The organism is Anaerospora hongkongensis, from assembly GCF_004339805.1.
GTDB classification, from domain to species: domain Bacteria; phylum Bacillota; class Negativicutes; order Sporomusales; family DSM-15969; genus Anaerospora; species Anaerospora hongkongensis.
On the sequence record NZ_SLUI01000014.1, the window covers coordinates 57672 to 114546 of the forward strand.

The window sequence follows — 56875 nt, forward strand, 5'->3', positions numbered from 1 at the left end:
AGGGAAACGCAGCACACGATTGAAGCTTATTGTGCACACGAGAAGGAGGGCGTGGTCAACAGCCTTTTTTTGACCGGCGGTGCAGCCAGCCTGAAACACCTGCCATGTTATTTTGCCGCCCGGATGGACATGCCCGTGCTGCAGCATCAGCCGATGCAGCGGCTGGAAACGGCAGAGTCTTTAGACAAGGACTATATTACCCGTCTCGCTCCACAGCTTGCTGTTGCTATTGGTCTGGCTTTGCGAGGAGGCTGCAGCTGATGCAAATCAATTTGCTTCCAGTCAATGAGCGGGTGTCCCGTTTTTCCTTAAGCGGCATTATAAGTATCAGCAGTTGCTTTCTTCTGTTGCTAGCAGCCGTGCTGTACGGCTACGGAGTGTATACGGAGCTTATGCTGGAGAGGGAGCTGCAGCAAGCACGCAACCAATATGATCTGCTGAGGCCAACACAGCAAAATATGCTTATGGCCGCTCAAAAACAGCGAGTAATTGCTGCCAAATATTCCATTCTGACCACCTTGACCCCGCACCGGAAGTCCTGGCATGCCGTACTGGCCCGCTTAGGAACGGTTAGCCCGGAACAAGTTTGGCTGACCGATGTGTCGCAAGGCCATGAAAATCTGCTGCGCATGAAAGGCGGGGCAGCTGCTTATCCCGATGTGGCAGCTTTTATGGATAGACTGGCAAGGGATAGTTTTTTTGCCGAGCCTGCATTGATAAAGGCTGAGCAGGATACCGAGATGGCTGCCGTCCGATTCGAATTGTCCGTCAAGATCAAGGGGAGGTAAAATGGCTGTTGCAGGATTGCTGGAACGACATAAGGTGCTAGTCGGAAGCAGTGTTTGTTTATTGGTTTTTTACCTGCTTATTGCAGTTTTCTGGATACCTCAGCAAGAGAAGATAATGGCATTACGAACAGAGCTGTCCAATGTTCGGCAGGCTGTTTTAGCAGTTGAAAGCCATGGAATTGCCCACCCTGACGGGAAACAGTATTTGGCTGAGCTGGATAAGCAGCTGCTGCTTGTCGATCAACTGCTGCCCGATAAAGCAGATATCGGGACTTTTATAGTAGAGACTGAAAAAAATGCCAGAATTAGCGGCGTACAAATCATTGAGATCATTCCCAATCAGTTGAATCAGAAAACTGAGTATCATGAGATATCTGTTACTATGACAATCAAAGGAAGTTACTTTCAGATGCTGGATTTTTTCCACCGTCTGGAAGGAATGCAGCGTTTTAGTTCTGTAACAGCTGTTGCCGTTCAGGCTAAATCAGGTCTGATAGAAGGTAAAATAACCATACAGGTTTATGCCTATGGACTTGCATCTGTTGCTGCTCCCGGTGTACAAAGGTAACAAACTATGAGCAGCAGTATAGAGGTGAGGCAGTGAAAAACGTTGTATTAATTGGATTTATGGGAACAGGAAAAACCAGTACCGGCAGGCTGTTGGCCAGTCGCCTCGGTCGTCCTTTTGTCGATATTGACCGCAAATTTGAGCTGGAATGCAATATGTCAGTAGCCGAATATTTCAAACTGCACGGAGAAACGGCCTTCCGTCAAAAAGAAAAAGCGATTATCGCCAAGGTCGCCCGTTACAGTTACAGCGTAATTGCAACAGGCGGTGGTTCTGTTCTGGACCCGGATAATTTTAATAAACTCAAAGCAAATGGCATAATCGTTTCGCTGACTGCTTCTGTGGATACGATCGTTGAACGAACCGGCAGGCGGAAAGGTACCCGTCCTTTGCTGGACTGTGAAAACCCACGGGAAATAGTAGCTGTTCTACTAGAGCAGCGGGTCAGCATATACCAAAAGGCGGATTTTATTATTGATACAAGCATTTTATCGCCTCATCAGGTAGCAGAACGGATCATCAGCTTTCTTCGGCAGAGCGGTTATTTAAAAGGGAAAAGTTAATGAAATAGCAACAAAGCAGGACTTGGCGTGCGCTAAGTCTTTTTTGATTGCTAAAATTTCGGCACAGGCAGGATAGTCAAACGGCCAGTCGAATACTTACCGGATAATGGTATTCTAGCTGGAGGATGAGCAGATTGGCACTTAAGAACAATAGAATAGTACTTGGAGCAATAGTTGTAGTTCTCGTCTTGATGGTAACGGTCGGCTATCGAATTTACGCAAACTTGGCTGCCAATAAAGAGCGTGCAGACAAGGCCACACAGGGGCGGGCCGTGGCAGTTGAAACTGCTGCCGTTTCGCGCAGGGATATTATACCTACGGTAACTTTTTCGGCTAATCTCGAGCCGGTATGGAGTGCGGAAATATCATCGAAGGTAGATGGACGTATTGACCGCCTGACCGTGGAAGAAGGCGATGCGGTAAGGGCTGGTGACATCATTGCCACCCTTGATACAAATGAGCTGGCAGCACAAGTTATTCAGGCCGAAGGAAATTTATTAACGGCCCAGGCGGGCTTAGAGCAGGCAGAGCTGGATCTTCGGCGCAATGATGCGCTGGCCAAACAGGGGGCTGTTTCCTTGCAAACGCTTGATACGATGCGCATTAAGCGGGATTTAGCACAGGGGCAGCTTCGGGCGGCTGAAGGCAATATGTCTTTGCTGACGGCGCGGCTGGAAAATGCCAATATTTTAGCTCCCAGGAACGGAACTATTATGAAACGTCAAGTGCAGTCCGGCTATTATACGAAAAGCGGAGCTGCCATAGTAACGCTTGCCGATACAAGTTCTCTGTTAGCCAAAGCTATAGTTGGTGAAGCCCAGCTGCAAGATATTGTGCTTGGTACAACGGTGAAAGTTTTTGTCAATGCGTTGGGAAATAGAGAGTTTTCCGGAACCATTACCCGCTTGTCGCCGGCGGCGGAGGCACCTTCCCGCACCTTTACGGCTGAAATTACCATACCGAATCCGCAGGGAGATTTGAAGCCAGGCATCTTTGCTAATGTAGCGACACCGGTTCAGGCTAGAAAAAATGTAATTGCCGTGCCGGAAAGTGCTCTTGTTATGAAGGAAGATCAGAAGACGGTATTCGTGGTAAACGCACAGGGCATAGCACAGCAAACGGTATTAAAGCTGGGATATGTCGGAGAAGGATATGCTGAGGTGCTGTCGGGTTTACAAGAAGGCGATATCATTGTTACTGCCGGGCACAATAAAGTAAAAGATGGCTCAGTCATTGCCGGCGCCAAGGCTGGTACCAAATAATGAATATCGAAACATTTATTAAGCGCCCGGTATTTACTACTATGCTTGTTATGCTGCTGGTTGTCTTCGGACTGGGAGCCTATCCGACATTGGGAATTGATTTAAATCCTGATGTTGATTTCCCGATTGTAACCGTATCGGTTACGTATACCGGTGCTTCACCGGAAGAAATGGAGAGTTTAATCACCAAGACTGTCGAGGATGCAGTCAGTTCGGTGGCAGGCATAAAAACGTTATCCTCCGTATCACGCGAAGGGGTTTCTCAAACAACGATTGAATTTGAGTTTGGCACAGACCCTAAGCTTGCGGCTAACGAAGTACGGGAAAAGGTAGCCAGTGTCCGCAAGCGTCTGCCGGATCAGGTAGATGAGCCGGTCGTGCAGCGCTTTGATCCCAATTCCCAGTCAATTGTTTACTTCAGTCTAATCTCCGATTCCCGCAGCAGGGGGGATATCCGCAAGGTAGCTGTTGATATTGTAAAAGATGAGCTGCAGCGCCTGGATGGAGTAGGTCAGGTAGATGTTTATGGTGCTTCGGACCGGGAAATACAATTGCTGATTGATCCGCGTAAGTTAGAAGCCTATAACATAACCTATCAGCAGGTACTGAACATCGTCGACAGCCAGAATATGAATACTCCTGGCGGGCGGGTTAATGACAAAGGAACAGAACTAACTGTCAGGACTATTGGGAAATACAAAGATATTCAGGATATCAAAAATATTATCGTAGCGAATCAGGGAAGCCGCCTCGTCCGGCTGGGCGATGTCGTAACTATTGAAGATGGCTGGTCGGAGGAACGGGTTTACTCGCGGGCAAATGGCACGCCCAGTGTCATGGTTTCTGTCCAAAAGCAGTCCGGTACCAATACGGTTGATGTTGCCGAACGGGTTAAGAAGGCCATGCAAGACATGCAGCAGCGGGTATTGCCGCCTGATATTCAGGTATTGACAGTTCGCGATGGATCGGTGTATATCCGTGACAGTGTTGAAGACGTATTAGTATCGCTTGTTTTTGGCGGCTTGCTTGCGGTGGCCATTACGTATTTATTTTTACAGAACAGCCGGGCAACACTAATTGGGGCGATTGCAATTCCGACATCTGTTATTGCAACGTTCTTTCTGCTGAAAGCAATGAATTTTACGTTGAATACAATGTCGCTGATGGGCCTAAGTTTGGCAGTCGGCATTCTAATTGACGATGCTATTGTCATTATTGAAAACATCTATCGCCATTTGGAAGAGGGAAAATCGGCTTTTGAGGCAGCCCGGGACGGCACAACCGAAATTGCTTTAGCCGTTATGGCTACAACGCTGTCCATTCTGGCCGTATTTGTACCTGTAGCTAATATGGGGGAAATTATTGGTCAATTTTTTAAGCAGTTTGGTTTAACTATTGCTTTTGCCGTCGCTTTTTCCCTCTTCGGTGCGTTCACACTGACTCCGATGCTGTCAGCATACTGGCTGACAAATCATGGGCAGCAGAATCAAGCCTCCTGTATACAGCGTGTTCTGACAAAATGGGAAAACGGCTTTATTGCTTTCCGGGAAGCTTATGGACAAGTTTTGCGCTGGGCATTGCAGCGTCCGAAAAAGCTGGTTGCCTTAGCGATACTCTCATTATTTTTTAATGCTGCACTGGTCCCCTTTTTGGGATTGGAGTTTCAGCCAACCTATGATTCGGGCGAATTTAACGTCATTGCCATTGCTCCTGCCGGGACTTCCATTGATAAAATGAAAGAGTATTCGGCGCCGATCGAGAAGGAACTGCTTGCTATTCCTGAACTGAAGTCGGCGTTTATGATTGTTGGCACAAACAGGCAGACGTATCGCACGATGTTTGGCATCAGGCTTGTTGATGCCGGCGACCGGAAGAGGTCGATGATGCAGATTATGGATGAACTGCGTATGAAATTCCGTAATGTTCAGGCAGTTAAAATTGCAGTTCAAAGTACCCAGGGGGTAGGCCGAGGGGATTCCCGTCCGGTGCAAGTTGCCTTGCGCGGGGCTGAACTGGAATTGTTAAATCATTATGCGCAGGAACTTGCAGAGCATATTAAGCAAATTCCAGGCACAACAGATGTAGATATTTCCAGTGAACAGTCGGAGCCGGAAATACAAATACGGATCGATCCTGCCCGAATGGGCGATGTTGGGATTAATGCGTCTGTAGCAGGCGATGTCGTCCAAATGGCTTTCCTTGGAAAAACTACGAAAAACCAGTATAATATCGGTGATAATGACTATGACATACGGGTAAGACTGCATCCAGACTTTCGCTTAAGTATTCATGACGTAGAAAACCTTAGGGTTTCCACATCAGCCGGCAGCTTTGTACGGCTGGGCGACATTGCTCAGGTTAGTTTGTCTTCAGGACCTACGCAAATTGATCGTGAAGGGCGGCAGCGCCAGGTTATTGTTTATGCCAATACTGTCGGTACGTCTCCGGGTGAAGTTATTGCCCAAGTAAGAGAATTTATTCCACAGCTCAATCTGCCACTGGGATATTCCTTCCGGCTTGTCGGACAGGCTCAATCTATGCAAGATGCGTTTAAAGAAATTGTAAAGGCGCTTATTCTGGGAATTATCCTCATATATATGGTATTGGCAGCAGAATTTGAGAGCTTTATTCACCCGTTTACGATTATGCTGTCCCTGCCATTTTCGTTAATCGGCGCTATTATCGGCTTGCTGGTTTCAGGGAAAACGATCAACATTATGTCGTTGATTGGTGTCATTATGTTGATGGGGATTGTTACCAAAAATGCTATTTTGCTTGTTGATTATACGAATCAGTTGCGTCAACAGGGGATGGCGCTGACCGAGGCCTTAGTTGAGGCCGGTACGGTGCGCCTCAGGCCGATCATTATGACCACCTTGGCGATGATATTTGGTATGATTCCAATCGCATTGGGCATTGGTGCAGGTGCAGAACTGCGTTCCTCCATGGGGGTAGTATTGATCGGTGGTCTGATAACATCAACCTTTTTGACATTAATTGTTATTCCCTTAGTTTATCTGTTAATTGAACGTCTCCGGTTGTCCGTAAAAGACCGCGACAGCCAGGAGCAAATGAACATGTAAGGAGTGAAGATATGAAACGGATTGCCGTTTTGACCAGCGGTGGCGATGCTCCTGGCATGAATGCAGCTATTCGTGCCGTAGTTCGCAAAGGGATTTATCATGGACTGGACGTTTTTGGCGTTGAAAGAGGCTATGAAGGTGTAATTAATGGTGATTTCAGGCCAATGTCGCTTCACTCAGTTGCAGGAATTATCGGCTACGGGGGAACCATGCTGAAAACAGCCCGAAGCGAGGCCTTTAAAACAAATGGCGGGTTTTCCAAGGCTATGCGCAACTTAGCAGATCACCGGATTGATACATTAATCGTTATCGGTGGAGACGGATCGATGGCTGGTGCACAGAAGCTCGCTCAGGCGGGTGTTCAGACGATGGTCTTACCGGCAACGATTGATAACGATATGTGTGGCACTGAATACACGATCGGTTTTGATACGGCACTCAATACGGTGCTGGAAGCAGTGAACAAAATCCGTGATACGGCAGCTTCTCATGAGAGAGTTGCCATTGTCGAAGTTATGGGACGAAGTTCGGGACATATTGCGTTAATGGCCGGTCTGGCTTGTGGAGCGGAAGCGATCATGCTGCCGGAAAAACCGACTGACATTGGAGAGCTTTGTCAGCGGCTGCACCAAAGCCATGCCCGGGGTAAGCTGTATAGTATTATTATGGTAGCCGAAGGGGCAGGCAATGGCTTTGATATAGCCGCTCAAATCAGCGGAAAAACAATGTATAAGCCTCATGTTACCGTCTTGGGGTATATTCAGCGGGGCGGTGCTCCCAGCGCAATGGACAATATTATGGGCAGCCGGATGGGCGCAATGGCCGTGGATGCAATTCTAGCCGATCAGACGAATCGGCTTGTAGGCACAAGCAAGGGTGAATTGGTATGTGTAGATTATGATACTGCCTTTGCTTCGAAGCGGGGAATCGATCTGTCGTTATATGACCTTTCCCTAACCTTATCCATTTAACAATAAAAAGAGCTGCGCTGAAAAATGGTTGCTCAGCACAGCTCCTTTATTATGCTAGTTTCCAGCCTTCAATTGCCAGCCGCTTAAAGCCTAAAAAACTGGCAACAATTATGGTTAAGGGAATAGAAGGCAGATTATGGTGACAATAAACGGTTATTTCACTGATTTCCAGCTTTTCATAGCACTCCGGTTTAGGAGGATGACCAAGGGTAATGATGGGTGCTTCCTGTAAATGCATGCAACAGTCAATGACAGGCGGAAGTTCCAAATAAATGGTGCTATTTCGTTCTTTTATATATTGGACAGCCTGAGGAGTGATTGTCAGCATAAAATACCTCCTAAGAGAATTTTATTATCTATTTCTGTATGTTCAGTCTGAATCCTGCTTGTTGTTTTTCCGGTATTTTGGCATGGCAGCAGGTAGCTCAAGGAAAACCCTGCTATGCTGTGAATATTTTTCAATCAGAAAGGATGAGTGATTTTGCGAAAAAAAGTATTTATATCAGGCAAAATTCCCGACATTGCTGTTGAAATGTTGTCTCAGTATTTTGAAGTAACCATGCACAATGACTTGCGACTGTTAAGTAAAGAAGAAATTATTGCAGGGCTGGCAGGAAAAGACGCCCTGCTGCCGCTATTGTCCGATTCAGTGGATGCAGATGTTATCCGCTCCAATCCGGACTTGAAGGTGATTGCCAATTTTGGTGCAGGCTATAATAATATTGATGTCAGTGAAGCGACCGCCCGGGGGATTCCCGTGACGAATACGCCTGCTGTTTCAACTGATGCCACGGCCGACTTAACGATTGGTCTAATGCTTGCTATTGCCCGCCGCATCGTAGAGGGGGATAAAACCACACGGTCAGGCAAGTTTACCGGCTGGGCTCCCTTATTTCATCTGGGAGTTGAAGTAAGCGGCAAGACGCTCGGTATTATTGGTATGGGGAATATTGGCAGAGCGGTAGCCAAGCGGGCAAGAGCTTTTAATATGCCCATTATATATTACAGCCGGACCCGTCAATCGGCTCAAGTCGAGGCTGAGCTCGGCCTCCAATACAGATCACTGGAGGAAGTAATCAGCCAGGCCGATTTTCTTTCGTTTCATCTAAGTTATCACCCATCTCTTCGCCATATGATTGGCAGCGAGCAGCTAAAGCGAATGAAAAAAACCGCCTTTTTAATTAATGCTGCCCGTGGTCCGGTAATTGATGAGGCGGCCTTGGCAGAAGCTCTTAAAAATAAAGTGATTGCAGGTGCTGCACTTGACGTATATGAATTTGAACCGCAAGTAACAGCCGAATTATTACCGCTTGATAATGTGATTCTTTGTCCTCACCTTGGCAATGCTACCGTTGAAACCCGCGATGCCATGGCTAAAATTGCGGCCGAAAACATTATTGCTGTCCTGCAAGGCGGTAAACCTCTTAATTGCGTAAACCCGGATGCCATAAAATAAAATTGTGCCTCCAAAGAGCCGGAAGCGGCTCTTTTTCTTTTTATCTTGTCCTTGTTGTATACATAACTGGTAGATAGTGAATAAGATAGTATAGATAGGGCGTATAGGAGGTGAAGGGGTGGATAAAAACAAAGATTTTTTTAGCATTTTAACGTTAATGCAAGTGCAAAATACGTATATCAACCAAGTTGCCCGTTTAATTTATCAGATTTGTTCTGATTTTCATATTGCTACAAGTACGGATTTTCAAGATTTCACAGCCCATTTTACCACCTTCATGCAAAATCAGGCAGGCAGTGAGGGCTATGGAAGGGTGCTTAATTCTATTCAAATCTATCATTATGCCATGTTGGAACGATTATTAGATAGTGAAGTACTGGCTGCTGCCGAGCAATTGGAGCTGGCAATCAGCCACTTAGAGCTAGCGGCTAAAGAACCCAAAATCCGGATCAACCCTCATATCATGCTGTTGACGCAAAGCATCTGTCTGCTTGAAGAAACACAGCTGAAAATTATTGAGAGTCTGGAAACCTTTATTCTTGATAACCGGCCGGTTCAATTACAAAATTAATCGTCTGAATGAAATCGAACAGGATTTTTGCGTTTTAAGTAAAACTATAATAAGAGCATGATTAGGTTAATTGTGGCAAAGAAACAGGAGTTGTGTCAAAAAGGCATATTCCGGTTGGAATTATGTCTTTATTTTTTACGATAGATGATGAGGTGACTGTAACGTGAGTTCTGATCAAGTGCGAAATCTTTTACTGGCTTTTCAAAATGGACAAGCCAGCCTGGAAGAAGCAATGGAACAATTGCGTACGATGCCGTTTGAAGATCTGGAATATGCAAAAATAGATCATCACCGGGCTATCCGCCAGGGATTTCCGGAAGTGGTATATTGTGAAGGCAAGACGATTGAGCAGGTAGCGGCAATTATAGAACATTTAGCGGAACGTAATCCGAATGTTTTGGGAACCCGGGCGTCGAGCAGTATGTTTGAAGCTGTCAAAGCAAAAGTGCCTGATGCTTGTTATCATGAACTGGCTCGCTTAATTATGATTGAGAGAGAACCGGCAGCTATTGATGATTCGCGGTTTATTTTAGTATTGACTGCCGGTACCAGCGATATGCCTGTTGCCGAAGAGGCGGCGCTTACTGCTGAGATTATGGGCAATCGTGTAAAACGGGTTTATGATGTAGGCGTTGCGGGAATTCATCGCTTACTGGCTCAGCGCGAAATAATTGAGCAGGCTAATGTAATTGTGGTAGTAGCTGGAATGGAAGGTGCTCTTGCCAGCGTAGTAGGGGGAATGGCTACCAAACCGGTAATTGCTGTTCCTACCAGTGTCGGCTACGGCGCTAATTTTGGCGGATTGGCCGCATTGCTGACAATGCTGAACAGCTGTGCCGCGGGCGTGGCCGTAGTCAATATTGATAATGGTTTTGGCGCGGGGCGGTTAGCAAGTATCATTAATCAAATGAGGTGAATGGAATGAAAACAGTATATTTTGATTGTTTTGCCGGGATTAGCGGCAACATGCTGCTGGGGGCTTTTTTAGATGCAGGAGTTCCGGAGGAACGCTTGCGCAGTGAGCTTGCTAAACTAAATGTAACAGGCTATGAGTTAAAGATTCAGCGTGTCATTAAGCAAGGCATTGCAGCAGTCCATGCGGATGTAGAACTGGTGCATCATCATCACGATCATGAACACCATCATGAACATCACCATCATCACCGGTACTTACCGGATATTTATGCAATTCTTGATCAGTCTGCTTTGGCGCAGGCTGTCAAAGATAACAGCAAGAAAATCTTTCTCTGCCTGGCTGAGGCTGAGGCCAAAGTTCATGGTACAACGGTAGATAAAATCCATTTCCATGAGGTAGGAGCAATTGATTCGATTGTGGATATTGTTGGTGCTGCATTTTGTTTGCATTATCTGGGAATAGAAAAAGTCTGCGCATCCCGTCTGCAAACAGGCAGTGGTTTTGTGCAATGCAGCCACGGGCAGATGCCTGTACCTGCACCAGCGACGGCGGAACTGCTCCGTAATATTCCTTACTATAACGGCAATACGGAAAAAGAGCTGGTTACTCCCACAGGAGCCGCTTTCTTAGCAGCTTTCGGCACGGAGTTTGGAGCAATTCCGGCAGGGTTTCTCAGCCATACCATTGGTTATGGTGCCGGTGGCTGGGATCTTGATTTCCCCAATGTCTTGCGCGTGCATGTTGGTGAGCTGGAACAAGCTGAAGAAGCACAAATGCTAGTCATTGAAGCGAATATTGACGATTTGAATCCCCAGATTTATGAGTATGTTATGGAAAAATTACTGGCCTTAGGGGCGCGGGATGTCTGGATGACACCCATTATTATGAAAAAAAGCCGGCCTGCTACGATGCTTTCTGTATTAGCAGAGGGGACGCTTCTGGAGTCAATTGCGGCTTGCTTATTTGCTGAAACCTCAACCATTGGCATCCGCCACTATCCGGTACAGCGGCAGATTGCTGGCCGTGTAACCAAGAGAATTACCACTCCGTGGGGGGAAGCGTCTGTAAAGGTCAGCTCCTATCAAAATAAAATTTGCAACATTGCACCTGAATTTGAAGATTGCCGCAAACTTGCAGAAGAACATAATATTCCGCTGAAGCAAATACAGCAACAAGTACTGGTGCAGGCACTTCGAGAAGATTCTGCAAAGTAAAGGTGGCAAGAATCCCGCAGGGGGATACCTGAAAAATTAACAGGGCAGATGTATAGCCAGGTCTGGCTGGCAAGGCTTAGAGGTGAGAAAGTTGGTAAATAAAATTAGACGGTACAGCCTGAAAAACGTGAAGCCAGGTATGGAAGTAGGACAGCTTGTTTTTACCAATGACGGTCAAGTTGTACTTGGCGAAGGAACAATTCTAACACCTAGCCTGATTGAGCGTCTGGACTATTGGGGAATTACGTATTTACTAATTAAACAAAATGCCGATGAAGTTTTGCCTTGGCAGGAGTCACCGGAATCGGTCACACAGAAAAAATTTTTTGCTGAGTATGCGAAGACAGTTGATGTCATTAAGCAGGCTTTTGGCAATATCCGGTTTGCAAGTGAAGCACCGGTTGAAAAACTGTGCGAACTGGTAGATGACTCGATTGAGCCTTTAGCCGGTTCTGTAGGTGTTATTAATCACTTGCAGATGGTGCCAAGACAGGATGATTACACCTTTCACCACTCGATGAATGTTGCTATTACCAGTGGCTTATTAGGACGATGGTTAGGGTATACTGAGAATAACTTAAAAGAGCTGATGCTGGCAGGCTTGCTGCACGATGTGGGAAAGATGCAAATTCCTCCGGAAATATTAAATAAACCTGGGAAGTTAACCGTTGATGAGATGGAAATAATGAAACAGCATACTACGCGCGGTTATCAGCTGATTAAAAAAGCCGAGAGTGCTTCAATCGGTGTTCTGTGCGGCATTCTGCAGCATCATGAACGGATGGATGGTACAGGATATCCATTAAAAACCGCCGGGGATAAAATACATCCTTTTGCCAAAATTATTGCCGTAGCCGATGCTTATGATGCAATGACCTCCGACCGGGTGTACCATAGAAAGATAGCACCGTTTGCTGTTGTAGAATTATTGGTCCAGGAGATGTTTGGGAAACTCGATCCGACTGTGTGCACAATGTTCTTAAATAATGTGCGTGATTATTTTTTAGGAAATATTGTACAGCTTTGTGACGGCAGGGAAGCGGAAGTAATTTATCTCGGTCAGTTCCTTGGCTCTCGGCCGGTAGTGCGGACGATAGACGGCGAACTGCTTGACCTCGAAAAACAGAAAAAGTTTACGATTGTCAAAACAATTAAGGCCTAGGGCGTTTCTTCAACGAGTGGAATGATCAACGGACAGTGAGGTTGGTGCATTGTAATGGCTAAACAGAACCCGTTGCAATCCTGCTGCCGGTTTTTACGGCAGTTGTTAATACAAGCGGACTTTACACAGGCAGATCATGTAATCCTGAAGCTCACCTTATTAGCACTGCGTGGCGAAACTGATGCGGCAAAGATGATGAGCTTGGCGGCAGGCAGCGGCAGTATGACCGAAGCTGTGCAGGCGCATCTGCCGGAAACCGGTTTTCCTGCTGCTGTCTCTACCGAGCTTATTGATGCGGTAGGGCAGCTGCTGTTTGAGTTAAAACGGCAACCGGTTGTATTGGGCGATATTTATGAACAATTAGCTTTTGGCCGCAAGGCACAGGGGGTTTATTACACGCCCTTGGAAGTGATTGATTTCATATTGGCAAACACCCTGCAGAAGACCGATATTCTCGCTGATCCCTATGTGAAAGTCCTGGACCCTGCCTGCGGCTGCGGGAATTTTTTATTGCGGGCGTACGACATGCTGCTGGTGAAGCTCCGGGAGTGCCGGGAACAGCTGATAGAGCGCTATCCGCAGCACGACTGGTCAGATGACGGCATGCATCGTCATATCCTGCTTCATAATTTATGGGGAGCCGATCTGGATAGTTTGGCAGTTGATATTACCAGTGCCGGGTTGCTTTTGAAGCGGCCAGCCTGCCCGGTATTTCACGGACCCAATATTATTGTTTGTGACAGCTTGCAATATCATGGGAAAAACGAGGCAGGAAAACATCGGGATTTTTGGCGGCAGCGATATCAATTTGTGCTGGGCAATCCTCCTTATCTGTCTTTTGGTTTAAGAGGCAATGGAAATCTTGCGAAAGAATACCGCAGTTATTTGAAGCAGGCTTTTCCCGGTTCTGCCGAATACAAACTGAGCTACTATGTTTTGTTTATGGAACAGGGCATAACCAGATTAAGCGACGGCGGCTGCTTAGGATTTATTGTTCCGGACAGCTTTCTGCTGGGCCGTTTCTATTCGAAAATTCGCAGTACCATTATGCAGCATACCGCTATAGAGGCGCTTGTGCATATTGATGGCCCTGTTTTTAAAAAGGTAGCTACCGGTTTTACCGCCATTTGTATTTTTCGTAAGCGTGAACAATCCCTCGCCAAGGAGCAGCCTATTCAGGTGTACCGGGTAAAGGATAAAGCAGAACTAGCGGATGCTGCTCCTGTAAACTATATGGAGCAAGCCTACTATGCCACTTTGCCGTATCAGCGGTTTCGGCTATTCTTTGATGCCACGGCTGAAAAATTGATTGATAAAATAGAACAGGCAGGCTCTCCTTTAAAACAGTATGCCACCGGCCATACGGGCATTCGCGCACTTGCCAAGCAGGGGGAAATTATTCAGACGGCTTCTCTTGGTGAAAGCTGGCACAGGGGGCTAATCTCAGGAAGTCAAATTAACCGTTATGAGCTGAATTATGGCGGTCATTGGTTGAATATTGATCCGACGCTGCTGTACAAAGGGGGCTGGCGTCCGGAGATTGTTGCCTCTCGTAAAATGCTGGTGCGTCAAACCGGGTATAATTTAATAGCCTGTATCGATGCAGGCGGGCTGTATCATTTAAATAATATACACAGCTTTCTGACCAGGCAAAGCGATGTAAGCGTGGATTATCTGGCCTTGCTGTTTAACTCTGAACTGCTTTCTTTTTATTACCATGTGGTCAGCATGGAATATGGCCGGCCAATGGCTCAGACTGATATTGAATCGCTGGAGCAATTGCCGATTTGTTGTCAGCCGGAAATCAACCGGCAGGCCGAGCAGCTGTATACAGCGATGCAGAGCTGTCTGGAAGCGGGAAAAAAAGGCAATACCCAGGCGTTGAACCGCTTTTACGCATTAGATGATTATGTCAATCAACTTGTTTTTCGTATCTATCAATTAAGCGATGAAGAAGTTGCTTATGTCAAACGATATGAAAAAGCTTTGAAAGCAAGATATCGTACTAGAAAAATACAGTCAAATTGAAGAAGTTGAGGTGCTAACATGAATATTCAATGGGCTAACGGTGTTAGTGGTATGGATAATCCTGCCGTAAACGATGTATTAAAAATTATTCAGCGCAATGACATTATTTCGTTTGCCGGTGGTCTTCCTTCAGCCAGATCTTTTCCGATCAAAGAACTGGCTGCTGCCTTTCATTCCACTTTACTGGAAGAAGGAGCGGCGGCGCTGCAATACGGAGTTGCCAATGGCTATGAACCATTGCGCAGCTGGGTTGCTGAGCGCCTGCAAAAACAGGGCATCGACTGTAAACCCGGCAATATTATTATAACGAACGGTTCACAGCAGGTTTTAGATTTAGCATGCAGACTGCTGGTAAACCCGGGTGATGCAATTGCGGTGGAAAACCCGACATATTTGGCTGCTATTCAAGTATTTAAAGGAGCTCAGGCTAACATTTTACCAGTACCTGTTGATGCTTACGGGATGAATATCGACGAATTGGCCAAAGTACTGCAGCGCGAAAAACCCAAATTTATTTATGTGAATCCCACATTTCAAAACCCCACCGGGGTGACAATGACGGTTGAACGTCGTCAACAACTGGCTCAGTTAGCTGCTAAGTATCAGGTACCGGTCGTGGAAGATAATCCTTATGGCGAATTGCGTTATGACGGCACACCCGTCCCCCCGATTAAGAGTTTTCCCGGTGGAGAATGGGTTTTGTATGCCGGGACAATTTCAAAAATTGTCGCTCCCGGACTACGCATAGGCTGGATGGCTGCCGGAGAAGAGTTTATAGCGAAGATGGCATCGGCCAAACAAATAAGTGATGTTCTGACCAACTCGCTGACTCAGCGGGCGCTCTACCGTTATCTCTGTAATCATGACATCGATAATCATATTGGTACGATTGTTGCTCAATATAAGGAGCAGCGTGACAGTATGCTGGAAGCGATGAAAGCCTTTTTTCCGGCTGAAGTAACATGGACGATTCCCGATGGTGGAATGTTTATCTGGGCAACTCTGCCGGAGAATATTGATACGACAAAGCTGCTGCCGGAAGCCATCAAAGAAAAAGTCGCTTTTGTACCGGGGGCTCCTTTTTATAGCGATGATACGGGACAAAGCCATAATACGATGCGCCTGAACTTTTCCAATTCCACACCGGATATGATCTATGAGGGTATGGAACGTTTGGGCCGGTTACTAAAGGCTCATGTGCGATAAACTAAATGTAAGGGAGCCATAAGGCTCCCTTACATTATTACTGGTAATTTTAATCATATTTGACTATTCTATAGTAAACGGAAAAATTGCCAGAATAGGGAAGACATGATACCATAGATTTGAAAATAGGGCTGTGAGGAACCATTATGTTGATGAAGAAGCTTATTATCAATGCCGATGATTTTGGCATTCATGAAACCGTCAGCCGGGGAATCATTGACGGATATCGGCAGGGGTGTATCAGCAGCACAACACTTATGGCCGGAGCTGACGGCTTTGAGCAGGCGGTTGCCCTGGCAGGAAATAATCCTGGTTTGGGGCTTGGTGTTCATTTAACGCTGGTAGGAGAACTGCCGGTAGCAGCGCCAGGTACAATTGCCTCTTTGGTTAGTCAGGATGGACGCTTACCATTGGCGTACGGCCGTTTTTTGCAGCAGTTTTTGGCCGGGCAGATCCGATTAACTGACATTCGCCGTGAATTAGAAGCCCAGGTACAAAAGGTTGCTGACACAGGGCTGCGAATTACACATTTAGACAGTCACCAGCATATGCATGTAGTGCCGCAAATTATTGATATTGTGCTTGATATTGCAAAACATTTTCAAATTAAGGCTATTCGAATTCCGGCAGAACCGCTATGGTTTTTTGGTGGATTTCCCGGTACTGCAGGCAGAGTGATTGGACGGGGAGGATTATCCGTATTGGCAGCTATTGCACGTCAGAAGGCCAAGAAAGCAGGTATCGCGACAACCGGTCACTTTTATGGCATGCTGGCAGGCGGTCATATGAATGAGACTTATTTGCTCAATATTATTAAGCAGCTGCCTTACGGAACCAGTGAGCTTATGCTCCATCCGGGGTTAGATGATCAGGCAATGACGAATGCCTACGGCTGGAAGTATCATTGGCAGGACGAGTATCAAGCCGTGACCGGCAGGCGGTTGGCCGACTGTTTGTCTCAGGAGAAAATAGAGCTTATCCACTTTGGGGATCTGGCTCATGCGTAAATACTGGCAGCGTTTTTTGTTGTTAGCCGGTTTAGTGGTAGTCATTTCCGGAACGGTTATTTACACTACCGTGGATATCCATACGCTGACCCACTTAAATTCTTTTCAACCCTGGGCAGTAGGGGGAGCGGTCCTGTTTCTGACAGCTGGAATGTACTTTGATGCCTCCAGGCTTGCCAAGCTGGTGGTGATTTCCGGCGGACGAATATCGTTTAGTACTGCAATGCAGGTCATATTCGGTAATTATTTTTTGGCACTACTAACTCCAGGGGCAGCCGGTGGTGCTGTTGCTCAAGTCATGTTTCTCAGGCGCGCGGGGATTCCGCTTGGCAAAGCAACCATTCTTGTACTGGTGAGAACGTTATTATCCATATTGTTTTTGCTTATCTGCATGCCAGTCGTTTTTTACTATGATCCTCAGCTTATTCCCTGGCTGTCGCCAAGCCTTCTGGCACTTGTTGCGCTACTGCTATTAGCTGTAAGCTTTGGCGGGATGTTTTTTTTGCGCACGCGTCTCTCTCTGGCGTTAGTGATTGGAATTACGAAACGGATGAGGCCGGGGAATGACCGTAAACGTCTGATTTTTCATTTATACCGCGATTTGCGGGCTGCAGTCGCCTTGCTTTGGGCAGCACCTGTGGGCGTTATACAGGTACTGGTGGAATCCGGATTGAGTCTCCTGGCACTTTATGCAATTGTACCGATGCTGTTTTTAGGACTGGGAGCAGCTGTTGACTGGCCGGTGGTTATGGGGAGAATGATTTTCTTGAATCTCCTGCTGTATTTTGCTCCTACACCAGGAGGTTCGGGCATTGCGGAAGGCGGCTTTGTGCTGCTGTTCAATGATTTTTTACCTGCAGGCACAGTTGGGGTGCTGGCGGTAGCCTGGCGTATTTTAGCGGAATATCTGCCATTCGCTATCGGTTTTTACTATACGATTAAAGTGTTTGGCAGCGAATTTTTATCAAGACGGAAATAAGGTGTATGTATGCGTATTCTTGTTACTGGCGGAGCAGGCTTTATTGGCTCTCATATTGTAGATAATCTAATTGACCGGCAGTGGGAAGTAACTGTAGTCGATAATTTGACTACAGGCCTGGAGCGAAATTTAAATAAGAAAGCCCGCTTTATTGCTTTGGATATTCGTAGTCCACAGCTCACTGAAGTATTCCAGCAAGGCCGGTTTGACTATGTAATTCACCAGGCGGCTCAGACCATCGTAGCCCAATCGCTGGCAGAACCGTTATATGATTGTGACGTTAATGTGTTGGGCACGGTTAATCTATTAGAAGCCTGCCGCTTAAACGGTGTAAAGAAAATTGTTGTTGCTTCTAGTGCAGCTGTATACGGGGATGCCGGGGTATTACCGATCAAAGAAGATTCTCCGGCATGTCCGAGCTCGTTTTATGGGCTAAGCAAATTAGTTGTCGAAAAATATTTGCCTCTGTATTATCAGCGGTTTGGACTGGAGTATGCGGCCTTACGGTATGCCAATGTCTATGGTGAGCGCCAGGGCGCTGCCGGTGAAGGTGGTGTTGTCAGCATTTTTATCCAAAAAATATGTGCTGATCAAGTGGTGGACATTTTTGGCGACGGAGGACAAACGCGTGACTTTATCTATGTTGGCGATATAGCGGCCGCTAATCTTGCGGCGGTTACTGCGTCCCAGCCAGCCGGAACGTATAACATTGGAACTGAGACAGAAACTAGCATTAATGAGCTGATTGCCATTTTAGGGGAAATATCCGGGCGTGAGATTAAGGTAAATACCTGTCCTGAGCGGCAGGGCGATATTTATCGTTCGGCGCTCGCCAATTCCACGGCACTTCGACAGCTGAACTGGCAAGTAAAAACAGGGCTTTATGAGGGCCTGAAAAAAACGTATTTATCTCTGGCTAAGCGTAGTTAGTGCGATCAGATTCGGGAGGTTTGTATGTTACAAAAAATAAACGGCGGTTCTTTCTTACTTATTGCATTACTTTCTCTGGTTATTTTCTTCTTCTATTTAGGTGGCATACCGCTGTTGGATCCGGATGAACCTGTCTATGCGCAAACACCGAAAGAGATGCTTGCCTTCTCGGACTTGATTTCACCGCGGATATACGGGGAATTTTGGTATGACAAGCCGCCAATGTATTATTGGTTAGTTGCCGGTGCCTATCAGCTGTTTGGGATTAATGAATTTGCCGCGCGTTTCCCCTCGGCACTGCTCGGTCTTATTACAGTTTTGTACATATATCAGATGGGAACGCGGTTCTTCGGTGAACGGGCGGGTTTCTTAAGTGCAATGATTTTGGCAACAAGCATTGAATTTTTTTACCTGGGTAAAGCTGCAGTGACGGATATGACACTTACTTTCTGTTTAACAGTGGCCTTACTCTCGTTTATTGATAAGCGATATTACTTGTTTTATATTTTTGCGGGCTTGGCCACGGTTACCAAAGGACCTGTCGGTATTCTTTTTCCGGCAATCATTATTTTTATCTACCTGCTGGTAACCCGGCGCTGGCATGAACTGACGGCGATCAAGCTTCCTCAAGGTATCTTTATTTTTGCGGCGGTTGCCTTGCCCTGGTATGTGGCTATGTATCAGCTTCACGGTGCCGCATTTATTGATACGTTTATTGGCTTTCATAATGTGACCCGCTTTACCAGTCCCGAACATCCTGAGGGGGTATTGTGGTATTATTTTATCCCCGTTTTAATTCTCGGTTTTTTCCCCTGGTCTGCCGTGGCTGTTCAGGCGGTATGGGCCTCAATTGTCAACGGTAATCGTGCTTTTTCCAAGTTAGCGTTTCTCAATTGCTGGGCGTGGTTTATCTTTTTATTTTTCACGATTTCCCGTACAAAGCTGGTTTCTTATATTTTGCCGATGTTTCCGCCTTTAGCCATGATTGTTGGTTGGCATATAGCCACGCTGCTTGAGCGGCGGACCAGACACGGGCAGACAGTCTGGGCGGCGTGCTTGCTGGTACTTGGCTTGCTGCTGGCAGCGGGGAGCATTATCGGCAGCAGGGAAATGCCGCAGCTGGCAGGTGGAGCATATGCGACAGCCGCTGTTTTCGGCCTAATGGCAGTTGTAAGCAGTTATTGGCTGTGGAAAAATAAAATCAAACGCGCTTTCGCCCTACAGGTAGCGGCAATGGCCATCTTCAGTGTCATTTTCATGACAATGCTTCTTCCGGCAGTGGAACCGATTTTTTCTTCGCGGCAGTTCGCAAAAGAATTTCAGGTCAAGTATGATGGACAAGCTCCTGTGTATATTGCGAAGTTTTTGCGTCCCGGATTGGCATTTTACGCAGATTTTTATGGAATTGAAATCGAAAGCAACTGGGGTGACGCCCCGCTGCTGGCTGACGTAGTGGCGACAGAAAGGGGCAAAGCCTACTTTATTATTCAGCGAGTACAGTATAATAAACTGTCTCCGGGAGAACAACAAAAATTAACGCTACTGGTACAGGTTGCTGACAATATGCTGCTGGTAAAAGAATAGGGCCGTCATTTGGCCGTGCGTTCCTGTTCCAGCATTTTGTCTGTAACCCAACGGTAAAAGGTTTCGGCACACCGGCCGCAACAGTAAAAGTTCCAGCCATATACCAGCTGTCCGCCAATAAGGTGGGCGCGGCCGCCGCAGGCGTGTTTAATGGAATAATACATTTGTTCCGTCCTCCTTTGACTGTTGTTATATTCTATGAGCAGTAAAACAAAAAAACTACTTTGGCATTGCCAAAGTAGTTTTTTGCTTTTCGGCCTATGATAATAAAACTTGTTCTTCCATTAAAGACGGGGGACTTGGATAAAAGAAGTGACAATGTTCGGGAATGAAATTGTCGCTTCTTAATTGAAGCAGCAGAACATCCGACAAATTTGCTTCAAAGGGAAGTAATTCATCGGCAGTAATCGTTGCATCTTCAACAAGTACGGTTAGATATGCCGTAACTTCCGGTGCATTTTCCGGAACCTCAGACCGGTCAAGCGGAATTCCTAGGATAACGCGGATCGCTGCTACATATTCGCCGCTATCGTTTGTTACTTTTCCACGATATGTATTGTTCCACAATGTACGGGCCATTTGTAAATGATAGGTGATACGTTCGGTAGACACAAAGCACTTCCTCTCTGGTGAATTCCTTTTATTATACCATAAAGCTGGAAAAGAGCCAAGAATGCTTAGCCAAGACAGTTTAAATTGGCTGTAAACAGTAAATACTAAGAACAAATCTGGTTAGAAGGGGAAGAGAACCTTGGATTTTGTTCATTGGTTATTAGAACGGGTTGGGACATTTTCCAATCCATTTGGGCTTCTTTTGTGGGGCTTTTTATTCATTAGCATGTTATTTAGCATTACGGCCAGTCCCTTTAATACAGTTGCTGGTTTTTCTGTCTGGGTAGCAATTATGTATCATTTATATAAAAGAGAATAATATCTGAAGTAATCGGTGAGGCAGTGCCAGCCGGTTACTTTTTTTGTATGGAAAACTAGCAGGGAAACTTTTTTGCATGAAGAAAATAAAACGAATAATAACCTTCAATGAGAGCAATGGGGGACGTTATGAAAAAAACAGCAGTACTTCTAGCAATAGTGGTCATCCTGGCAGGCCTTTTGCCTGGATGTGGCAGTACGGACGGCACTGCTGTCGGGCGGACGCCAGTGTTTCTTACGTTAGCTACCGGTGGTACGGCCGGAATTTATTTTCCTTTCGGTGAAGCGCTGGCAAAAGTTTTTAATAGCAAAGCGGGTGTACAAATTTCGGTTCAGGCAACTGACGGCTCGGTTGAAAATCTTCAGTTGGTGAATCGAAGAGACGCAGAGCTGGCTATTGTGCAGACGGATATGATGGATTATGCGTACAATGGGCGGGAAACCTTTAAAGAAAAAATGACAACGATCCGGGGGATATCCATTCTCTATCCGGAAATTATCCAGATTGTGGTGCAAGCGGACAGCAATATAAACTCGATTGCCGATCTTAAGGGCAAGAAAGTGGGAATAGGCGCGCCTGGCAGCGGAACAGAAGCTAACTTCCGCCAATTGGCAGCGATTTACGAACTGGACTATAAAGCATTTCAACCGCTGTATCTATCTTTTGCTGCAAGCGCCGCTCAATTCAAAGAAAAATCAATTGATGCTTTTATCCTTGTTTCGGCAAGTCCCAGTACCATCATTCAGGATATAGCTGCTCATCAAAAAATTAAAATATTGTCAATGTCCGATGCTGATGTTACGAAAATAAACCGGCAGTATCCTTATCTGGCGCCAGTCACCATTCCGGCTAACACGTATAAAGGACAAACAGCGGCTGTAAGAACGGTGGCGGTGCAAGCGGCATTAATTGCCGGCAGTCAGGTGCCGGAGGATGTCGTGTATAACATGACAAGATCGCTTTTTGAAAGTCAGGCTGAGCTTGTCCGGCTGCATAGCAAAGGGAAGGAACTAAGTCTGGAGAAGGCTACCCGGGGAATGTCAATTCCGCTTCATCCCGGCGCGATTAAATATTATAAAGAAAAGGGCGTCTATTAGAGCACCAAAGCGTTTCCCAAGGGGAAGCTTTGGTGTTTCCTTAAGGAATCGAAAGAAAAGATGCCTTCATGTTGATAATTCTGCATATGGAGAGGGTTAAAAAATGATACGATTTGAATGTGATTATACGGAAGGTGCTCATCCGCGCATTTTGGAGCGGCTGGTCAAAACCAATGAAGAGCAGACACCCGGTTATGGAATGGATGCACACTGTGAAAAAGCACGGGGATATATTAGACAGGCTTGCCAGGCAGAACATGCCGATGTTCACTTCTTAGTCGGCGGAACACAGGCGAATACTACGATAATTGCGTCCGTTCTGCGGCCGCATCAAGGGGTAATTGCTGCTAATACCGGTCATATTGCCGTGCATGAAACAGGAGCGATTGAAGCTACCGGCCATAAGGTGCTTATTTTGCCGAGTGATGACGGGAAGCTGGAGGCTCAGCAGGTAAGAGATCTTTATGAGGCCCATTGGAACGATATGACACACGAGCATATGGTGCAGCCCGGTTTGGTTTATATTTCCCATCCGACCGAAAACGGAACTACTTATAGTAAAGCTGAACTGGAAGCCTTAAGTAAAGTTTGCCGGGAATGCAAATTGCCGCTGATGATCGACGGCGCCCGATTAGGCTATGGCTTAGCTGCCCAAGGCAGTGACCTGTCTTTGGCGGATATTGCCCGCTTATGTGATGTGTTTTATATCGGTGGAACAAAAATCGGGGCAATGATGGGAGAAGCGGTAGTCATCATCAATGATGTCTTGAAAAGAGATTTCCGCTATATCATTAAGCAAAATGGCGGAATGCTGGCCAAGGGAAGGTTGTTGGGAATTCAATTTGAAACTTTGTTTGAAGACGGCCTATACTATGAAATTTCTCAGCATGCAGTTGATATGGCGATGCTAATTCGTGCAGCATTTGCAGAAAAGGGTGTTTGTTTTCGCTATCCTTCGATGACCAATCAGCAGTTCCCGATTTTACCGGATGCGGTTTTACAAAAAATAAACGAAAAATATTCTTGCTCTTATTGGGAAAGAGTTGATGCTGAACACAGTGCGGTTCGCTTTTGTACGAGTTGGGCAACAAAAAAAGAAAACGTAGCTATGCTGATCAAGGATATTCAGGCTTTGCTATGAAAATAAGAAAGAGCACCGTTTTCGGTGCTCTTTTGTTATTATTTGGTGAGCTGCTCAGCCAGAATTTCTGCAACGTGTTTTACTTTTACATCCGGCAGCTGCTTGTCGAGTCCACCGCGCAGCTGCATCATACAGGCCGGGCAGGCAACTGCTACTACGTCTGCGCCGGTAGCACTGATGTTTGTTATTTTTTGCTTTAAGATCGGTCTTGACAGGTCGGAATACTTGACGCCGAAGGCTCCTGCCATGCCACAGCATTTATCACAGTCCTTCATTTCCACAAATGTATAATCCGGTGCTGTTTTCAGCAGCTGGCGCGGTTCTTCCGCGATATTCAGCCCCCGCTTCATATGGCAGGAATCATGATACGTTATCTTTTTATTACCGGCAGCTGCTGGATTAAGCCTGCCGCTTTTGGCATATTCCTCGGCTACGAAGCTGGTAAATTCCCGGACTTTATGCGCCAATCGCTCTGCCCTGGCTTGCCACTCCGGCTCATCCTGCAAGATTTCCACAAAAGTTGTCTGCCAGGTTTCAGCGCAGGTGGGGCAGGCGGTGAGAATAATATCCGCATCAACCGCTTCGAAGGCAGCAATATTTTGTTTGGCAACTTTTTTTGAAACTTCCCGTTCTCCCATGCCGAGCATCGGCTTCGAACAGCAGCTTTGATCCATGGGGAATATTACTTCCATATTCAGATCCTGCAATACCTTGTATACTGCTTCCCCGGTTTCCGGAAAAACGAAATCAGTGCTGCAGCCGCTAAAAAAGGCAATCCGTTTAGCCGGGTGGGAGAGGGGCTTGGTAATCCGTTTGATTTGGTCTCTGAGTGGCGTAGCCGCTACTGCCGGCAGACTGCGATCCTTGGTCAGACCGGCTAAGAACAACGGCAGATGACGGATAAAGCGACCTGATTGTACTGGCTTTTGACCAATGGAGGCAAGCCGCAGCAGTGTATGAAACACTTTTCTGTTAGCCATTACATTTTCAAACATGGCGCGCACGCCAAATGGCAGTCCATGCTCTTTTACCGCCTGGGCTCGCAGTTCTTCGATCAGACCGGGAATATCGATCCGGCCGGGACAGACAGTGGTACACTTGCGGCAGCCAATACAGAGTTCGTTGATTTTTTCAAAGTCACCCATGCTGTGGAGAAAGGCGGTCAAAATAGCGCCAATACCGCCGGCATAAATATGCCCGTAAACGTGGCCGCCTACTAAGGTATAAACCGGGCAGACATTTAAACAGGAAGCACAGCGGACACACTGAAAAATCTGCTTAAATTTTTCATCTTTGGCTGCTTTCAGCCGTCCGTTATCCAGTAAGATAATATGCAGTTCTTTTTGTTCTTCCACCCACTTGCCGTCTTTCTTTACCATTGCTGGAGTAGGGCCTGAGATCATCGTCATATAACTGGTCATCAATTGGGCGGTGGCACTGCGCGGCAGGCTGCGCAAAATGGGAACGGCATCTTTAATAGTAGGAATCAGCTTCTCATAACCGATGATTGCTACGTGAATACGGGGCAGGGTGGTTGCCAGGCGGGCATTTCCTTCATTTGTTACTAATCCGATAGCTCCGTTTTCGGCAATTCCGAAATTTGCACCGGAAATACCCATGTCGGCCTGTAAAAACTCTTCGCGTAAGTTTTGCCGTGCTACTTGCACCATGAACGGAATATCCGGTTCTATGGTTTTCCCCAGCTCTTTGGAGAAGTAGTCGGCTACTTGCTCCCGGTTCAAATGAATGGCGGGCATAACCATGTGAGAAGGTTTTTGTCCGGCCAGAGAAATAATCCATTCGCCGAGATCGGTTTCTTTCACGTGCAGGCCGGCCTTTTCCAAGGCGGCATTCAAGTGAATTTCCTCTGAAGCCATTGATTTCGATTTTACAATGCGTTTCACGTCTTTTTCCCGGCAAAGCTTTAGCAGATATTCCTTAACATCTTCACCGTTTCCGGCCCGGAAAACGGTGGCACCGCGACGGGTAGCTTCCTGAACAAACTGATCGGCAATTTCTTCTATCCGGTTGACGGCAGCTGCTTTCATCTGCTGCACGCAGTCGCGCAATTCTTCAATATTATCTACATTTTCATAAGCTTTCGCTCTGGAGATCGGATACGCCTCGGCAAAACGCCCCAATGCACCGCGCAATATATCATCATCCAATTTTTGCGTAATTTCCTTACGGATGTTGCGATCATTGGTTTCCATTTAAGCTGCACCTCCGTCAGCCTGGTCGATTGCCAGGATGATTAAGCGACTCGGACCATGCACGCCAATTGTCAAAACCCGCTCAATATCGGCTGTTCTGCTTGGGCCGGTAATAAAGCTGATATAACCATGCTGAAAAACCTCTGCAATAACATCAAAAGCGTCTTTGATGCCTGAAAGGATATGATTGCTGTTAAGAATAGCAATATGAACAGGGGGCAGTGTGGAAACAAGACGGCTTTCAACGGCGTACGCATCCTGGCAGACACTGCCTGTTTCGGCAATGCCGAACTCAACGCCGGAAATCCCAATATCAGCGGACTCGGCATGTTCTGCAATATCGAATTTATCAGTATAGAGTGCGGGGCCCAGCTTGCGAATAGCATCATGAAGCTCGGCGGTTTGCTGCAAGGGACAGTTGACGGCAACTATTTTTTTTGCATGAAGGCTTTCGATGATGCCGAAGATAGCGGCGACTGCGTCAGAAGGAGTTTTTACCCGGATGATTTCCGCCGCTGCTCCGGATGCGCGGGTTTGAAATTCTTCAAATAGTGCTGGCCCAGATTGATTGGCAGGGAAGAATTTTTCCCAATTTTCACACACTTTTTTCACTGTTTCACTCCTTCGTTACTATTAGCCAAGCGGCCAATAAAATTTCATAGATAATATTCGCAGCAGGAAATTGAAATCCCTTTCCCAGCATAAAAAATAAAAAGTAAAAGCAATGAATTTTGGAGAAAAAACGGCATTCCGGTGAAAGGTGAATAAATCCACTATTTCTGAAAGACGGTCAAGTAAACCCATAAAAATTTATATTTTGATAAAATAACCGAAAAAAGGAGGGAAAGTGGTTATTTTATGGAATATATAACAAATACTATCAGAGTATTATCAATTATATATATATGGGAATAGGTGCATGATTGCTTAATAGGGAAGCCGGTAAAGTCCGGCACGGTCCCGCCACTGTAATAGGGAGCTTAGTTGTGTATTACCACTGGACGTTAAGTCCGGGAAGGTGCAGCTGCGGCGAAGAACTAGAGTCAGGAGACCTGCCTGTTCTGACACACCGTTATGACTTACGGAAGATAGGCAGGTGGGTGGAAATATTTACACTTGATTCGTGTCTATTTTACCCCCCTGCATCGTGTAGGGGGGTTTTCGATGTCAAAACAAATGCGTAATGGAATAACAACAGGCACCTGTGTTGCCGCTGCTGCTAAAGCAGCAATTCTTACCTGGCAGGGACTTACTGTTGAGCATGTGGATGTAACGACTCCGCAGGGCAGGATATTAACCGTACCGATAGATGCTGCCGGGGCAAATGAAAAAAGCGGCTGGGCAAGGGTCATAAAAGATGCCGGCGATGATCCGGATATTACACATGGTACCGGCATCGAAGCGGTTGTCGAGCTTTGTTTGCAACCGGGGGTGCAAATTGTTGCCGGAATAGGTGTTGGGACTGTTACAAAGCCGGGCCTATCAGTGCCGGTAGGACAGCCGGCTGTAAATCCCGGTCCGCGCATGATGATTGAAAAAGCGGTAAGTGAATCGCTGCCGGCAGGCTGGGGAGCGGTTGTTACCATCAATATTCCCCAAGGGGCCGAGCTGGCAAAGCGGACGCTGAATCCACAGCTGGGCATTGTGGGCGGGCTGTCTGTAATCGGTACAACCGGGATTGTGGAGCCAATGTCGGAAGAAGCGTTTAAAAACTCACTAACTCCCCAGGTTGATATGGTTAAGGCTTTAGGCTATGACAGCATTGTCTTTGCGCCTGGGAAAATCGGACAAAATATTGCGATAAATTGTTACAACCTGCCTCCTGCAACTGTAGTGCAGACGAGCAATTTTATTGGACATATGCTGGAATATACCGCTGCTCAAGGGATGAAACAAGTACTGCTTTTCGGACATTTGGGGAAAGTGGTCAAAATTGCTGCCGGTGTTTTTCACACTCATAACCGGGTCGCTGATGCCAGATTGGAGACAATGGCGGCCTATGCCGGAGCTGCCGGGGCTTCCCAGCAGGCAATTTGTGATATTTTAGCCTGTACGACAACGGAAGCAGCGATGACGGTCATTGCCGAACACCAATTGGAACAGATATATTCCCTGCTGGCAGAACGGGCCAGCCAGAGAGCCAGCCGGTATGTTTTCGGCGATTTAGCGGTTGGGACCGTAATTGTCACACTGCAGGGCAAAATACTAGGCATGGATGAAGCGGCGAGAAAAATAGGAGGAACCTTGGGATGGAACATTACATAACGGTTGCCGGGATTGGACCGGGGTCACCGGATTATTTGCTGCCGGCAGCGAAAAAGGCAATTGAGGATGCCACTGTTCTGGTCGGCAGCCGTAGAGCCTTGACTGCTTATTGCCGTGAAGATCAGAAAAGCTATGCTATCGGTGGTGATATAAACGCAGTTCTTGCTTATATAGAAGAAACGATTGCAGCAGAAGCTGTTGTGGTTATGGTCTCCGGTGATCCGGGATTTTACAGTTTGCTGGCTGCTCTAAAAGAAAAATTCGGCTCAACTAAATTAAAAGTAATACCTGGCATTAGTTCCGTACAATTGGCCTTTGCCAGAATAGGTGATTTCTGGCATGGTGCCATATTGCTGAGTATGCATGGCCGCCGGGCGGATGATGCGGCACTGGTTTATCAGCCTCAAAAGAAACTTGGGTTTTTAACCGACGGCAAGCACAACCCGGCCTTTATTGCGAATTTGCTGATTGAGCAGGGGTGGCCTGCGGCGGCGCGATCCTGGTTATGCGAAAATTTATCATATGAGAATGAAACCATTGCTGCGCTGTCCTTAGGGGAGGTAAGCAAAGTATCTGGTTTTCATCATTGTGTTATGGTGGTGTCAGATGAGTAACTATTATCCAGGAATTGCGGATGACCAATTTATCCGCGGCGATATTCCTATGACAAAACAAGAAATCCGGATACATGTCCTGGCTAAAGCCCGTATTGCCAAAGGCGACACGATTATTGACATTGGGGCGGGTACCGGCTCGCTGTCAATTGAAGCTGCTTTGCAGTCAGAGACGGGCGCCGTTTTTGCTATCGAACGAGAGCAAGAAGGAATTGAGTTAATCGAAGCCAATGCAAAACGGTTCAATGCTGCTGTTACTGCCGTGTTAGGCAGTGCTCCGGAAGCCATGAGCACTTTGCCGCAGGCTGATGTTATCCTGGTCGGCGGAAGCGGCGGTAAACTTGCCGCGATACTGACGGAAGCAGACCGGCTGTTGAAACCGGGAGGCCGTCTGGTCATAACGGCGGTTACTGTGGAGACGTTACAGGGGGCGCTGCAGGAAGTTAAAAAGCTCAATTACCCCAGTGAGGCTTGCGGCATACAGGTCAGCCGCATCCGCTCTGTAGGGGCTTCTCACATGTTCCAGGCGCTTAACCCGATTTATATTATCAGTGCAATCAAGGAGGAAGGGTATTGAAAGGCGAGTTTTATGGTATCGGAGTTGGCCCCGGCTCTCCCGATCTTCTCACAATCCGGGCAACCCAGGTGCTGCAGATGGTGGATGTTGTCTGCGTTCCCCGCTCAAGTGCTGAAAATGAGCTGGTAGCGTTACATATTGCTAAACCTTATATCCCACAGGCAACGGAAATTGTTGAAATTTCCACGCCTATGACCCGGGACAAAGCCGTACTGGAAGCGGAGTGGCAGCGAGGGGCTGAAAAAATAGCTGCCTATTTGCAGGACGGCAAGAAGGTCGCGTTTATTACCATTGGTGATGCAATGTTATTCAGCACTTACACCTATCTACTAAAACGGGTTCAGGCTTTGGCCCCTGAAGCGGCAGTGGAAAGTATACCGGGGATCACTTCGTTTGCTGCGGCGGCAGCTCATTTGAATGTGGCTTTGGCAGAAGGCAATGAACGTCTGGCAATTATTCCGGCAGTGGATGATCCTGGTGCGCTGCACCCTGTATTTGAGCACTTTTCTAATGCCGTGCTCATGAAAGTTGCCGGTAAATATGATCAGATTCTAGATGTTTTAACGGAACAGGAACTGCAGGATAAGGCAGTGTTTGTGAGCAACCTGGGCCGGCAGGATCAATATGTCACCTATGATTTAGAAAGTCTGTGTGGCAAGGAAAAGAATTACTTATCACTCATTTTGGTAAAAAGAGAGGGCTTTTAACATGCAAGTAGTTTTTGTTGGGGCAGGTCCGGGAGATCCGGAGTTAATCACGGTAAAAGGCCAGCGCCTGCTGAATCAGGCCGATGTTATTATTTACGCAGGATCCTTGGTGAATCCGAAACTGCTGCAGCTGGCTAAACAAGGAGCCAGCATCTATAACAGTGCCTCTATGACGCTGGAGGAAGTTGTGGCTGTTATGGAAAAAGCGGTAGCTGCCGGTCAGAAAGTGGTTCGCCTGCATACCGGTGATCCCAGCATATATGGAGCTATTCAGGAGCAAATGGATCTTTTGGATAAAAAGAACATTTCTTATGAGGTAATTCCGGGGGTAAGTTCCTTTTTGGCGGTTGCGGCCGCTTTGAAACAGGAATATACCCTGCCTGAAGTTTCGCAGACGGTGATCATAACCCGTTTGGAGGGCCGGACTCCTGTGCCGGAAAAAGAAAAATTAGCGCTGCTTGCCAGCCATGCGGCCACAATGTGCATTTTCTTGAGCGTTCATATGCTCGACAGCGTCGTGGAAGAATTGATCAGCGGCGGCTATACGCCTGAAACTCCTATTGCGGTAGTGCAGAAGGCCACCTGGCCGGATCAGAAAATTATGCGCGGTACGCTGGCAACAATAGCTCAGACCGTAAGAGATGCGGGTGTTGACCGGACGGCGATGATTGTTGTTGGCAATTGCCTCAATAATGAGTATGCCTTATCCCGATTGTATGCACCTGAGTTTGGTCATATGTTCCGGGAGGCTAAATGAAAGTAGCAATTATTTCTGTAACCTATAAAGGGGCGCTTTTGGCTGAACAGCTGGCAAAAAAACTGGATGGCAAAGCAGATGTATTTGCTAAGTCAGGCCGAAGTGCCACAGATACAGCAACGACCTATGATTCATTGAGCCACTTGATTCAAGATATTTTTGCTAATTATGACGGGTTTATTTTTATCATGGCAACAGGCATCGTTGTCAGGGTTATTGCGCCGCATATACAGGATAAACGCTTTGATCCGGCTGTCGTTGTAATGGATGACGGTGGTCAGCATGCAATCAGCCTGTTATCCGGGCATATCGGGAAAGCTAACGAGCTTGCAGCGACGGTCGCTAAGGCCGTTAATGCCGTACCGGTCATTACAACGGCTACAGATGTGGCCGGACTGCCGGCTGCTGATGTTCTCGCTGTTAAAATGGATCTTTTTATTGAACCGTTTGAGCAGTTGAAAACTATTAATGCCGCAATTGTTAATGGCGATCATGTTTCTTTTTTCATGGACCGCACTCTGCAGAATTACACTCACTTTTACCTGCCTGCAGTTGAAATGGGTGTCCGGCTGATTGATATGGATGATTTAGGAACAATTGAGGAATATGACAGTGCGGTCGTCATTACAGACAAAGAATTGTATATGACAAAGCCGCATCTATACCTCAGGCCGGCGACTCTGGCAATAGGCATTGGCTGCCGCCGCGGAACAACGAGCGCCGAAATTTTAACAGCGATTGAGGCCTGCTGCCGGAAAATCGGTCGCAGTCCCAAAAGTATTGCCGTTCTTGGCACCACACAGGTAAAACACGATGAGGTGGGACTGCTTGCAGCCGCTCAGCAGCTGGAAGTGCCGTTAAAGTTTTTTACTAATGATGAATTACAGCAATGTATTACAGAACAAAATTTTACTACTTCCAGTTTTGTGGAAGATCAGATAGGAGTTGGCAATGTATGCGAACCAGCAGCATTATTAGCGGGGCAGGCGAACAGTCTGTTATTAGCCCGAACAGTACATCCCAAAATAACAATAGCAATAGCCGAGGTAAAGTGTCGGTGGTGGGAATCGGCCCCGGAAGCTTAGAGGATATGAGTCTCAGGGCCCATCAAACGATTAGCCAGGCGGATACGATCGTGGGCTATGACACGTACATTGAATTAATTGATGAATTATTGCCGGGAAAAGCGGTAATTGGTACCGGTATGATGCAGGAAATTGACCGCTGCCAGGCTGCTGTTGATGAAGCGATTGCCGGGAAAAATGTAGCGGTTATATCCAGCGGCGACCCGGGGATATATGGTATGGCCGGTCTTGTATGGGAATTGGCAATGAAACAGCCTGCAGCCACACGGCCTGAAGTGGTAGTTGTGCCTGGCATCAGTGCAGTCGGTGCATCGGCTGCGATCCTAGGAGCACCGCTGATGCATGATTTTGCTGTCATCAGCTTAAGTGACTTGCTCACTCCCTGGGAAGTAATTAAAAAGCGGGCTGAAATGGCTGCGGCCGGTGACTTTGTTATGGCAATTTACAATCCAAAAAGTACAAAACGGGTCAGTCAGATTGAAGAGGTCCGGGAAATTGTGCTGCGGTACCGAGACGGCAAGACACCGGTTGGTATTGTACAACATGCCAGCCGCAAAAAAGAAAATAAGGTTATATCCGACTTAACCAATTTTACGCAAGAACATATTGATATGTTTTCCCTGGTTGTTATCGGCAACAGTCAGACCTATGTCCAGGATGGCGTGATGATTACTCCCCGGGGTTACCGGTTATGATTCTTGTTTTAGCTGGTACGCTTGATGGACGCCAGCTTGCAGTTGACCTGGTTGAGGAAGGTCATGAAGTGCTGCTGTCGGCGGTAAGTGAGTACGGCGGCGAACTGGCCAGAGACAGCCGTCTTACCGTCAGGGTAGGGCCGCTTGATCAGCCAGGACTTGTTGCATTACTAAAAGAAGCGGCTGCACAGGCAGTTGTGGATGCCAGCCATCCCTATGCTGCCAATGCCTCACAAAATGCCATGGCTGCCTGCGAGGCTGCAGGCATACCGTATATTCGGTATGAACGCCCGTCAGTACCGCTGCCCGCGTATGAAAAGCTTTACGAGGTATATGATGCTGCTGAGGCGGCCAAGACGGCAGCTGGTCTTGGCAATACCGTGTTTCTCACGACCGGCAGCAGGGCGCTGGCTGTTTTTACAGCCGAGCCGCTGCTTGCGGACAAACGCGTGATAGCCCGGGTACTGCCTGAGCCGACAGTCTTACAAGAATGTTTGGAACTGGGGTTTTCCCCACGTGATATCGTTGCCATGCAGGGACCTTTTTCTCATGAACTGAATGTGGCGATGTTTACTGAATTTCAGACAGAGGTTGTTGTAACAAAAAATAGTGGTCAGGTAGGCGGCAGTGATACAAAAATTAGTGCCGCAATGGCGCTTGATCTGCCGCTCGTGGTGATAAGCCGCCCGAAAATTCAGTATGGAACAGTCGGCTATTCCCAGCCGGAAATCGTTGCGTTAGTTAAGGAGGCATTATTATGCAATATATAACAGATCCCATGACAATTGAAACGCGCAGTATGGAAATTATTGCGCCTTATTTAGCGGATAAAAGTCTTTCCGAGCAGGAGATCAAAGTCGTATCCCGCATTATCCATGCTGCCGGCGACCCCGATTATGGCAATGTGGTTGTCGTCCATCCCGGTGCAATTGAAGCAGGCTGCAAGGCTTTAGAGAACGGGGCTTCTATCTATACGGACGTTGAAATGGTTCGAACCGGTATCAACCGCCGCCGGTTAGCAGAGCTTGGCGGACAGGTACACTGCCTGATTGCGGATGAAGCGGTAGCACGTATTGCTAAAGAACAGGGAATCACCCGTTCTATGGCAGCAATTCGTACCTTCGGCGAACAGCTGGATGGGGCAATTGTTGCGATCGGCAATGCACCGACAGCCTTGTTTGCCCTGCTGGAGTTAATGGAACAGACATCAATCCGCCCAGCTCTGATTATTGGTGTACCGGTAGGTTTTGTTGGGGCCAGCGAATCAAAAGAACTATTGGCAGAAAAATCACCGGTTCCGTATATTACCGTTAAAGGCAATAAAGGCGGCAGTCCAATTGCGGCAGCAACGACTAACGCAATCATGTACATGTTAGGCAGGTAGCTGAGACCTTGCAAGGAGGGAAGACATGGCTGGCTTGAATATTCCACGGATCGTGATTGCCGGGACGAACAGCGGCGTTGGCAAAACGACAATTGTAACCGGACTACTGGCTGCATTGCGCCAACGAGGCCTGGCGGTTCAGTCTTATAAAGTTGGCCCTGATTATATTGATCCCGGTTATCACCGGCTGGCCAGCGGCAAGCCGTCACATAACCTCGATACCTGGCTGGTGCCCGCAGAAAAGATCGCGGATGTTTTTCTCAAGACTGCAGTCGGAAATGACATTGCGATTATTGAAGGGGTAATGGGACTTTACGATGGCGGCCGTAATGGTATCAGCAGTACTGCGGCAATTGCCAAACTACTGCAGGCTCCCGTTGTCTTGGTTGTTGATGCGAAGTCAATGGGAGAAAGCGCTGCCGCTATTGTTCTGGGGTACAAAATGTATGATCCCGAGGTAAATTTGGCCGGAGTGATTGTTAACCGCCTAGGGTCTGAAAGTCATTGCCAAATGGTAAAAGAAGCAGTAGAGCGATTAGGCGTTCCTGTGCTGGGAACCGTTTTTCGCAATAATGGCCTCACTATGCCGGAACGGCATCTGGGGTTAAAGCCGGTAACGGAAAATGATGCACAGCAAACGATTAACCTGATGGCCGATCATATTGCCCGGCAGGTTGATGTAGAGCGGCTGCTGACTGCAGCACGACAGGCAGCGCCACTGATGCCGAAGGAAGTTATTCCTAACGAGCACAAAGAAAGAGTGCGCATCGGAGTTGCCCAGGATGAAGTTTTTAGCTTCTATTATCCGGAAAGTCTGGAAATACTGACTGCCCAGGGCGCGGAACTTGTCCCTTTCAGTCCGCTGCATGACAGCTGTCTGCCTGATGTACAGGGCCTTTTGCTGGGCGGCGGTTTTCCGGAAATGTTTGTGGAAAAATTAGCAGCGAATACGAGCATGCGTGAGGCGATTGGCCGGGTTTGCCGGTGCGGAATGCCCGTATATGCCGAATGCGGCGGTCTCATGTACCTATGCCGGCAGATTGTTGATTTTGAACATAAAGCGTATGACATGGTAGGCGTGATTCCAGCTGTATGTGAAATGCAGATGAAACTGGAAACGGTAGGCTATGTGGAAGCTACCAGCCTGAGCGACAATATATTAACGGTTAAAGGTACTGCTCTTAGAGGACATGAATTTCACTTTTCCCGTCTGCTGACAGACGGTGATGAGACTGAGTTTCCCTGGGCGATGGATTTTAAAAAAATGCGTACGGGGGCTCGTTACTTAGGTGGGTATGTCGCCAATAATGTATTGGCTTCTTATCTGCATTTGCATTTTGCCGGTAATGAACAAGCTGCAAGCCGCTTCGTTGAACAATGCCGGAATTATCACGGCAGTGAAAATTGCTAGATGGTGGAGTAAGCAATGAGTGGAAAAATTATACTCGTAACCGGCGGCGCGCGCAGTGGAAAAAGTGTGTTTGCCGAACAATATGCGGAAAATAATGCCGGACCAATAGCCTATATTGCTACGGCTCAGATTTATGATGAAGAAATGAAAGAACGGGTGGCGATCCATCAAAGCAGGAGACCTGCCCACTGGCTTACTTTTGAAGCTCCTTATGAAGCGGATAAAGCGGTCGCTCAAGCAGGACAGCAAGCAGAAACCGTGTTGTTTGATTGTCTTACGCTGTATACGACCAATTTAATGCTTGCACCTGACGCTCCTGCGGAGCGGGAAAGCAGGCATGAATATGTTATGAATGAGATCATAAAACTGCTGGCTGCTGCTAAATCCATCAATAAGACTGTTATTTTCGTAACGAATGAGATCGGGATGGGCATCGTCCCTGATAATGCTATGGCCCGTGAATATCGCGACCTGGCCGGCATAGCCAATCAGAAAGTAGCAGCTCTGGCTGATGAAGTCTATTTAGTGGTTAGCGGAATTGCAGTTGAAATAAAAGCAAGAGCGTTGCATCAGGAGGTGGCAAAAAGCCATGGCTAAAACAATTATGCTTCAAGGTACTAGTTCACATGTGGGAAAAAGTATTCTTACTACGGCTTTGTGCCGGATATTCCGGCAGGATGGCTTTGCTGTCGCACCGTTTAAAGCGCAGAATATGGCTTTAAACTCATATGTTACCAAGACAGGCGGCGAAATGGGACGTGCCCAGGTTGCTCAGGCGGAAGCTGCCGGTTTAGATCCGGCAGTAGAAATGAATCCCGTACTGCTTAAACCGACGGGGAATTCCTGTTCGCAGGTTATCTTAATGGGCCGGCCGGTGGGAACGATGTCTGCCCGCGAATATCATACCCAGTACAGCCTTACGGCATTAGGGGTAATTAAAGAGTGTTTGGCCAAGCTTCATGATCAGTTTGAGGTCATTGTCATTGAGGGAGCCGGCAGTCCAGCCGAGGTTAATCTCAAGGCTAATGACATTGTTAATATGCGGATTGCCAAGCTGGCTCCGGCACCTGTGCTGTTGATTGCCGATATTGACCGGGGCGGGGCTTTGGCTTCGGTGGTAGGAACACTGGAACTGCTTGAGCCGGATGAGCGGGAACTGGTAAAAGGAATCATTATTAATAAATTCCGTGGCGATATTACGCTGCTGAAACCGGCACTGGACTTCCTGGAGCAAAAAACCGGCAAACCGGTTGTGGGCGTTATCCCTCATCTTGACAACCTGGGGATTGACGATGAGGATTCAGTTTCACTGGATGATAAGCAATCAGGCCAAACAGGCGAAATTGACATTGCTGTCATACGCACTCCTAAAATATCGAACTTTACCGATTTTGATGCGTTGGCAGCTGAGGAAGATGTAACGGTCCGCTTTATTAAGCAGGGTGAGTCTATCGGCAGCCCGGATCTGATCATCCTGCCGGGCAGTAAGAACACAACGGAAGATTTGCTGTATCTCAGACAGTTTGGCTATGATCAGGAAATTAATAAGTTAGTAGAAAAAGGGGTACCGGTAGTTGGTATCTGCGGTGGCTATCAAATGCTTGGCCGTGAAATCCGTGACCCTGAGCATACCGAATCGTCCTTTGACCAAGTGGCGGGCCTGGGGTTATTACCGGTCATCACTACTTTCGAGCAAGATAAAATAACGCATCAGGTTACAGCTGCCTGCAGCGGTCACACCTTTTTAGGTCTGGACTATGCTGATCAGGAGCTGACCGGCTATGAAATTCACATGGGCCGCACGGAGTTTCTCGAAACAGTTGCTCATGCATTTACCATAACATCCCGTTCGGGCGAGCAGTGCGGCTCTGCTGATGGAGTGGTAAGAAACGATGGCTTGGTTATGGGAACGTATTTGCACGGCATTTTCGACAACAATCAGTACCGGCGCTCAGTTATTAATGCGCTGCGTGAGCAAAAGGGGCTGGCTCCCCTGGAACAGATCCTGAACGTCAAGGCAAGTAAGGAAGCAAGCTACGATCGCCTGGCGGAAGTTGTCCGGACAAGCATGAATATGGAACTGCTGTATCAAATAATGGGGAATGGGAAATGACAGGCGGCTTAGAAAAGTGGATACCGCTTGGCGCGGTATTGTTTGACAGTCTAATCGGTGACCCCCGTTCGCGGCTTCACCCGGTGGTGCTGATTGGCAATTATATCAGCCTGCTGGAAAAAGCTCTCCGCCGGCCGCAGCATTCGCCAGGCCGCCAGCTGGCTGCAGGGGCGGTGCTGGTTGCAATCGTCTTGCTGACCACCTATACCGCTGTCGGGATAGTCATTGCAGGACTGGAGCAGCTGGGGGCATCAGCGGCTTTTTGGGGAGAAGCACTGATTTTGTCCTTTGCGATTACGCCGCGCAGCCTTGCCGAAGCAGGAATGGAAATATGCCGGTATTTACGGGATGGGAATATGGAGCAGGCCCGCTTTAAAGTGGGCTGGATTGTAGGCCGGGATACGCAGCGTCTCGATGAGCGCGAAGTGACACGGGCAACGGTAGAGACAGTGGCTGAAAATATTGTAGACGGAATTATTTCACCGTTAGTTTATTTTGCTATTGGCGGGGCACCACTGGCCTTTTTATACCGGGCTGTTAATACTTTGGATTCCATGGTTGGGTATAAGAATGACAAATATCTCTATTTCGGCAGGGTCGCCGCCCGGGTTGATGATGTTTTCAACTATGTTCCTGCCCGGCTAACGGGAGCGCTGCTGGTCATTGCCTCGTTTCTTTTAGGCTACAGTGCCCAGGGAGCAGCGAAAATGATCTGGCGCGACGCCGCCAAGCATCCCAGTCCCAATAGCGGCATTGCTGAGGCCGGTGTTGCCGGTGCCTTGGGAGTACGTCTGGGTGGCTTGAATTATTACGGGGGAGTCGCCTCGCAGCGCGCTTATATGGGAGACGAGGTTAACAGGCTTTCTGCTGTATACATTCAGAAAACCGTTTATATTATGTACGTTGCGACAGTTATTGGTGTACTGCTGATAACACTAATTCAGTGGTAACAGGGAGGTAAGGGTGTTGGTACAGGATTTTTTAACCGGGCTGCAATTTCTTACCCGCCTGAAGGTTGCTCAGCAGACGGATTGGTCAGCTGAAAGTTTTGGCAGGAGCGTTCGGCTTTTTCCATTGATCGGTGCTGTCATCGGCTTGTTATTAGTCGCTGTTGACTTTATTGTAGGAAAGCATTTACCACCTAATGTTCTGGCTGTTATACTCATTGTAATGGAAATTGTGATCACTGGCGGACTTCACGGTGATGGATTAATGGATACTGCTGACGGGATATTTTCAGGCCGGAACAGGGAACGCATGCTGGAAATTATGAAGGACAGCCGGGTGGGTGCCAATGGAGTAATGGCGTTTTGTCTGGTAGTCCTGCTGAAATGGTCGCTGCTGATAGATTTAACTCCTGCCCATTTAATGGCAGCTCTCTTCATCATGCCGGTAATCAGTCGTTTTTCCATGGTGGTGGCAATTACCTGTTTTCCCTATGCCCGTCCTGATGGTATGGGAAAAGCATTCGCCCAGTACGCCGGCAAGAAGGCACTGCTTGTTGCAGCAGTCTTAACAGGTGTACTGGTATTGTTATGTACTATCGTATTTTCGGCCGGAAAGCTTGCAGTGGCAGGACTGGCGGCAGCACTTCTGTTTACGGGGCTGTTTTGTAATTATGTTAAAAACATATTAGGCGGGCTAACGGGTGATACCTATGGTGCCATAACAGAACTGAGTGAATTAGTTGTACTCATGGTATTTTTGATATTATAAAAGGATTACAGGAGAGGCCTATGGCGATTAAAGTTAAGGCGCCCGGCTCCTGCGGCGAACTCGTGCAGGGTACCATTGAAGGGCAAAATTTTTTAATTACTTGTCCCATTGACGTGTATTCTCAGGCTCAGATTATTTCCAGTGCTTCAACGGTTTTGCCCGAGTATCAGAAAGCAGCGGCAGCTATGGAAATGACGCTGCGCTATCTTGGCGTAACACCGCAGAATGACTCGATATTAATTCAGTCGGAGCTTCTCATTGGCAAGGGCATGGCATCAAGCAGTGCTGATATCAGCGCAGCCTGCCAGGCAACAGCACTGCGCTATGGCAAGCGGCTGACTGCGGATGAAATTGCGGCAATTGCATTAGCGATAGAGCCTACCGATGCGATTTTTTATCCTGGTATCATGATGTTTGACCATGTTGCGGGAAAAATCAGCAAATGCTTAGGAAATCCTCCGCCGATTGATATTGTTATTCTGGATGTTGGTGGCGAAATCGACACCCTGTCTTTTAATCGCCGTCAGGATCTGACCGATCGCAATCAATTCAAAGAACAAGCGGTGAAGCAGGCTGTAGATCTGGTTGCTGCAGGGATAAAGCAAGGGGACAGCCGCCTGATTGGCGAGGGTGCCACAATCAGTGCACTGGCTAATCAGTCTATTTTATATAAGCCTTATTTGGAACAAATTATTAAAATCGGCAAATACTATGGAGCGGTAGGTGTAAATGCAGCTCACAGCGGAACTGTGCTGGGAGTGCTGTTTCCTGCTGGCTGCGGTGAAGTTCAGGGACCCTGTATGGAACAGATTCTTACCGCATGTGAGGGTAATGTGCAGTATATCCGGACAGCCCGTCTGATATCCGGCGGATTAACACTTGTGGAGGTGGATGACGAGTGAAGATAGCCGCTTATGAACATGGCGGGAATTTGTATCAGGCAGCACGTTCTAAAGGTGCTAATGTAGAGGCACTGCTTGATTTTAGCGCCAATATTAATCCGCTGGGCCTGGCTCCTGCGATTAAAGAAGCTATTGGTGAGCATTTGCCAATGATAATCCATTATCCGGATGCACAGGCTGCAGCGCTGAAAGAGGCAATCAGCACCTATTACCGTGTGCCAGTGGAACAACTGATTACAGGTAATGGAGCCGTTGAATTGCTTTATTTGCTGTGTCATATGCTTCGGCCAGAGCGGGTTGTGATTCCGGCACCGACGTTTAGTGAATATGAACGGGCTGCTGTTGCTGCCGGGGCAAAGATCGATTATTGCTTGCTGCAGGAAGAAAACGGCTTTGCTTTTGACACAGCCAGCGTGCTGAAGGCTATGACTGCCAAGTCAGTTATCTTTCTGGGCAATCCTAATAACCCGACAGGCACAATGCTGACTCGCCCAGACATCATGACCATTCTGGCCGCGGCAGCTGAAGTGGATAGTCTGGTAGTTGTTGATGAGTCTTTTATCGACTTTGTCGACAATGATGATGCGGTTACTTGCCGCTGGCTGGTAGAAAAATATCCGAATTTGGTAATTGTCCACTCGCTTACTAAATTTTACGCTATTCCCGGGCTGCGCCTGGGGTTTGCTATTGCTGATCCTCAGCTGATTCGCTTACTCCATGCTGGTAAAGATCCCTGGAATGTCAACTCACTGGCCCAGGCTGCCGGTGTTGCCGCCTTGGCCGATCGTGAATACAGGCAATTAAGCCGGGAGACTGTTGCGGCAGCGAAAACCACATTATTTCAAGATTTGCAATCTATTGGCGGTATTAAGGCATATCCACCGTCAGTTAACTATATCCTTATCAATATAGCGGAAACGGGATTAACTGCCGGACAACTAAGAGGCTATTTATTTACACGCAATATACTGATCCGCGACTGCAGTAACTACCCGGGGCTGAATGGCTGTTTTATCCGGACGGCGGTAAAGCTGCCCGAACAAAATAGCAGGCTGGTGCAAGCACTTCAAGAAATTTTGGCAGGTGAAAAACATGACTAAAGTTATCTTGGTCCGACATGGGCAGACTCTGTGGAACCACGAAATGAAATATCAGGGGCATACCGATGTTGCACTGACTGAGGAGGGAATCCGGCAGGCTGAGCTGGTGGCGGTTCGTTTGGCGAATGAACCGGTAACCGCAGTTTATGCCAGTGACTTAAGCAGAGCCTTTGTCACCGCGGAGCACATTGCGGCTAAACATGGACTGACGGTTGCAAGTATTCCGGCACTGAGGGAGATTTGCTTTGGCGATTGGGAAGGACTGACTTATGACGGCATTGATGAACGCTGGCCCGGGTTATTGGAGAAGCTATACTCCTTTGCCGATGAGGTGGAAATACCCGGTGGCGAGTCGTTCCCAATTGTTAAGGAAAGGGCCTATACGGCTGTTTGTGAGCTTGTGAAAAAACACCCCGGCGAGACTATCGTTATTGTATCGCATGGCGGGACCATTCGCTCGATCATTTGTGCAGTCCTGAACCTTCATTTGAATCAGGTATGGAGTTTGAAGCAGGATAATACGGCAGTAAATATTCTTGAATATTACGAAGACAGAGTCATGCTTGAGTTGTTTAACGATGCGTGCCATTTGCGGCATGCGAGTAATAAAAAAGAGTGAAAGCGTATCCGGCAGTTTAGAGCTGCCGGATTTTTTTATTGTTAGTTATCTTCCTTTTGTCATGACGCGGTGAATTGACAAATATAACATAGAGAGGTGAGAGGGAGATGATACGGTAAATGAGACGGGGAGCTGTATTGAGAAGTGCCTGGGCAATAGCCCGCTCGTACTGGTTTTCGGAAGAGAAATGGTCAGCTTGGCTATTGCTAATCAGCGTTATTGGTCTGAATCTCGTGTTGGTATACATCACAGTACAGCTGAATCTCTGGCAGGGAGATTTTTATCAGGTAATTCAAAACTATAATCAGGCAGGCTTTGTAAAATCCATCCAGATCTACGCAGTGCTGGCTACCGTATTTATTGTCGTGAAAGGCTATCAGCTGTATGCCCGCATGCTGCTGCATAACCGCTGGCGTCGCTGGTTGACGGAGCGGTACTTGACAAAGTGGCTGCAAAAGAAAACCTATTACCGTCTCCAGTTGATGATGGGAAATGAAGCCGACAATCCGGATCAAAGAATTAGTGAAGACGTTGAATTGTTTGTCATGCTTACACTAAGACTTTCGGTAGATTTTTTGCAGGATGCGGTAACGATATTTTCTTTTGTGCTGATCTTGTGGAATTTATCCGGTGTGATAACGATCACCGCTGCCAATTACACGTTTGTTATATATGGGTATTTAGTATGGCTGGCTTTCGGCTATGCCATCATTGGCACGTATTGGACCTTGCAGACAGGGCGACCGCTGGTCAGGTTGGAATATGTCCAGCAGCGCTATGAAGCCGACTTCCGGTTCAGCTTGGTCCGGATACGCGAAAATGCAGAGAGTATCGCGCTGTATAATGGAGAGAATAAGGAAAGACAGAGTTGTCTCAGACATTTCAATTATATCGTCACGAATTTTATGCAGATAATAGCGGTGCGAAAGCGGCTGATGTGGCTGACTACCGCCTATTCACAGGTTGCGGTCATCTTTTCGATTCTCGTTTCATCGCCGCGTTATTTTCTCGGAGAAATTCATTTAGGTCAAATGTTTCAGGTCGTAGATGCGTATCATCATGTGCAATCCGGATTTTCCTTTATTATTGACAGCTTTACCCGTCTGGCTCAATGGCGGGCTGTCGTTAACCGTCTTAATAACTTCCTTACCTATATGGAAACGGTACAATCGAAGAATCTCCAGCAAAGGGATATGGTTTACAAAGCTAACCGTAACTGTTTCTGTGCCGAGCGGGTTCAGGTTTTTCAGCCCGATGGGCACAATCTGGTGTCAGATCTGTTCCTCACCATTCGCCGGGGTGACCGGATTGTTATTACAGGTCCTTCCGGGTGCGGCAAGAGTACCGTGCTGCGGACATTTGCTGGAATTTGGCCTTTTGCAGGCGGGGAGCTTCAATTGCCGGCGGAAGCTAAAATCATGTTTGTACCTCAAAAGTCCTATATGCCGATTGATACCTTGCGCGAAGTTCTGGTATATCCGGGCTTGGTGCAGCCTGTCAGCGACAGGGAACTGCAAGAAGTGCTTATTGCTTGCCGGTTAACGTATTTAACGGATAAACTGAATGACGTGCAAGACTGGGGACAGGTACTCTCCCTGGGAGAACAGCAGAGAATTGCTTTCGCCCGGATGATTTTGCAAAAGCCGGACTGGTTATTTCTTGATGAGGCAACTTCCGCGCTGGACGAAGAGGCGGAACAAACCGTTTATGAATTGGTATGCAGAGTATTGGGGCAAACTGCCATTATCAGCGTCGGCCATCGGAAGACACTGTTAAAGTACCATACACAAAGACTGAGTCTGCAGGAGAAGGGGGGCTGGACATTAAATAAATGCTGATTAACGTTATGCTGTCCAATATGTAATTTAAAATTTAATTAAATTTTGCTTGTATTTGGGTCAGCTTACCGACTATAATTTTGGTTATAGATAAATTAATGTTGCGAGGATACGAGGATACAATGACGAAAACGTTTACTTTATATACAGACCAGTTAAAAAGAGTAATTGAACGTGTTGAAGAAAATGCGCGGACCAACCCGCTTGCCAATCAGGCAATAACCGTATTCGTGTCGGAAGATGACCCCTGTCTGCGCATGTTTCAAAAGATTGGTCATGATTGGATTTACCTTGATGAGGAAGAGTTTTGTGAGACAAAGTAGTAAAGCGCTTACTGGATTTTGGCATAAAAAATAACCGGCTACGCAATAGCAGCCGGTTATTTGCTTGTCAGGCTTATTGTGGAGATGGCGGCAGGCGGGGATTATAAGCTGCGAACAGAGATAATATGCCATTCTCGATAAGAATCCCTTTCAAGATAAACCAAAAAGCGTTTACCGGTAGAATTCTTCGTCACTTGGACAGTAGCAGTATTGCTTGACTGGGAAATCACGGTAAAGGCATCATTGTATCGGCTGAAGCCATAATTAGCGGCCGATGCTTTTACTACATCTATCGGACTGCTGAGGTAGTGAGCATAGCCATAGCGGTCATTGTCGTAATTGCGGTAATTATCGCTGCGATAGTAGATGCGGCCATTTTCATACCAGCCCTGGTTTTCGTCTGCACTAGGCCAGCTGTATTTATGTTCATGCCAGCCATTATTGCGGTCTCGGTCCCGCCAGCTATCGCGGTCTCGATCTCTCCAAGTGTCACGGTCTTTGCGATCCTTAGACCATTCTTTTTCAGCAACCACTTTTTTCACTGACTTTTGTGTATCCTTATCAATCGAAGTGGTCTGTTCGGATTTCACATTAGGAGCGTAAGGATTTTCAGCTGCTAAGGCTTTGGCAACCGGCACTCCAGGTAAGGCAGCTCCCGTTAAAATAGCTGCGCCTGCTACGGCGGCGGCGTAACGTTTATACTTGCGGCGAAATTTACGTCTTGTTGATGATTTTTCCATTAGCACTGTCGCCTCCTTTTTTTTTTAGTTTTTCATATTTGTGAAACCACAATCCCTGGTAAATAAAACTGTCTTTGATGGTAACTGGAATTTTTTAAAAAAATGCAACTGAAAAGTTGACTTATGTTATTTACGGGTGTATACTATATCAGTAACAGCAAATCAAATTGCGATAACATTGGGGAGTCGCCAAGCTGGTTAAGGCACCTGACTCTGACTCAGGTATACGTGGGTTCGAATCCTCCCTCCCCAGCCATATATGACTCACTAGCTCAACTGGCAGAGCAACTGACTCTTAATCAGTAGGTTGTAGGTTCGATTCCTACGTGGGTCACCAGAAGAAACAAGGGCTTTCCGGACTTAGTTCCGGAAAGCTTTTCTACTTTTACAACAACCGTACAACAACGGGAGAAAGAAGACCCGTGAATATCGCCTCTTAATCGGTGATATTCACGGGTCTTTTATGTTGGTTCTCCGGTTGTTGTAGGAAGATGGTGCAGGCTGATTTTCTTGATTTTAAACTTGCGGGCTGCGGGGGTGCTGACCGGCACCAGGCAGGAAGGGAGGTTTCCCTCAAGGCGGCCGGCGATGTTTTCCTGACGTCCCGGCATAGCGTGAGTATAGGTGTCCATGGTCAAGGTAATGGAGGAGTGGCCCAGTCTATCCTGGACGTCGCGGGGATGTTCTCCCTGGGCGAAAAGACGGGAGGCATGATCATGCCTTAGGTCATGGAAGCTAACGTGTGAAATACCCGCGGCCTTCACTAAACGGGAAAAGCGTCGCGTTAGTACACAAGGGTCTTGCAACGTGCCGAAGCGGGTTGGAAATACCAGATCGTGATCTTCCCAGGTTTTCGCTTTAAGTCGTATAGCGGCCTGGCGGATTTTATGCTTTTTTAGTTCGGCTGTCACTGTAGGCGGGATGGGGATAGTCCGGCGGCTTTTTTGTGATTTCGGTTCGGAGATTTTTGGTCCATCCCTCGTCGTGATAGCCGCCCGGCCAATAAATATGGTTTGGCGTTTAAAATCTATATCGCTCCACCGCAATCCCACCAGCTCGCCGCGACGAATACCAGTACCCCATTCTAAGAGGAGTGCAGGATACCAGAAGATAAAAGTCGGTGTAGACGCCGTCTCCAGCAAGGAAGTCCATTGCTCGTCGGTTAGGGGCACAACCTCTTTTTTCTTTTTCTTTGGGAGTGACACGGCTAAGGTCGGATCACGGTAAATTAATTCTTCTTTAAGAGCTTGGCGGAGGGCTGCACGTAATACGGCAAAAGAAAATTCGGCTAAGCGTGGTGATCCGCCATTGTCCAAGATATTGTTGATCATAGCTTGTATTTGCGTTGCTTGTAATTTGGATAATTTTGTAGTGCCAATAGAGGGAGTTAAGTGATTTCTGATGATATACTGGTAACCTTCCAAAGTGTTTTGACGAACTCTGGTGCGGGCATACACGTGTAACCATTTTTCCAGCCACTGAGCAATCGTAATTTTGTCGGCGTCAACATAAGCTAGTCCCTTATTTGTCTCCAGCAAAGCGGCCTTTTTCTCCTGTACCTCTGCTTTGGTTTTGCCATAAACAAATTTACGGACTAACTTGCCGGTACTTTCATCCCGGCCAAGGGTTATGGCAGCTGTCCAAAGACCGTCTTTACGCCTACAGATTGTTCCTTCTCCATTGGCACGTTTGGCCATGTTCACACACCATCCTTTGTTTTCCTAGCTTTTTTCAGCAGCAAGCAGCTTGGCTCCCAACAGTATGTAAATGCTGCCGCAAACTTTGTTCATCACATTTGTCTTTTCACGCAGCAGCGTGGTGACCTTGGCGGAAAAGTAAACTACGAACAGCAGCCAGAGGGCACCGGTGACGATAAAGGTTAGGCCTAAGATTAAAAAGGGGATGATCCCGTAACTGTTTTGCGGATCAATAAACTGCGGCAGGAACGAGAGAAAGAACAGTGCTACTTTGGGATTGAGTACATCGATAATTAACCCCTGCCAGAAGGTATCTTTAGGCGACATAGCCGCTTGTGATGGCGCAGTGGCCAGCGTATCTTTCGCCAGCAGCATGGTAAGGCCGAGATAGCCAAGGTAGACGGCGCCCGCTATTTTGACCATCATAAAAACCACTGCGGATTGTGCTAAAATAACGGATAAGCCGAGGGCGGCCAGTACGGTATGGACGACGCAGCCGGCACTGGTGCCGAGCACCGAGTAAATCCCCGTCCTGCGACCCTGGGCAATGCTCCGGCTTAATACGTAAATCGTATCAGACCCCGGTGTCATATTCAGGATGATGGAAGCAGCCAGGAACATTTCATAATGAATGATGCCAAACATACAAATCCCTCCGTAATGTAACCTTATTGAATGATGCGATTAGCACAGGCGGCCGCCACTTGGCCGCCTTTTTTTATTTCCGGCGTTTAGTGCCGGGATGCAGCATGTTTCGTATCCACCGGTCAACCAGGGACAACTTTGTCTTTGTCTTCGGCTTTTAGGGCAGCCACGATCTTTTCGATAACAGCCCGCTCTGAAGGAGGCAGGGCGGCAATGTCTTTGGCCAGGTCGGTCACGTCGGCTGGCAAGGATAAGACGCCGGCATCAACGCCTAAGAGATGGTCGGTCGAGACTTTTAAGATGACGGCCAGACGGGCGAGTGTTTCGCCGTCCGGTTCGGTACGGCCGCGCTCCCAACCGGCGACAGTGGACTGATTGCCTGCTCCGATGAGTTCGGCCAGGGTGGCCTGGGACATATAGAGGCGTTCGCGGGCAGCGCGCAGGCGCGCCCCAAGTTCGGTATTAGCCATTGTTATCACACACCCATTTACATTTATTTGCACACACTAAAAAAAGAACCGTTACCCACATTGTAAAGCGTACATTGCGAATTGTAAATATAAAAGTGTTAAATGTATTGCAAAAAGGAAAACATCGCCCTATAATTATGACATAATGCAATATAAAAATTGCAAATTATTAATAGGGAGGGGTCTGGATGAGTAGAGGTAAGCTGGTAGTAACGGTGAAGGAGTTTGCGGCGATGACCGGCATCGGTCAGAACCGGGTGCGGGAGTTTTGCTATTTGCCGGATTTTCCGGCGTCCAAGGAAGGCAATCGGTTTATTATTCATGTGGAGGCCGCCAATGAGTGGCTGCGGCGGCGGACCAGTGCCAAGACCGGAGTGGACACTGCCGGTTTGAAGCATATTCTGCCGTGATGCTGCACTGGAGCATTGGGATTATCCTGGTGTTTTACCGGTGGAAGTGGGCGGGGCCATGAACTACATTGTCGAGATCAATCATTTTTATGCGGCGCTTTTAACGCGGCCGCTGTCGAGTGAGGCTCAGGCGCTGTGGAGTGTGCTGATGCATTTGTTCAACCGGGCGGGCTGGCCACCGCGGCTGACAGTGGCTGGCAGCACGCTCTTAGCCTTTTTGGGTTATAGCTATACGACGCTGTCGAGGGCTAGGGCGGAACTGGTGACAGCCGGGCTGCTCATTCATACGCCCCGTCCTGGCCGGTCAGCACCGTATTATGAACTGCAGCCTTTTATCAGTAAGGTTGTGGATAAAACTGTTGATAACCCTGTGGATAAACCGCGTTTGTCGTTGGTGAGAACATTTTGCTAACCATAATGGTTAGCAAGTGGGTTGGCAAAAGGCGTTTGTCAACCATTATGGTTGGCAACCCGGTTACATTAACTAAACGTAAACTTTATTAATAAACGTAAACCAATAATAGTAGTAGAGCCTGTGACTATGTGGACAATGAGGGAGAGAAAGGCATGAACAAGGTTTTTTTAGTGGGTAAGCTGTCACCGGAGCTGGATATGCACTATACACTAAATGGCAAAGCGGTGTGCTCTTTTTCGCTGACAGTGAATTTTAAAACCAGGGTACGGGAGGAAACGGACGCCATTGATTGTGTCGCCTGGGATACACTAGCGGAGCTTATTGGCCAGGTTGGCGAAGGTGGCCGCCGGGTAGCTATTGAGGGGCGGCTGCACACGCGGCACTTGGAAGGGGATAAGGGGCAGCGCAAAAAAGTGACCGAGGTAGTGGTTCGGGATGTGGAGTTTTTGGACAGGCCAGGGCTGGTATGCCCTGAGTGACCAGCGAAGTTAGTGCAGGAGGGAAAAGCGATGAGAATAGTCATTGATCCTGGCCATTCGGGACCGGTGGAACCGGGGACCTGCGCTGGCGCTGTACGGGAGTGTGATGTCGTGCTAGCCATCGCAAAGCTGCTGGCCGAGCAGCTATATGATAGGGAGCATGAAGTTTTGCTTACGCGGACGGGAGACATTGCAACCGATGGGCTGGCGTTTCGCGCAGAGATGGCCAATGCCAATAAGGCAGAGGTATTTATTAGCATTCATGCTAATAGCTCGGAGCATGCCACTGCGCACGGCACGGAGGTGTACCATTATCCGGGCAGCGTGGCGGGCAGGCGGCTGGCGTTTTGTCTGCAGGCCTATCTGGTGACAGAACTGGGGACGGCCGACCGGGGCGTGAAGGCCGCTAATTTTCAGGTGCTCCGGGAGACGGACTGCCCGGCGGTGCTGGTGGAGGTGGCCTTCCTTTCCCATACCGGGGAGCGGCAGCTGTTAACCGGGTATGCCGGACAGCTGGCGGCCGCCGTAGCACTGGCAGAGGGATTACAGGCTTATTTTGCCGGGCAGGTATAGCGGGAAGATTTTTTCTTTACAATAATCCGTTTTGTATATATAATGATTACAAAATGAATTATACGCTCCTGGAACGGGCGAACGACGGTGATTGGCGCGGCAGTAACCGCGCTTGTCATACATCCGTTCCAGGCGTAAAGGGCACACCTCTCCGGGGTGTGCCTTTTGCGTGGGAAGAAAGGAGGCGAGAGGATGGCTGTGACAAACATTCCCCAGGGCACGACACTGGCGCTCAAGCTGCAAAAGGGAGTTTCGGGTACCGGTAATCCCGTCTATGCGACCCGCAACTATGCCTGCAAGGCGGCAGCCGCTGACCAGGACTTGTACGATGTGGCGCTGGGACTGGTCAGCCTGCAGCTGTATCCGGTGACGGATATCGCCAGGGTCAATACGTCGGTGCTGGTCAATATGTAATGCCCGGACAGGGTAAAGGAAAGGAGGAGGTACGCTGTGGCTGATACGACTACAAGAACGCTGGAGATGGTGTTCAAAACGGAAGGCGGCAAGGAAGTGACGGTGGCGGTGAAGGACCCGAAGGAGGGCCTGGCGCTGGCCGAGGTGCAGACGGTAATGGAGACCATCATTGCCAAAAATATTTTCACTACAACCAGCGGTGATCTGGTGTCGGTGGTGGAAGCACAGATCCGCCAGCTGGCAATCACCGAACTGGCTTAGCAAAAGGGAGGCCGCACACAATGGAAGAACTGGCCCGCCTGACGGCAACATATGGTTTCCCTATGGTAGTGGCCTTTTTCCTGCTGGTCAGGCTGGAAAAGCGCCTGACTGAGCTGACGGGTGCAATCAATAAGATGTGTTACTATGTCGAAAGGATGGAGGGCACGAAAAGTCATGATTAAGACGGTGTACGGCCCGCCGCCGGCGGATGCCGAACGGATCGAGGCGGTGGAGGCGGAAGGCGAGAACTGCATCTGCGAGGACGCAGGCGGGAAGGGCCCGGCTAAGACCGGACAGGGACAGCCGGTATGAAAGCGGAGGACTGGCTGGCTACGGTGAATGCCGTGCTGGAGGCATTGCCGGACAGCTTTGAGAAAGAGCATGCCAACCGGCTGCAAACCATCCGTGATATGCTGGGGCTAATTCTGCTGATTCAGAGGATGACCAAGTAAGAGAAATAGCTGCACGCCCTGTGGTGGGTGTGCAGCTGTTTCTTTTACAGTAGGTGCTTTTCTATATCCGGTTGTTGGCCACAATGAAGTGATTGACAAGATGTTGCAGAACATTGTATTCTATAATAATAATTTCGTGGGGGGGATCGATATGCCATTACCTATACATTTAGAATTTGTGAATAGAGTGATAGCTGTTCTTAAAGACGATACGAGGATTTTGGGAATTGCAGCAGGTGGATCTTGGATTACAGATTCAATGGATGCATTTTCCGATATCGATTTAGTGATCGCCGTTGATTCCAACGATGAACGGGAAATCTCGAATGAGCGGCTGGTCATTGCTGAGAAGTTTGGAAGATTATTGTCCGGATTTACTGGTGAGCATGTGGGAGAACCACGCTTGATTATTTGTCTGTATGGGGAGCCGCTGCTTCATGTTGATTTAAAATTCGTAGCATTGAGTGACTTTGCGCACAGGGTAGAAGAGCCAGTTATTCTTTGGGAAAGAGGAGCGGCATTGTCTAAAAAAATGGAGGAAGAAGATTCTCTCTATCCTCGGCCAAGCTTGCAGTGGATTGAAGACAGATTTTGGGTGTGGATACATTATGCCGGAACCAAACTTGGGCGAGGGGAAATTTTTGAGGCTATTGAAATGCTTTCTTTTCTTAGAGTGACAGTCCTTGGGCCACTTGCTTTAATGAAAAATGGATGTCTTCCTAGAGGAATGCGATATATCGAGCGGGATGCCATAGCGGAGATGCCATTATTTATAGAGACACTTTCAACTCATGATGCAGCAGGGTGTGCAACTGCTTGTAAACACGCTATTACGTTGTATCAGCAACTCAGGAATTATCATAGCACTCCTGATTTGATTAGGCGTAAAGAGGCGGAAGAACAATCTATTAGCTTTTTGAACGCTATTATAAGTACGTTTTAAAATTGCTAGGAACATAAGGAAAATCGGTATTAGGAAATCGATTAGTATTGTTCATCATAGTTTGAGAGTCGGTTATCTTGGATAATCGACTTTTTTTTATCGGGGGCTGCTCCGCTCAGTGGCAAAAAGACGGCTACCACTCTATGTCCGGTTGTCCGCTTCTTGCGGCACTGCGCTACGCTGCGTTTTCCTCATCCGCTCCCAACCGGCCACCGCTGGCGCTTAGAGTCGTAGCCTGCCGGGAGGCAATTAGGGCTGGGCATGGGATGCAGACCGGGGCACTCCTTATCACTCGCACCCGGACTGCGGGTTACGTCGGCTGGCCCCGCACACTGCGCGGGGCCTCGGCAGGCCACTCCAGCCGGACCGGCCGGAACACCATCGACCGACCCAGCCGGGCGTCCTGCCGACCGCCGGGAACGGAAAACAAAGCAGCCAACCGCTACGCCGGGCCACCTGGTACCACTCGCCTGGCCGGGTGGCAGGCAAGCCGTTCGTGCCCTGCCGTGGCCGCGCCCGTCCCGCCCCGTGGACACGAAAAGCATGTGTCCACTCTCCGTCCTCCCTTCCCCCCGAGCCCCCCATCCCTCGTGATTGGCGCTGCCATCCAAGCTGTGGGCCGCAATTGAAATTCGAGGGGAAGGGAGGACTCCGGGCGCCCTGCGGGAAGGACTACCCCCCAAACCCCCCGCTAAGGAGCGGCCAAATTAATTGGGGGGTACGCGGCCACGGCAGGACCCTTCACTAGCCGGGAGGTAATAGGACGGCGGCGGCACCAGACGGCCCGGCTCCGCTCCAGGGGACCCACCCCCTTGATCCCCCTCCCGGAAGAATAAGCGGGAGGGGGAAAGGAACGGGCCTGCCGGCAGCGAGGAAACCGCGAACTGCGCGGTAATATTGTCGATAAAGGGATGAAAGAGGGGAGGATAAGCTCTTGTGAATAGAGAAAATACTCATAATTTACAGAATAATGGGTGCGTGTTTTAGAATAAGGTGGCGGAAAGCCAGGAGTGTGTGGAAATGCAAATTACGAAACTCAAGGTGTCAAACTTCCGGTCCTTTGGGATGGAAGAAACCCTTATTCCTTTAAAAGAAATGTCTGTCCTTATCGGTAATAATAGTACAGGAAAGACCACTGCCATGCAGGCATTAATAAAGCTTTTTGGTGTATATGCAAAGGAACGCGAACTTGTGCGTGCCGACTTTCATGTTCCTCTTGGAGTCGATCCGGAAGATCTTCGTGAGACTGGACTTTATATTGAAGCGGTAATAGAATTTGCTGAATTGCATAATCCAGATGGTACAGGAACGGGATGTATTCCTCCATTATTTAATCACATGGTTGCTAACGGACAGGGGCAAGATCCATATGTTAGGATAAGACTTTCGGCAACCTGGCAGCGAGGAAATACGCCTGACGGAGATATTGATGCCAACCTGGAATTTATTACTGTTGCTGAAGGTGAGACCATTACCAGTGAAAATAGGGTGCCGGTAAAATCACACCAGCGATCGTTAATTCAGGCTCTCTATGTTCCTGCTATGCGTGACCCGCGAACGCAATTAAAACATGACTCTGGTACAATCTTATATCGATTTTTTAAAGCGGTAAAATGGTCGCCTGGGCTTAATGAGACGCTTAGAGTGAAAAGTGAAGAAGTTAATGAGCTTTTTACCAGTCAGCCCGGAGTTCGAACTGTGGAAACTATTATAAAGGAACAGTGGAAAGAGTTTCATGATGATATTAAATACTCTGATGCAGGACTTGGCTTTTCGGCAACAGAGTTAGACAAAATATTGAAGCGGGTTGAAGTCTATTTTCGCCCCACACCTGATGAAAGAAGCTATACAGTTGAGCAACTAGGCGATGGTCTGCGCTCCCTATTTTATATTTCGCTAGTTTCAGCTTTGCTGAAACTAGAAGCTGACTATACAAATATGACTGCTGAATCAGGAATTGAAATTGACTGTACCTCAATACCTGTGTTAACAATTATGGCTCTTGAAGAACCGGAAAACCACCTGGCACCTCATCTGCTTGGCCGGGTGATAGGCTTGTTGAAAAATGTTTCAAATCAGCCGAATGCTCAGGTGATCATTTCGTCACATACCCCAGCGGTGTTACAAAGAGTAGAGCCTGAAAATATTCTTTATTTTAGAATGACGAATCCAGAATTACGAACTAGTGTTAAAACCATTGCGCTCCCTCCATCTACATCTGATGCCTTCAAATATATTAAAGAGGCAGTCAAAGCTTATCCGGAGTTGTATTTTGCAAAACTTGTAATTTTAGGCGAAGGAGATAGTGAAGAATTAATTTTGGCAAAGACTCTTGAAGCTATGAATACCCCTATAGACCGAAGCTTTATTTCAATAGTACCGTTGGGTGGAAGGCATGTTAACCATTTCTGGCGTCTCTTAGGTCAACTTAAAATTCCGTATCTTACAATTCTTGACCTAGATAGGGAAAGAGGCGGCGGTGGCTGGGGCCGGGTTAAGTATGTCATTAAACAATTGATTAGTATCGGTTATTCCAAGGATGAACTTTTAAACTTTGTTCTGCCAAGCGGAATCGCAATAAATATTACCGAAGAACAATTGGAAGCAATGCATACTTGGACAATGGCGACTTATGATATAGATGTCATGAATCAGTGGATATTGTGGCTGCGAAAGTATGGTGTGGTTTTTTCAGCGCCATTAGATATCGATTTTATGATGTTGAAGGCATTTCCGAGTATTTATCAGCAAGCGACTGAGGGAACTGGCCCAAGAATACCGGATCAAATATTTGATCCGGATAGTTTGCGGCAAAGAATAGCAGCTGCAACTGCGGCTACGCTAAAAGATGCAGGGGGGGACGGAGGTACTTATAGTGAAGAGGAACGAGAATTATTTATTTGGTACAGCTATTTATTCCTTGGTCGGGGAAAACCAGTGACGCATTTGCTTGCTCTTAAAGAACTGGATAATCAAACTTTACTAAACAATTTACCGGAACCTATTTTGTCTTTAATGAATGAAGCTGTGACTTTTCTTGGGAGGCGTTAAAACATGTTAACGCCAATTCAGCCTGAAAGCTGGGTTCCATCCGATGGTATTATTCTTGAGCCTAATGCGGAAACCGTTGTTCGTAGTAATTTTAATACAGTGGTGGTTGCCGGTCCGGGTGCCGGGAAAACGGAACTGCTTGCTCAACGAGCTTGTTTTTTGCTTCAGACGAATGCCTGTAAAGCACCAAAACGAATTCTGGCAATTAGTTTCAAAAAAGATGCGGCTACTAATTTGGCAGATCGGGTGGAAAAACGTTGTGGCAAGGTTCTTGCACAGCGCTTTGATTCCTATACCTTTGATGCCTTTGCAAAGTCATTACTTGATAAGTTTATAAATGCGCTGCCGACAGCTTTTAAGCCTTCAAAAAATTACGAGATTATCTATCCAAATAGAGATCTAATGCAAGAGTCAATTCATGAGCTGACTTTGCCGTCTGCTTGGTCTGCACATAATATCTACGAAATACGGGCTCAAAGGGTTTTGGATAATCTTTGTTCTAGACCGCTACCGTTAAATGATAACAATACTTTAGAACAGTGGGCTATAAAGGAAATATGGAAAAAGTGGTTGAGTAATCCCACCTCATCCCGATTGTCTTTCCCTATGATAAGCCGTTTGTCTACGTATTTGTTGACACAAAATCCCTTGCTTGTTAGAGCCTTACACATGACATATAGCCATATATTTTTGGACGAATTTCAGGATACCACATACATTCAATATGATTTATTGAAAAGTGCATTCCATAAGTCACAGGCGGTTTTTACGGCTGTTGGAGATACCAAACAAAGAATTATGGGGTGGGCGGGAGCTTTATCTGATGTATTTCTAACGTACTGTAATGATTTTTGTGCTCAAAGATTAGACTTAATTACAAATCATCGATCTGCACCTGTACTGGTAAATATCCAGGCAGCTCTTTTTGAACGGCTTGATCCAAACGCAGTTCCAGCTGTTGCGGCGGATGGTTGGGAGGCGAATGATGGAGTATGTGAAATTCATTTGTTTGAAAGTCATATACAGGAAGCGGAGATTCTAGCTCGGCAGATTAATGAATGGATAGACATCGATCATATTGATCCAAGAAAAATAGTGATTTTAACTAAGCAACACGTAGATGTTTATGCAAGTGAAATAATTGCTCAGTTGAGAGCAGTTGGTCAAAAAGCGCGGATAGAGTCTGATATGCAAGACTTATTAACAGAGCCACTAAGCCAGATTATTTTACAGTTTTTTCGATTGGCAACAATGGATCGTATGCCTAAAGACTGGCAGGCAACAGTTGAGTTATTGATGGAACTTCGTGGATGCCATGATGAAAACAAGATAGGAAAAAGTATAGAAGTTGAGAACCAGTTAGCCGCCTTCATTCATACATTAAGGATTGAACTCAGTAATGTTACCCAAGAGAATTGTTTGCCAGCAATGGTGCGGTATATTTTAAGTCTGGTTGTTAGCTTTATAGGCGAAATCTCTTTTAAAAATCATTTTCCGCAATATAAACGTGGCATCTGGTTTGAAGAGCTTTTAAATGATACTTCCTCGGCCTTAGCTATAGAATACCAGGCATTTGGTAATTGGGCGCAAGCTTTGAACAGTTTTGAGGGGAAAGATACTATTCCGATCATGACAATCCATAAAAGTAAAGGACTCGAATATGAGATAGTCATATTTCTTGGTTTGGAAGATGACGCCTTTTGGAGTTTCAGTAACCAACCGCATGAAGATACATGTGCTTTCTTTGTTGCTCTGTCCAGGGCGAGGCAAGTAGCTTGTTTCACGTTTTGTGACATTAGGAGAACAAGGCGAGGCAACCGCTACCAGAGACGTGATGCTATTGGTTCATTGTATACTCTTTTGAGGAGGGCTGGTGTTGCAGTAATCGATAATAGGCAAGATAGTTGAAGTGAAATGCTAAAAGTAGATGGTATTCTTTATAATCCAGACAACCAGATATAAAAGTGCAGCTTTATCTAAAGATAGAAGCTGCACTAATTGTTAAAAATTTTTATTTAAATTTGGAAGAAAATGCTATAATAGGTGTAACAGGCTGCTCGGGGGACGGTTAGCCCCTTCCTTTCCAGGAGGGGGGTGGTAGGATGACTGTTTATGAAGCATTGACATTTGCTGTCGCATTTGCCACGCTCATGGTATTGGTCATAAACCAAAAGAAATAACCGCCCCTGCTCAGATGGCGGTTATTTCTTAATAACGAAGCTTTTGGGCTAGCCGTTTTCCGGTTAGACAGCCTGTGGGGCTGGCGTGTTAGAGCACGTCAGTCCTTTTCTTATATTATACCCATAGATTGTAAAATATGCAATCAGTCAATAAAAAATCCTAGTCTGTCTGTCTCACTTGTCTTGCAATTCATTCAGAAAGAGCTATAATTAGAAATAGGTGGAAATTAAAGAGTCGCCGTGACCTGAAAGTGTTGGAGCACTTCCAGACTCACGCAGGTGCCAGAACACCTACACGTAACAGCTTAGCTGTCCACGACGACATTTCTATTATACAATGCCGACCGCTTGAAAACAAGCGAGGCGCGG

Annotated in this window: 61 protein-coding genes, 2 tRNA genes and 1 riboswitch (1 of these 64 running past the window's edge); of the genes, 53 read left to right on the forward strand and 10 right to left on the reverse strand. The window is 47.4% G+C overall.

Going from position 1 to position 56875, the window contains the following annotated elements:
• The 7 genes from pilM to pfkA form a co-directional block, all read left to right on the forward strand.
• Window positions 1-261 carry the 3' end of a type IV pilus assembly protein PilM gene (gene pilM / locus EV210_RS18025; protein ID WP_132082760.1) on the forward strand. 732 nt of this gene lie to the left of the window's left edge, so 261 of the gene's 993 nt are visible here — the last part of the coding sequence; its start codon lies beyond the left edge, outside the window; its stop codon occupies window positions 259-261.
• Window positions 261-788: a PilN domain-containing protein gene (locus tag EV210_RS18030; protein ID WP_132082761.1), complete on the forward strand. Its 528-nt coding sequence runs from the start codon at window positions 261-263 to the stop codon at window positions 786-788. The genes pilM and EV210_RS18030 overlap by 1 nt, the downstream gene beginning before the upstream one ends.
• 1 nt (window position 789) lies before the next feature.
• On the forward strand, window positions 790-1356 hold the full coding sequence (locus tag EV210_RS18035) for a type IV pilus inner membrane component PilO (protein ID WP_132082762.1): 567 nt from the start codon (window positions 790-792) through the stop codon (window positions 1354-1356).
• Between the two features lie 32 nt (window positions 1357-1388).
• On the forward strand, window positions 1389-1919 hold the full coding sequence (locus EV210_RS18040) for a shikimate kinase (RefSeq protein WP_132082763.1): 531 nt from the start codon (window positions 1389-1391) through the stop codon (window positions 1917-1919).
• A 134-nt stretch (window positions 1920-2053) separates the two neighbouring features.
• Window positions 2054-3181 carry an efflux RND transporter periplasmic adaptor subunit gene (locus tag EV210_RS18045; protein ID WP_243650624.1) on the forward strand — a complete coding sequence of 376 codons (1128 nt, stop codon included), beginning with the start codon at window positions 2054-2056 and terminating at the stop codon, window positions 3179-3181.
• On the forward strand, window positions 3181-6264 hold the full coding sequence (locus tag EV210_RS18050) for an efflux RND transporter permease subunit (protein ID WP_132082765.1): 3084 nt from the start codon (window positions 3181-3183) through the stop codon (window positions 6262-6264). Before EV210_RS18045 ends, EV210_RS18050 begins: the two co-directional genes overlap by 1 nt.
• A gap of 11 nt (window positions 6265-6275) precedes the next feature.
• Window positions 6276-7235: a 6-phosphofructokinase gene (pfkA, locus tag EV210_RS18055; protein WP_132082766.1), complete on the forward strand. Its 960-nt coding sequence runs from the start codon at window positions 6276-6278 to the stop codon at window positions 7233-7235.
• Window positions 7236-7284: 49 nt separating this feature from the next.
• On the opposite strand, the gene EV210_RS18060 is transcribed toward pfkA, so the two are convergent.
• Window positions 7285-7563 (reverse strand): CC/Se motif family (seleno)protein, encoded by a 279-nt coding sequence (locus EV210_RS18060; RefSeq protein ID WP_132082767.1) that lies wholly within the window; start codon window positions 7561-7563, stop codon window positions 7285-7287.
• 153 nt (window positions 7564-7716) lie between these two features.
• On the opposite strand from EV210_RS18060, the gene EV210_RS18065 reads away from it, so the two are divergent.
• The 11 genes from EV210_RS18065 (at window position 7717) to EV210_RS18115 (ending at window position 20288) form a co-directional block, all read left to right on the forward strand.
• Window positions 7717-8691: a 2-hydroxyacid dehydrogenase family protein gene (locus tag EV210_RS18065; RefSeq protein ID WP_207900771.1), complete on the forward strand. Its 975-nt coding sequence runs from the start codon at window positions 7717-7719 to the stop codon at window positions 8689-8691.
• Between the two features lie 118 nt (window positions 8692-8809).
• A complete protein-coding gene (locus tag EV210_RS18070; RefSeq protein WP_132082769.1) occupies window positions 8810-9262 on the forward strand; it encodes a hypothetical protein in 453 nt (150 codons plus the stop codon).
• Between the two features lie 163 nt (window positions 9263-9425).
• Entirely contained in the window at window positions 9426-10178 is a 753-nt protein-coding gene (larB, locus tag EV210_RS18075; protein WP_132082770.1) for a nickel pincer cofactor biosynthesis protein LarB, read from the forward strand.
• 5 nt (window positions 10179-10183) lie between these two features.
• Window positions 10184-11392 (forward strand): nickel pincer cofactor biosynthesis protein LarC, encoded by a 1209-nt coding sequence (larC, locus tag EV210_RS18080; RefSeq protein ID WP_132082771.1) that lies wholly within the window; start codon window positions 10184-10186, stop codon window positions 11390-11392.
• 91 nt (window positions 11393-11483) lie between these two features.
• Window positions 11484-12554, forward strand: coding sequence for an HD-GYP domain-containing protein (locus EV210_RS18085; RefSeq protein ID WP_132082772.1), 1071 nt, complete (start codon window positions 11484-11486; stop codon window positions 12552-12554).
• Between the two features lie 54 nt (window positions 12555-12608).
• Complete coding sequence (locus EV210_RS18090) at window positions 12609-14582, forward strand: N-6 DNA methylase family protein (protein WP_132082773.1); 1974 nt, start codon at window positions 12609-12611, stop codon at window positions 14580-14582.
• 18 nt (window positions 14583-14600) lie between these two features.
• Window positions 14601-15788: an aminotransferase-like domain-containing protein gene (locus tag EV210_RS18095; protein WP_132082774.1), complete on the forward strand. Its 1188-nt coding sequence runs from the start codon at window positions 14601-14603 to the stop codon at window positions 15786-15788.
• 146 nt (window positions 15789-15934) lie between these two features.
• Entirely contained in the window at window positions 15935-16795 is an 861-nt protein-coding gene (locus EV210_RS18100; protein WP_243650625.1) for a ChbG/HpnK family deacetylase, read from the forward strand.
• Window positions 16788-17774, forward strand: coding sequence for a lysylphosphatidylglycerol synthase transmembrane domain-containing protein (locus EV210_RS18105; RefSeq protein ID WP_132082775.1), 987 nt, complete (start codon window positions 16788-16790; stop codon window positions 17772-17774). Before EV210_RS18100 ends, EV210_RS18105 begins: the two co-directional genes overlap by 8 nt.
• Window positions 17775-17783: 9 nt before the next feature.
• A complete protein-coding gene (locus EV210_RS18110; RefSeq protein ID WP_132082776.1) occupies window positions 17784-18704 on the forward strand; it encodes an NAD-dependent epimerase/dehydratase family protein in 921 nt (306 codons plus the stop codon).
• Between the two features lie 24 nt (window positions 18705-18728).
• Window positions 18729-20288 (forward strand): ArnT family glycosyltransferase, encoded by a 1560-nt coding sequence (locus tag EV210_RS18115; RefSeq protein ID WP_132082777.1) that lies wholly within the window; start codon window positions 18729-18731, stop codon window positions 20286-20288.
• Between the two features lie 5 nt (window positions 20289-20293).
• Here EV210_RS18115 and EV210_RS22760 read toward each other — a convergent pair whose 3' ends face one another.
• Window positions 20294-20452 (reverse strand): hypothetical protein, encoded by a 159-nt coding sequence (locus EV210_RS22760; RefSeq protein ID WP_165898964.1) that lies wholly within the window; start codon window positions 20450-20452, stop codon window positions 20294-20296.
• A gap of 94 nt (window positions 20453-20546) precedes the next feature.
• Window positions 20547-20900: a hypothetical protein gene (locus EV210_RS18120; protein WP_243650626.1), complete on the reverse strand. Its 354-nt coding sequence runs from the start codon at window positions 20898-20900 to the stop codon at window positions 20547-20549.
• A gap of 447 nt (window positions 20901-21347) precedes the next feature.
• Here EV210_RS18120 and EV210_RS18125 point away from each other — a divergent pair, with 447 nt between their 5' ends.
• Both EV210_RS18125 and EV210_RS18130 read left to right on the forward strand, forming a co-directional pair.
• Window positions 21348-22316 carry a TAXI family TRAP transporter solute-binding subunit gene (locus tag EV210_RS18125; RefSeq protein ID WP_132082778.1) on the forward strand — a complete coding sequence of 323 codons (969 nt, stop codon included), beginning with the start codon at window positions 21348-21350 and terminating at the stop codon, window positions 22314-22316.
• Between the two features lie 103 nt (window positions 22317-22419).
• On the forward strand, window positions 22420-23457 hold the full coding sequence (locus EV210_RS18130; RefSeq protein ID WP_132082779.1) for a threonine aldolase family protein: 1038 nt from the start codon (window positions 22420-22422) through the stop codon (window positions 23455-23457).
• 38 nt (window positions 23458-23495) lie between these two features.
• Here EV210_RS18130 and ldhH read toward each other — a convergent pair whose 3' ends face one another.
• Together ldhH and EV210_RS18140 are read right to left on the reverse strand one after the other, a co-directional pair.
• Window positions 23496-25670: an L-lactate dehydrogenase (quinone) large subunit LdhH gene (gene ldhH / locus EV210_RS18135; protein ID WP_132082780.1), complete on the reverse strand. Its 2175-nt coding sequence runs from the start codon at window positions 25668-25670 to the stop codon at window positions 23496-23498.
• Complete coding sequence (locus EV210_RS18140) at window positions 25671-26282, reverse strand: LutC/YkgG family protein (RefSeq protein WP_132082781.1); 612 nt, start codon at window positions 26280-26282, stop codon at window positions 25671-25673.
• Between the two features lie 284 nt (window positions 26283-26566).
• A riboswitch (cobalamin riboswitch) is annotated at window positions 26567-26744 on the forward strand.
• A gap of 90 nt (window positions 26745-26834) precedes the next feature.
• Between EV210_RS18140 and cbiD the strand changes: the two genes are divergently transcribed.
• The 19 genes from cbiD (at window position 26835) to EV210_RS18235 (ending at window position 43776) form a co-directional block, all read left to right on the forward strand.
• Window positions 26835-27935, forward strand: coding sequence for a cobalt-precorrin-5B (C(1))-methyltransferase CbiD (cbiD, locus tag EV210_RS18145; RefSeq protein WP_132082782.1), 1101 nt, complete (start codon window positions 26835-26837; stop codon window positions 27933-27935).
• Window positions 27920-28549, forward strand: a complete 630-nt coding sequence (gene cbiE / locus EV210_RS18150) for a precorrin-6y C5,15-methyltransferase (decarboxylating) subunit CbiE (protein WP_132082783.1) — start codon at window positions 27920-27922, stop codon at window positions 28547-28549. Before cbiD ends, cbiE begins: the two co-directional genes overlap by 16 nt.
• Entirely contained in the window at window positions 28542-29126 is a 585-nt protein-coding gene (gene cbiT, locus EV210_RS18155) for a precorrin-6Y C5,15-methyltransferase (decarboxylating) subunit CbiT (protein WP_132082784.1), read from the forward strand. The genes cbiE and cbiT overlap by 8 nt, the downstream gene beginning before the upstream one ends.
• Window positions 29123-29833, forward strand: a complete 711-nt coding sequence (gene cobI / locus EV210_RS18160; protein ID WP_132082785.1) for a precorrin-2 C(20)-methyltransferase — start codon at window positions 29123-29125, stop codon at window positions 29831-29833. Before cbiT ends, cobI begins: the two co-directional genes overlap by 4 nt.
• 1 nt (window position 29834) lies before the next feature.
• Window positions 29835-30590 (forward strand): precorrin-4 C(11)-methyltransferase, encoded by a 756-nt coding sequence (gene cobM, locus EV210_RS18165; RefSeq protein WP_132082786.1) that lies wholly within the window; start codon window positions 29835-29837, stop codon window positions 30588-30590.
• Complete coding sequence (locus EV210_RS18170) at window positions 30587-31675, forward strand: cobalt-precorrin 5A hydrolase (RefSeq protein ID WP_243650627.1); 1089 nt, start codon at window positions 30587-30589, stop codon at window positions 31673-31675. The genes cobM and EV210_RS18170 overlap by 4 nt, the downstream gene beginning before the upstream one ends.
• Window positions 31676-31680: 5 nt before the next feature.
• The gene (cobJ, locus tag EV210_RS18175) at window positions 31681-32370 is read left to right on the forward strand and encodes a precorrin-3B C(17)-methyltransferase (protein WP_243650628.1); all 690 of its coding nucleotides are present in this window, start codon (window positions 31681-31683) and stop codon (window positions 32368-32370) included.
• A complete protein-coding gene (gene cobK, locus EV210_RS18180) occupies window positions 32367-33140 on the forward strand; it encodes a precorrin-6A reductase (protein ID WP_132082788.1) in 774 nt (257 codons plus the stop codon). The genes cobJ and cobK overlap by 4 nt, the downstream gene beginning before the upstream one ends.
• Entirely contained in the window at window positions 33128-33754 is a 627-nt protein-coding gene (locus EV210_RS18185) for a precorrin-8X methylmutase (RefSeq protein ID WP_132082789.1), read from the forward strand. The genes cobK and EV210_RS18185 overlap by 13 nt, the downstream gene beginning before the upstream one ends.
• A gap of 25 nt (window positions 33755-33779) precedes the next feature.
• A complete protein-coding gene (locus EV210_RS18190; protein ID WP_132082790.1) occupies window positions 33780-35165 on the forward strand; it encodes a cobyrinic acid a,c-diamide synthase CobB in 1386 nt (461 codons plus the stop codon).
• A gap of 15 nt (window positions 35166-35180) precedes the next feature.
• Window positions 35181-35762 carry a bifunctional adenosylcobinamide kinase/adenosylcobinamide-phosphate guanylyltransferase gene (gene cobU / locus EV210_RS18195; protein ID WP_132082791.1) on the forward strand — a complete coding sequence of 194 codons (582 nt, stop codon included), beginning with the start codon at window positions 35181-35183 and terminating at the stop codon, window positions 35760-35762.
• Entirely contained in the window at window positions 35755-37278 is a 1524-nt protein-coding gene (locus tag EV210_RS18200; RefSeq protein ID WP_132082792.1) for a cobyric acid synthase, read from the forward strand. Before cobU ends, EV210_RS18200 begins: the two co-directional genes overlap by 8 nt.
• Window positions 37275-38228 carry an adenosylcobinamide-phosphate synthase CbiB gene (cbiB, locus tag EV210_RS18205; RefSeq protein ID WP_132082793.1) on the forward strand — a complete coding sequence of 318 codons (954 nt, stop codon included), beginning with the start codon at window positions 37275-37277 and terminating at the stop codon, window positions 38226-38228. The genes EV210_RS18200 and cbiB overlap by 4 nt, the downstream gene beginning before the upstream one ends.
• A gap of 16 nt (window positions 38229-38244) precedes the next feature.
• Window positions 38245-38994 carry an adenosylcobinamide-GDP ribazoletransferase gene (gene cobS / locus EV210_RS18210; RefSeq protein WP_132082828.1) on the forward strand — a complete coding sequence of 250 codons (750 nt, stop codon included), beginning with the start codon at window positions 38245-38247 and terminating at the stop codon, window positions 38992-38994.
• Between the two features lie 20 nt (window positions 38995-39014).
• Window positions 39015-39896 carry a GHMP family kinase ATP-binding protein gene (locus EV210_RS18215; RefSeq protein WP_132082794.1) on the forward strand — a complete coding sequence of 294 codons (882 nt, stop codon included), beginning with the start codon at window positions 39015-39017 and terminating at the stop codon, window positions 39894-39896.
• On the forward strand, window positions 39893-40996 hold the full coding sequence (gene cobD / locus EV210_RS18220; RefSeq protein ID WP_132082795.1) for a threonine-phosphate decarboxylase CobD: 1104 nt from the start codon (window positions 39893-39895) through the stop codon (window positions 40994-40996). Before EV210_RS18215 ends, cobD begins: the two co-directional genes overlap by 4 nt.
• Window positions 40989-41615 (forward strand): alpha-ribazole phosphatase, encoded by a 627-nt coding sequence (gene cobC, locus EV210_RS18225; protein WP_132082796.1) that lies wholly within the window; start codon window positions 40989-40991, stop codon window positions 41613-41615. The genes cobD and cobC overlap by 8 nt, the downstream gene beginning before the upstream one ends.
• Before the next feature lie 119 nt (window positions 41616-41734).
• On the forward strand, window positions 41735-43453 hold the full coding sequence (locus EV210_RS18230; protein WP_132082797.1) for an ABC transporter ATP-binding protein/permease: 1719 nt from the start codon (window positions 41735-41737) through the stop codon (window positions 43451-43453).
• Between the two features lie 122 nt (window positions 43454-43575).
• Window positions 43576-43776 carry a hypothetical protein gene (locus tag EV210_RS18235; RefSeq protein WP_132082798.1) on the forward strand — a complete coding sequence of 67 codons (201 nt, stop codon included), beginning with the start codon at window positions 43576-43578 and terminating at the stop codon, window positions 43774-43776.
• Window positions 43777-43877: 101 nt separating this feature from the next.
• Here the strand turns inward: EV210_RS18235 and EV210_RS18240 are convergent, their stop codons facing one another.
• A complete protein-coding gene (locus tag EV210_RS18240) occupies window positions 43878-44516 on the reverse strand; it encodes a hypothetical protein (RefSeq protein ID WP_132082799.1) in 639 nt (212 codons plus the stop codon).
• Window positions 44517-44695: 179 nt separating this feature from the next.
• Here EV210_RS18240 and EV210_RS18245 point away from each other — a divergent pair.
• Together EV210_RS18245 and EV210_RS18250 are read left to right on the forward strand one after the other, a co-directional pair.
• Window positions 44696-44772: transfer RNA gene (locus EV210_RS18245), tRNA-Gln, on the forward strand.
• Window positions 44773-44777: 5 nt separating this feature from the next.
• A tRNA-Lys gene (locus EV210_RS18250) sits at window positions 44778-44853 on the forward strand.
• Between the two features lie 124 nt (window positions 44854-44977).
• Here the strand turns inward: EV210_RS18250 and EV210_RS18255 are convergent.
• From EV210_RS18255 to EV210_RS18265, 3 genes are all read right to left on the reverse strand, one after another.
• Window positions 44978-46213: a tyrosine-type recombinase/integrase gene (locus EV210_RS18255; RefSeq protein WP_132082800.1), complete on the reverse strand. Its 1236-nt coding sequence runs from the start codon at window positions 46211-46213 to the stop codon at window positions 44978-44980.
• A gap of 24 nt (window positions 46214-46237) precedes the next feature.
• Entirely contained in the window at window positions 46238-46858 is a 621-nt protein-coding gene (locus EV210_RS18260; RefSeq protein ID WP_132082801.1) for a LysE family translocator, read from the reverse strand.
• A gap of 122 nt (window positions 46859-46980) precedes the next feature.
• Window positions 46981-47328: a helix-turn-helix domain-containing protein gene (locus tag EV210_RS18265; protein WP_132082802.1), complete on the reverse strand. Its 348-nt coding sequence runs from the start codon at window positions 47326-47328 to the stop codon at window positions 46981-46983.
• 188 nt (window positions 47329-47516) lie between these two features.
• Here EV210_RS18265 and EV210_RS18270 point away from each other — a divergent pair, with 188 nt between their 5' ends.
• From EV210_RS18270 to EV210_RS18305, 10 genes are all read left to right on the forward strand, one after another.
• Complete coding sequence (locus EV210_RS18270) at window positions 47517-47738, forward strand: helix-turn-helix domain-containing protein (protein WP_132082803.1); 222 nt, start codon at window positions 47517-47519, stop codon at window positions 47736-47738.
• A 58-nt stretch (window positions 47739-47796) separates the two neighbouring features.
• Complete coding sequence (locus tag EV210_RS18275; RefSeq protein ID WP_132082804.1) at window positions 47797-48150, forward strand: MarR family transcriptional regulator; 354 nt, start codon at window positions 47797-47799, stop codon at window positions 48148-48150.
• Between the two features lie 155 nt (window positions 48151-48305).
• Window positions 48306-48632 (forward strand): single-stranded DNA-binding protein, encoded by a 327-nt coding sequence (locus EV210_RS18280; RefSeq protein WP_132082805.1) that lies wholly within the window; start codon window positions 48306-48308, stop codon window positions 48630-48632.
• Between the two features lie 30 nt (window positions 48633-48662).
• On the forward strand, window positions 48663-49205 hold the full coding sequence (locus EV210_RS18285) for an N-acetylmuramoyl-L-alanine amidase family protein (RefSeq protein WP_132082806.1): 543 nt from the start codon (window positions 48663-48665) through the stop codon (window positions 49203-49205).
• A gap of 192 nt (window positions 49206-49397) precedes the next feature.
• Window positions 49398-49619 (forward strand): DUF1659 domain-containing protein, encoded by a 222-nt coding sequence (locus EV210_RS18290; protein ID WP_132082807.1) that lies wholly within the window; start codon window positions 49398-49400, stop codon window positions 49617-49619.
• A 36-nt stretch (window positions 49620-49655) separates the two neighbouring features.
• Window positions 49656-49880, forward strand: a complete 225-nt coding sequence (locus EV210_RS18295) for a DUF2922 domain-containing protein (RefSeq protein ID WP_243650629.1) — start codon at window positions 49656-49658, stop codon at window positions 49878-49880.
• Window positions 49881-49900: 20 nt separating this feature from the next.
• On the forward strand, window positions 49901-50062 hold the full coding sequence (locus tag EV210_RS18300) for a YvrJ family protein (RefSeq protein ID WP_094606770.1): 162 nt from the start codon (window positions 49901-49903) through the stop codon (window positions 50060-50062).
• Entirely contained in the window at window positions 50055-50192 is a 138-nt protein-coding gene (locus tag EV210_RS22765) for a hypothetical protein (RefSeq protein WP_165898965.1), read from the forward strand. The genes EV210_RS18300 and EV210_RS22765 overlap by 8 nt, the downstream gene beginning before the upstream one ends.
• Window positions 50189-50332: a hypothetical protein gene (locus tag EV210_RS22770; RefSeq protein WP_165898966.1), complete on the forward strand. Its 144-nt coding sequence runs from the start codon at window positions 50189-50191 to the stop codon at window positions 50330-50332. The genes EV210_RS22765 and EV210_RS22770 overlap by 4 nt, the downstream gene beginning before the upstream one ends.
• Before the next feature lie 151 nt (window positions 50333-50483).
• Window positions 50484-51275 (forward strand): aminoglycoside 6-adenylyltransferase, encoded by a 792-nt coding sequence (locus tag EV210_RS18305; RefSeq protein ID WP_132082808.1) that lies wholly within the window; start codon window positions 50484-50486, stop codon window positions 51273-51275.
• Window positions 51276-51466: 191 nt separating this feature from the next.
• Here EV210_RS18305 and EV210_RS18310 read toward each other — a convergent pair whose 3' ends face one another.
• Window positions 51467-51820 (reverse strand): hypothetical protein, encoded by a 354-nt coding sequence (locus tag EV210_RS18310; protein ID WP_132082809.1) that lies wholly within the window; start codon window positions 51818-51820, stop codon window positions 51467-51469.
• Between the two features lie 475 nt (window positions 51821-52295).
• On the opposite strand from EV210_RS18310, the gene EV210_RS18315 reads away from it, so the two are divergent.
• Both EV210_RS18315 and EV210_RS18320 read left to right on the forward strand, forming a co-directional pair.
• A complete protein-coding gene (locus tag EV210_RS18315; protein ID WP_132082810.1) occupies window positions 52296-54326 on the forward strand; it encodes an ATP-dependent nuclease in 2031 nt (676 codons plus the stop codon).
• Between the two features lie 3 nt (window positions 54327-54329).
• Window positions 54330-56234, forward strand: coding sequence for a UvrD-helicase domain-containing protein (locus tag EV210_RS18320; protein WP_132082811.1), 1905 nt, complete (start codon window positions 54330-54332; stop codon window positions 56232-56234).
• Window positions 56235-56875 lie beyond the last annotated feature (641 nt).

Bases quoted from the DNA above. Each gene is read 5' to 3' on its own strand.
- EV210_RS18280 (WP_132082805.1), top strand. From the start codon at position 48,306: ATGAACAAGGTTTTTTTAGTGGGTAAGCTGTCACCGGAGCTGGATATG.
- EV210_RS18260 (WP_132082801.1), bottom strand. From the start codon at position 46,858: ATGTTTGGCATCATTCATTATGAAATGTTCCTGGCTGCTTCCATCATC.
- EV210_RS18125 (WP_132082778.1), top strand. From the start codon at position 21,348: ATGAAAAAAACAGCAGTACTTCTAGCAATAGTGGTCATCCTGGCAGGC.
- EV210_RS18035 (WP_132082762.1), top strand. From the start codon at position 790: ATGGCTGTTGCAGGATTGCTGGAACGACATAAGGTGCTAGTCGGAAGC.
- EV210_RS22770 (WP_165898966.1), top strand. From the start codon at position 50,189: ATGAAAGCGGAGGACTGGCTGGCTACGGTGAATGCCGTGCTGGAGGCA.
- EV210_RS18310 (WP_132082809.1), bottom strand. From the start codon at position 51,820: ATGCTTTTCGTGTCCACGGGGCGGGACGGGCGCGGCCACGGCAGGGCA.
- cbiE (WP_132082783.1), top strand. From the start codon at position 27,920: ATGGAACATTACATAACGGTTGCCGGGATTGGACCGGGGTCACCGGAT.
- cobU (WP_132082791.1), top strand. From the start codon at position 35,181: ATGAGTGGAAAAATTATACTCGTAACCGGCGGCGCGCGCAGTGGAAAA.
- EV210_RS18235 (WP_132082798.1), top strand. From the start codon at position 43,576: ATGACGAAAACGTTTACTTTATATACAGACCAGTTAAAAAGAGTAATT.
- EV210_RS18270 (WP_132082803.1), top strand. From the start codon at position 47,517: ATGAGTAGAGGTAAGCTGGTAGTAACGGTGAAGGAGTTTGCGGCGATG.
- EV210_RS18115 (WP_132082777.1), top strand. From the start codon at position 18,729: ATGTTACAAAAAATAAACGGCGGTTCTTTCTTACTTATTGCATTACTT.
- EV210_RS18240 (WP_132082799.1), bottom strand. From the start codon at position 44,516: ATGGAAAAATCATCAACAAGACGTAAATTTCGCCGCAAGTATAAACGT.
- EV210_RS22760 (WP_165898964.1), bottom strand. From the start codon at position 20,452: ATGTATTATTCCATTAAACACGCCTGCGGCGGCCGCGCCCACCTTATT.
- EV210_RS18130 (WP_132082779.1), top strand. From the start codon at position 22,420: ATGATACGATTTGAATGTGATTATACGGAAGGTGCTCATCCGCGCATT.
- pfkA (WP_132082766.1), top strand. From the start codon at position 6,276: ATGAAACGGATTGCCGTTTTGACCAGCGGTGGCGATGCTCCTGGCATG.
- cbiD (WP_132082782.1), top strand. From the start codon at position 26,835: ATGTCAAAACAAATGCGTAATGGAATAACAACAGGCACCTGTGTTGCC.
- EV210_RS18060 (WP_132082767.1), bottom strand. From the start codon at position 7,563: ATGCTGACAATCACTCCTCAGGCTGTCCAATATATAAAAGAACGAAAT.
- EV210_RS18200 (WP_132082792.1), top strand. From the start codon at position 35,755: ATGGCTAAAACAATTATGCTTCAAGGTACTAGTTCACATGTGGGAAAA.
- ldhH (WP_132082780.1), bottom strand. From the start codon at position 25,670: ATGGAAACCAATGATCGCAACATCCGTAAGGAAATTACGCAAAAATTG.
- EV210_RS18095 (WP_132082774.1), top strand. From the start codon at position 14,601: ATGAATATTCAATGGGCTAACGGTGTTAGTGGTATGGATAATCCTGCC.
- EV210_RS18190 (WP_132082790.1), top strand. From the start codon at position 33,780: ATGGCTGGCTTGAATATTCCACGGATCGTGATTGCCGGGACGAACAGC.
- EV210_RS18170 (WP_243650627.1), top strand. From the start codon at position 30,587: ATGAAAGTAGCAATTATTTCTGTAACCTATAAAGGGGCGCTTTTGGCT.
- EV210_RS18305 (WP_132082808.1), top strand. From the start codon at position 50,484: ATGCCATTACCTATACATTTAGAATTTGTGAATAGAGTGATAGCTGTT.
- cobJ (WP_243650628.1), top strand. From the start codon at position 31,681: ATGAGTCTCAGGGCCCATCAAACGATTAGCCAGGCGGATACGATCGTG.
- larC (WP_132082771.1), top strand. From the start codon at position 10,184: ATGAAAACAGTATATTTTGATTGTTTTGCCGGGATTAGCGGCAACATG.
- cobK (WP_132082788.1), top strand. From the start codon at position 32,367: ATGATTCTTGTTTTAGCTGGTACGCTTGATGGACGCCAGCTTGCAGTT.
- EV210_RS18230 (WP_132082797.1), top strand. From the start codon at position 41,735: ATGAGACGGGGAGCTGTATTGAGAAGTGCCTGGGCAATAGCCCGCTCG.
- EV210_RS18285 (WP_132082806.1), top strand. From the start codon at position 48,663: ATGAGAATAGTCATTGATCCTGGCCATTCGGGACCGGTGGAACCGGGG.
- EV210_RS18320 (WP_132082811.1), top strand. From the start codon at position 54,330: ATGTTAACGCCAATTCAGCCTGAAAGCTGGGTTCCATCCGATGGTATT.
- EV210_RS18105 (WP_132082775.1), top strand. From the start codon at position 16,788: ATGCGTAAATACTGGCAGCGTTTTTTGTTGTTAGCCGGTTTAGTGGTA.
- EV210_RS18265 (WP_132082802.1), bottom strand. From the start codon at position 47,328: ATGGCTAATACCGAACTTGGGGCGCGCCTGCGCGCTGCCCGCGAACGC.
- EV210_RS18050 (WP_132082765.1), top strand. From the start codon at position 3,181: ATGAATATCGAAACATTTATTAAGCGCCCGGTATTTACTACTATGCTT.
- EV210_RS18290 (WP_132082807.1), top strand. From the start codon at position 49,398: ATGGCTGTGACAAACATTCCCCAGGGCACGACACTGGCGCTCAAGCTG.
- EV210_RS18255 (WP_132082800.1), bottom strand. From the start codon at position 46,213: ATGGCCAAACGTGCCAATGGAGAAGGAACAATCTGTAGGCGTAAAGAC.
- EV210_RS18275 (WP_132082804.1), top strand. From the start codon at position 47,797: ATGAACTACATTGTCGAGATCAATCATTTTTATGCGGCGCTTTTAACG.
- EV210_RS18300 (WP_094606770.1), top strand. From the start codon at position 49,901: ATGGAAGAACTGGCCCGCCTGACGGCAACATATGGTTTCCCTATGGTA.
- EV210_RS18030 (WP_132082761.1), top strand. From the start codon at position 261: ATGCAAATCAATTTGCTTCCAGTCAATGAGCGGGTGTCCCGTTTTTCC.
- cobC (WP_132082796.1), top strand. From the start codon at position 40,989: ATGACTAAAGTTATCTTGGTCCGACATGGGCAGACTCTGTGGAACCAC.
- cbiT (WP_132082784.1), top strand. From the start codon at position 28,542: ATGAGTAACTATTATCCAGGAATTGCGGATGACCAATTTATCCGCGGC.
- EV210_RS18110 (WP_132082776.1), top strand. From the start codon at position 17,784: ATGCGTATTCTTGTTACTGGCGGAGCAGGCTTTATTGGCTCTCATATT.
- EV210_RS22765 (WP_165898965.1), top strand. From the start codon at position 50,055: ATGATTAAGACGGTGTACGGCCCGCCGCCGGCGGATGCCGAACGGATC.
- cobM (WP_132082786.1), top strand. From the start codon at position 29,835: ATGCAAGTAGTTTTTGTTGGGGCAGGTCCGGGAGATCCGGAGTTAATC.
- EV210_RS18185 (WP_132082789.1), top strand. From the start codon at position 33,128: ATGCAATATATAACAGATCCCATGACAATTGAAACGCGCAGTATGGAA.
- cbiB (WP_132082793.1), top strand. From the start codon at position 37,275: ATGACAGGCGGCTTAGAAAAGTGGATACCGCTTGGCGCGGTATTGTTT.
- EV210_RS18315 (WP_132082810.1), top strand. From the start codon at position 52,296: ATGCAAATTACGAAACTCAAGGTGTCAAACTTCCGGTCCTTTGGGATG.
- EV210_RS18090 (WP_132082773.1), top strand. From the start codon at position 12,609: ATGGCTAAACAGAACCCGTTGCAATCCTGCTGCCGGTTTTTACGGCAG.
- EV210_RS18215 (WP_132082794.1), top strand. From the start codon at position 39,015: ATGGCGATTAAAGTTAAGGCGCCCGGCTCCTGCGGCGAACTCGTGCAG.
- EV210_RS18100 (WP_243650625.1), top strand. From the start codon at position 15,935: ATGTTGATGAAGAAGCTTATTATCAATGCCGATGATTTTGGCATTCAT.